The sequence below is a fragment of the Flagellimonas pelagia genome, from assembly GCF_003584135.1.
Taxonomy (GTDB): Bacteria; Bacteroidota; Bacteroidia; order Flavobacteriales; family Flavobacteriaceae; genus Flagellimonas; species Flagellimonas pelagia.
On record NZ_QXFI01000013.1, the window covers coordinates 229,515 to 287,185 of the forward strand.

Sequence of the window (57,671 nt, forward strand, 5' to 3'; positions counted from 1 at the left end):
AGGTTCTTGCCAATGCCCAAAAGGAGCAGGAAGTGTTTGAAGAGGAAGAACACTCGTTAAAACAACGACTTCCCATAATTTGGCAAGAAGCCTTGAAAATATTGAAAGGAGTACTCCCTTATGTCATCATCGGCATTGCCATCGGCGGGTTGATGCACGGTTACATCCCATCCGGCTTTTTTGAAAAATACATGGCCAAGGACAATCTATTTGCCGTTCCCTTAGCAACTCTATTATCGGTACCTATGTATTCCAATGCATCCGGTATTTTGCCCGTAGTACAAGTCTTGGTAGACAAGGGCATTCCTTTGGGAACGGCCATCGCCTTTATGATGGGGGTCGTTGGACTCTCTTTGCCAGAGGCCATGCTACTGAAAAAGGTCATGACATTAAAGTTAATTGGAATATTCTTTGGTGTGGTCATGCTCTGCATCATGGTTTCGGGCTATCTTTTCAACATCATATTATAACTCAAAATTGCATACATGAAAATCAGAAACTTTCTATTGGCCATTTCTTTCCCAATATTGGCTTTTCAACTGAACGCCCAAATGCCCAAGGTGCGTTCCATTGGTGCCATGAAAGATATGGGAAGCACCTACGACCTGCATATTTTGCTGGATACCATCTCCCCTAAATCACATTTGTATGGTATGGGTCCATATGATAGAATGAAGGGAGAAATCACCGTTGTTGATGGCAAACCTTATTTTGCCACTGCTTTTGAAGAAGGAAAATACCAGGTGGGCACAGATTGGAACATCCGATCACCTTTTTTTGTGTATTCCGATGTGAAGGAGTGGTCGGTGTTTAAAATCGATGGTTCTTTTAAAAGTGTTGAAGACATTCAAATTGCCGTGGCAAGAATCGCCAAAGAAAATGGTTATGACCTCCAACAACCCTTCGCTTTTAAGATCAAAGGCTCTTTTGATGATTTCGCAACCCATATCGTCACCCCTAGAAATCCAGAGGTTGCAGGGTACCGAGAAGGTATCAAATCCCAGAAATTTTCGTTCAAGGATACCAAAGGGGAACTTCTGGGGTTTTATTCTGAAGACCATCAAGGGGTTTTTACCCATGCCGATAGTTTTGTTCACATCCATTTTTTGAAACGAGACAAATCGTTTATGGGACATTTGGATGAAATCACCACAAAGCCGTCTTCCTATAAATTGTACCTACCTAAACGAAAATAATCCCATCAATTCTTTTTGGTCTTGAACCAATAGCTGACACCTACGGACCAGTAAAAAACACTTTCCAAATCTTCCTCATACACACCATCATCCGTTGTGAGCGTTGCGCTTGTCTGTGGAAAGGCCCAAGTGGGTGTAAACGAGAAAATCAAATGCTTGTATTGGTAATGAAGTGGAAGGCTTAATTCCAGATTAAGTACATTGAACTCCGAGGCTTCCGCTATTTCCACATTGGTGACCACATCTGCAGTAGAGGTACCACCTTGCCCGTTGCCTTGTCCTTTCCTGTTCCCCAAACGGCTTGTGGTGTAGTATTCCTGATAAAAATATTGTGACCCGGCAAAGACCGAAAATCTTGGATCGATCAAGAGATTCCTATTCAATGCATATATGGGTTTGTCCACTATGAATCCCAAAAACAGGTCTGGTGAGCTGTTCTTGTTGAAATATGAACTCGCATAAAGGGAAAGCTCCAATAGTTTAAAATCATAACTGAGCAAACCTGTAACATCGGCCACTACTTCCGATTGTACGTTATAACTGTCCTGGTTGTAAAAATACGCGGTTCCTGAAAGGCCACCGCTCCATTTCTTGGCTTCAAACAAATACCCTCCAGTGACATAAAAAAGGTCCACACGCTTGTCGCCAGAGCTTGTCAGATAGGAAGCCGTTACATCGGCAAACAGCCCCGACTTGTCATAATATCCAATGGAAGGTAGTAAATAGGGCGCAGCAATGGAATCCCTTCGCCCCATAAAGATGGCATCGTTCATATAACTCAGATCTGCAAGCACATAGGATGCCTCCTCATTGGACTTTTCTTTGGTAGTTTTTTGGGCAAATGCCCCAACAGTACCCAACACTAACATCAACACAATAATAACATAACGTTTCATGGCCTCGTTCTTTAAGATAAAAGAACCATGCCGCAATTGGCGGCATGGTTCCAAACCAAAATACAACTACATGACTTGTCCGGCTTTCTTCTTTTGAAGATTAGCCTTTTTGGACTTCATGTTCATCATGTTTTTTTGGAGCATCATTTTACGATGTTGGTACATGTTGTTGAATTTCACTCCATCAATGTTCAAACACTCGCCATTTTGCAACCTCAATTGTTGACGATCCTGGTTCATGTAAGAACCATCAGGATTAACAGTCGTGCCATTCGCCAATTCCAATTGTTGTTGCAACCTGTTTTGGGATTGGGTCCTGATTTGATACAATTCCCCATCAATGAGCATCACTTGATACCTGTTTTGGTTTCTTGCTTGGATTTGGGCGTTAGTAAGTCCTTTATCATCCTGCATCATTTTGTAACGGTATTGATACTCGTTACGATACTTGATGCCATCATTGTCCAAGCATTCCCCATCCCGTAATCTAAGCCGATCTCGGTCTTGGGTCATATAGGTTCCGTTGAGGTTGACAACCGTTCCATCACTCAAAGTGATAGGGTCTTGCAAACGTATTTGGTCGCGGTCACGTATTTGGAGCACGTCTCCATCGACCAACATTAAACGGTCTCGATTTTGATCGGGATCTTGGATCCTGTCCCTATCCCGGTCCTGTGCCTGCAGTGTTACTGTTCCCAGAACAGCCAACACCAGTAAAACTACTTTTTTCATGGTACTCGTCTTTAAAAACTTATGGTACAAAGGTATTTTCAAAGAAAACGAGCCACAATGATTTTAGTCACTAAACCACTTATTGTCAGTTATTTAGAATGATTAAATAGTAACAAATGTTACATAGGATCCATCGTTTTACTGCTTCACATAACGATACAGATCATCAGTGGCCTGTAATAGCTTGCCCTTTAATGAAGGATTTAAATCGGGATGGTCCGCCAAGTACTTTTCCATAAGTTCATAAGCCCCAGAGGCTTGGTATTGGCCAATGGTGGCACTAAGCCATCGTTTGGGAAAAAAGATGTCCCCTGTCTTTTGTATTTCTTTAAGAAGATCCAATGCCAAAGGCAGTTGTTTAATGGAGGAAGATTGATGCAACGGATGATGGATATAACCACAGGCTGCCAAGACCCACGATTCCTTTTCCCTGTTTTTGGCTTCCCTGAACGATTCAAAAAAAGCACTTCTGACCGATTCATCCGCAGATAGGGCCGGTAGTAAAAACTCAAAACGTTTTAGTTTATCCGGATTATCCAATGCTTTTTTAGCGGTTTCCAGAATTTCTTCCGCCTCCGGATGTTCATACAGTGCCAAGGTCATCGCCATACTGGTATAATCGTCCTTATTGAGCTTTAGGTCTTGGATTTGTTTTTCCTTGTTCCAAATCTGGTACAATTTGTTCTTGGCTTCATCCGAATAGGCCATACCCTTCCAGAGACCAAAAATGTTTTTTTTGATGTTGGCAACATGCTTTTCTTTGGTCAGTTCCTTCCAAAGCATCGTTTCAAGCAAAGGCTGTTGTGCGGCTCTTGCTTCTGGGGAAAGATAACTCCAATAAACACTGCCGATCTGTCCACATATGAGACCGTGTACCAGTTCATTTTCCTCCATTTGAACTCCTTTCAAGAACAAATCGAGCCCTTCCTCGGGAGCCAAATTGCCAGCTAGTATGTTTTCATAAGTATTCAAGTAGGCATAACCACGGGCCACCTCATCCTTTAAATGGGGTGTAATCTGCAAATCATCCACCTTAACCGGGAATACACCATAACCAAAGGCATTGGAGTTGAATATGATGGCTTCTGGCCTGTGAAGCCCAATAGCTTCTTCCACTTTTACTGTACGCCCATCAATAGCCACAGGAATCACCAAAGTACTGTCAGGGTATACCAGGGTAACATCGAAAGCCTGGGGCCAAATCTTTTCGCTTCCATCTTCTGCCTTTTGACTTAAGGTGAAACTTTTGATCATATCATTATCATATCCGATCTCTTCCTTGAATATGGGCCTTCCTGATTGGTTCACCCAGACCTCGCTCCATTTTTGAAGGTCTTTGGGTGACCTGGCATCTAAAATGTTCACCAAATCGTTCCAAGTGGCATTCCCATAGGCGTATTTGGAAATATACTCACGAATGCCTTCCCTAAACTCCTTCTCTCCAATAGCGGCTTCCAGTTGGCGCATCATGATCGGAGCCTTATTATAAATGATACCGCCGTACAGGCTTCCCGCATTTTTCAGATTGTCTAAATCTTGACGGATGGGATTGGTTCCTTTGGTCCTATCCTCCCCATAAGCTCCTTGATAATGGGAAGTCATAAATTGCAACCTATGGTTGATATCAGGAAATGTAGGGTTGACAATCTTATCTGCCATAAAATTGGCAAAGACTTCCTTCATCCAAACATCGTTAAACCAATCCATGGTGACTAAGTCGCCGAACCACATGTGTGAGGTTTCGTGTGCAATGAGCTTGGCCCTACCCAACTTTTGTCTCTCCGTGGCACTTTCATCCAAAAATAAGGACGGCTCTCGATACTGAATGGCTCCAACATGCTCCATGCCTCCATATTGAAATCCAGGGATTCCCGCAAAGTCCAGCTTTTGAAATGGAAATTGATGCTGGGTATAGCCTTGGAGAAAATCAATGGATTTTTGGTGTATATCGAAAACAGGCCCAGTACTCAATTTGATCTTGGTCGTGTCCGTTTCCCGGTACAGGAAGGTCATGTCAAAAATGCCTGGATTTTCAGTCACCGATTCAAACTTACCTACCACAAACGAAAAGAGATAGGTGCTCATGGGATCACTTTCCTTAAATTGATAGTGGGTCTTGCCTTTCTCTTCCGAGCTTTTTTCCAAGGGTGCACCACATAGCACTTTCCAACCGTTAGGTGCTTTGATATCCAACATATATTTTGCCTTGATATTAGGTTGATCAAAACAAGGAAACAAAGTACTGGCCCTATCCGGAACCAAAAGTGTATAAAGGAAATCATCATTTCGGTTAAGGGACAGCTCACCTGCATCAAACGCAATCTGAATAGCGTTTTCACCTTTTTGCAAGTTATCCGCAATGATCAAATGTTCCTTTTGATGGTTGATATCTTGCTTTTCTCCATTAACCACCAACTCTTTCAACAAAGATCCATCGGCATTGAAATCAAGGTATAGGGGTTGCGACATATCCAACAGGTCAAGTTTAAGGTCTAGCCTTGATGGTATGGGCGATGCCTTCTCCTCTGGAATATCAAAGGACAAGGTATAAATGACATTGGAAACTTGGGAATGGCGGTATTCTGCCATTTTTAAGTGAATGCCCAAATCCAATAGGTCTATTTTAGGGGCGGTCTGGCATGCGGCAAAAAGCAATAAAGCACAAAGGGGGAATGTTTGGTTCCTTTTCATTTTGGAGCGTTTGGTTTAGGACCCAAAAGGTACCAATTTTTGTCGATGTCACATCAACGGAACCGAACACAAAAAGAAGGCCAATGCATGGGGTTTATTCCGTGACCACGCAATTGATGATATCCACTCCCGTATTTCCGGTAGTGGGATTATAGGCATATACCAAGACCTGATAACTCCCCGCACCGTCAATTTTGACATTGCCTTCAAACAGGTTTCGCGAAGGGTTAGCCAAGGTCAACTCACCAAAAACTTGTCCATCCTTTTTTACAACGGCTTTCACTTCCATGACTTCGGAATCCCAAATACCCCCTTTTTCTATCGGACAGCCACACATCATCACAATATTGGCCTTGACGTCCAACCCAGTGGACTTAATGGATTCCAAAGGAATGTATTGATGTGTATTGGGGGTAAGGATATCAATTACAAATCCTGGGATTTCCAACACTACGCCATCACCCAAAATATCCTTGCCAGGAATGAGCCAAAGCTCCGTGCTGGCATGCACTTGGGCATTTTTCCTGCTGATGGGTGATATCACTTCCACACGAACAAAAGTGGGTTCGGAAATATCCACCACAGCCAAAAAACCAGCGGTTTTATCATCTGCCAACTGGGCAAACCTGTCTTTTGGGGTTTTCATGATCAAGCCGGTATTGCCCGTGCTTCCCGTGGTAATGCCCTCGGCAAGGATTTGTCCGTTGATGGTGTTCCTAACAATTATGTGGGCCCCTCCAATGGAACTTCCCACAAACTTGGCATCCTTTGCCTTAGCCCTGACCATCAGTTTGGTATCGATAGCAAAAGCGTGTAGACTTAGTGAAAAAAGTACGGCGAAGAGAACTGATCTTTTCATGATGGGTATATTGGTTTCTGTCCCTAAACTTAGTGTTTTTTCACAAGTTGTCTTCTTAAAGACTGGCTAGTTTTTCAACATCGGTACCTAAAATAGTGTCCAGGTTACTTTCAATTTTTTCCACGGGCCAATTCCACCATTGAATTTTCAAAAGGGATGCAATGGTTTTTTCATCATATCGCTTCTTTAATGGTTTTGCGGGATTTCCACCGACAATGGTATACGGTTCCACATCCTTGACCACTACGGAACGTGCCCCGATTATGGCACCATCCCCAACCGTAACCCCAGGCATGATCACCGCTTCCATCCCGATCCAAACGTCGTTACCAATAATCGTGTCCCCTTTTTTCTCAGAGACCTGAAACATCGCCTGTATCTCCGCCACAGTGGTTTCTGGCGTCATCATGAAATTATTGAACGGAAATGTGGAAAAGCCATGCATGTTGTGGTTGGCCGAACTGGTGATGAACCGGACACCGTGGGCAATCTGGCAAAACTTGCCCATAATCAATTTTTCCGGGCTCAACGGGAAAAGATATGGTGCCAAAAAGGCTGCGTAGTTGTCCAAAACCTCAAAATGTCCAAAGTAACTGAAATCCCCTATTTCAATCCTTGGATGGTCCACAACTTGGTTTAAGTGTACAACCGTTTGGATTTCGTTCCCGTTAGGCATGACCATGGGGTACTTCTTTTTTGGATTCAATAGTGTATTTGTCATTATCTAGTTTGTTGTATCATTTAAAATCTACCCGTTCCATGACCATTCTTCGTCCGGGCATCTCGATTTCTTGTTTTAAAAGTGTCCTTGATTTTTTGTCGATGTAGTAATAGCTTGGCATTTGATTATTGCTGATATCATCCGTGACCTGTACTTTCCATACTTCTTTGGATTGACCATCGATTTCCATGACTTCGGAATCCACTGCCTTAATGGTGGCAGTAATCACTCCGGTTTGCGTATTCGGGTTGAAATCAAATATGGAAATGACCTGTTCGTACCCTTCTTCCAAAGGCAACCATCTGATCAAATAGGGGTAGCTGTTACTATCAAAAAAAGAGGCTTCCTGTTCTTGGTCCAATTCTGTTTTTTTACCTGTCTTTTTATCGTGGTAATATCCAGTTACACGATCTTCAAAATGGATGACCATATCCCTGTTTTGATTATACGAAGAGTGGTATAGAGGGGTTAGATCCTTTAATTTTACTATGGTACTGTCTACCCAAGGTTCAGTAAGTTGTGGCATGGCCACAAGGGTGATCAAAATCAGCTTGTCCCCCTTTTGTTGAATGTTGGTACTGACCTCACCCAATTCGTGGGATATGGTATCCTGAAGCACTAGCCATTTCATGGTATAGTTTTCATCCTTGATCCATGTGGAATCAAAGGGGTTGTTATTGGGGCCGATGGCTTGCTGACCATAGGAAAGGGTCAAAAAAAATAGAAAGGCTAGACTAATAATATTTTTAATCATCAAAAAGTGTTTTTGGTTACATAAGTTTTTGGTGTTGGGGTTTGGATGCAAACTGAAATTTACAATGACCAACGGAACAATCTTTCTGTGTTGCCCCATTAGACTCAAAAAATATTATTTGTTACATCCTTCTTATATCATGTCCCAAAAATATTGGCATAAGAGAATATTCCTATTGATCTATATCAATAAAGCACATTCTACAAACCATTATTTGATGTCGGAAAAACTGGCAACAATCTCAAGACTCATTAAAAGGATAACTAACTACCTGATAGAGCGTAACTGTTGTAGTTCTGCTTCAGCGGCCAATACCAGATTTTTAAAATGACCGAGGTCCTTTTTGGGGCAAGAATGGGATAGTTGGAACCTAGAGCTTTCAAGAAGTCGTTCGCAATAGGCTATCTTTTCGTTTATGGGCAACTTGGAAATGGTATGCTTGTACAATTGATCCAATTGGCACAATGGGGGGCAATCCGGTTTATTTCTTAGAAAATTGAACATTTGAAAAAACAGTTGGTTGGTTTCTTAAATTGCCACAAAAACCACGCCAACCCAAAGATTTTAAATTATTCTTCCACTCGGAGCATAAACCCTCGTCGGTTTACATTCACGATACTGACCTTGGGGTCTTTACTGAGATGTTTTCGTAAGTGTGACACAAAAACGTTGAGGCTCTTTTTGTTGAAGTAATCATTCTTGTCCCAAATGGTCGTCAAGATTTCCTTGTGTGTGCACAATTGGTTTTGGTTCATGGCCAAAAGCGTCAACAGGTCAAATTCCTTGCCTGTCAGTTTTATAAGTTCTCCCCTATATCTAAGTTCAAAATTTTCGGTATTCAAGGAATAGTCCCCAATTTCATACTCCGCAGCCTGCTGTTCCACTTCGGAATCCACCACCAATCTAGCCAGCAATGCATTGATGCGCACCACCAGTTCTTCCTCATCAATGGGTTTTTTGAGATAGTCCACCGCACCCAGTGAGAATCCTTTTAAAACGTCTATCTTCAGCGATCGGGCCGTTAAAAATATAAAAGGTAGATCCGGGTTGATGTTCTTGATCTTTTGTGAAAGTTCAAAACCGTCCATGTCAGGTAACATGACATCCAGAATTGCCAGGTCGAATACATTGGTCTCGGTCTTCACCAGGGCTTCTTGCGCGTTCTTTGCCCATGTGACCATAAATCCCTTCATTCCTAAGTATTCTGAGAGCAAATATCCTAAAGAGGTATCATCTTCAACCAGAATCAATTTGTACTTTCTATCCATTTTTGGTCAATTTAAAGGAAAGGGTAAATCTTGTCCCTTTTCCCAATTCACTTTCCACCGAGATCTTTCCCCGATGCATCCTTACAATTTTTTGTACATAGGACAATCCAAGACCATAACCTTTCACCCTGTGCACATCGCCATTCTTAATCCTAAAATATTTTTGGAAAATTCTTTTTTGGTCTTGCTTGGAGATTCCCTGTCCATTATCCTCAATGGAAATGAAAAGTTTTCCTTTTTGGGTAAATGCTTTCAGACGAATGACCGGGTCATCGGAGTATTTTTTGGCATTCTCCAACAGGTTGGCAATAACATTTTCCAAATGGAACTTTTCCGCCTTGATTATATAGTAATCTCCAAAAAGTTCATAGTCGAAGTCAAGGTTTTCACTGGCCGCCAAAATTTTAAAATCCTTGGAGATACGTTCCAATTCCGGCTTAAAGTCAATTTCATTGAACTGCATCAGTTTTTTTCCCGACTCCAAACTGGCCAATTCCAAGACTTTATCGATATGACTTCGCAACCTATCTGTTTCACGCCTGATAAGTTCCACAACTGGTCTTTTTTCCTCCGATATCCCCTCCTCCAAAATCTTGCTGGCAAGACCTATGGAGAACACTGGGGTTTTGAGTTCATGGGTTAGATTATTGATGAAATCATTTGTTGTGGTAATCAAACTGCTCTGCCAGTAAAAAGACCTCAATACCCAGATCACCACCACGATTATAGCCAACAGAAATATAAAACTAGGAATAATAAGCCCTTTTATTTGACCCATAAAATATTTGTTCAAATCTTCAAAACCTAGCTCAAGAATCACTTCTTTGTTCAGCAACTCTGGAAGGTAACCATTGAGTTTAATAGGATAGGTCAAGGCATCCTCACTTTGTATGTGGGGTCTTACTGAAGTCAAATACTGTATGGAATCCCTCGAATATAAAGCATAGGTAAAAGGAGCATCAATACCGGAAACACCCAATTGGTAGGCAATATAATCGTTTAGGTAAAATTGGGAAGCCTTCTCCAAACTATCCAAACCTATATTAACTTCCGAAGTATCCTTTTCAATGGCATTGCCAAGCGTGTATGTCAAAGAGTTGACTTCGGAAAGTTCTTTACCGATGTTTGTCCTGGCCTTGTCCATCTTTTCTGAAAACTGTACCCTTGCCAATCCCAAGCCCACACGCAAGTATTGATATTGCACCACCAAAAGGCCAATAACCGATACCACAAAAACAAGTACGTATACATTTCTTTTGGTCAGCATGGTGCTAAATAAACAAAAAAACACCAGCTATTTACCTCTTGGTTAACCCTATTAATCTTTCATTAATCTTTTTGATCGATTGTTAATCCCTGGGCAAGTCATTAAGATCTATCTTAGCCATGAGTTTAGTTAAGAAATATATTGTAGTGTAAACAAAGGGCCGGTCCATATGGACCGGCCCTTTGTTTTGTTTAACTAGGGAGCCAAAAAACATTTCATTGTCATTTGCCCTAGCATATCATTATCTTTGCAGTCCAAATTTTAGACATGTTCAGTTTTTTTCAAAGGAAGGTATACTTGGCCGACTATCTGCATGGACTTGTGGATATCCACAACCATATTCTTCCGGGTATAGATGATGGGGCAAAATCGGCGGAAGATTCCATTGGGCTAATCAATGGCTTTGCCGAACTAGGGGTAAAAAGTTTTATATGCACCCCGCACATTATGCACAATCATTACGACAATACTCCAAAAACCATTAAGGAAGCATATGAAAAAGTTGCAAGGGAGTTGGAAAAACCAGGGCTGCCATCCATTAAACTGGACTATTCTGCCGAACATATGATCGATGACAATTTCGAGAGGATTTTGAAAAGTGGACAAATTGTTCCATTGAAGGAACAATACCTACTGATTGAAATGTCGTATCTACAACCCTCCTTTAATTTTGATGTAGCCGTGGAGAAGATTGCCAAACACAGGTATTTTCCAATTTTGGCCCATCCGGAAAGGTATATGTATTTCCATCAAAAATATGGGAAGTATGCATCCATGAAATCCAACGGTATTATGTTCCAGCTAAATCTGCCCTCATTAAATCCAGAGTCTTATGGGAGTGGAGTCCTGAAAGTTGCTGAAAAACTATTGGAAGATAGGGTTATTGATTTTGTAGGATCTGATGTTCACAATCTTAGGCAATTGGCCCTCATAAAGGAAACCAAATTGAGTACCAAGACTTTGAACGCTTTGCTTCCCGTTATAGAGAATACAATAAACACTTTTTTCTAATCAAGATAGGCTCCACCACTTTTTAACCGTTTTTCCGTAACCATATCCATATTTTCCTCCGTATCCCAAGTTGGATTCCTTAACGCCATTTACTATAAAGGACATATTTTTGATTTTGCCCTCCTCTAAAAGCTTGATCGGATATTCCAATACCTTTCGTTCAGTCACTCCTGCCTTGGTAACATAAAGAATCTGGTCCGCGTAATCACTTACCAACAAAGTGTCCGTAACGGCAAGCATTGGTGCAGAGTCAACAATAATGTAATCGTAATTTGCCCTTGCTCTTTCAAAAAAATCGGCCAATCTATCGCTCATCAACAATTCAGCTGGGTTGGGCGGTATCTTGCCCGAGAACACAATATCAATCTTGGTGTCCCCAATAATCATGGGAGTTATGGCATCTTTAAAACCAACACTATCACTATAAAGATATTCGGTAAGCCCGGTAATTTCCTTTCTGGTCAACTGCTCGCCACCTCCCTTAAGATTAAGGTAAAAATCATGAAGTTTTGGATTCCTGATATCAGCTCCGATCAATAATACACGTTTTTTGGTGCTTGCTAATACCATGGCCAAATTGGAAGACAAAAAGGTCTTACCTTCTCCTGAAACACTTGAGGTGATCAATGTGACACTACCAAGATCTGTCTTTAAATTCTTACGGAGCAAATAATCCAAATTGGTCCTTAAAATGCGGAGTGACTCTCCCAACACGGAGCGGTCCATACCAGAAACCAATTTGTTGTCCTTCTTACCTATCTTGGGAAGCTCTGCAAGAACTGGAGCGGATGCTCTGTTTGATATTAGTTTTTCCAGTTCTATTTTGTTCTGGACCTTATTTTCCAACAGACCTTGCGCATATATCACTGAAAATGGTATAAGAAGGCCTAAAATAATAGCTGCCAAATACACTACCTTTGGTTTTGGTGCTATGGGTAACCCGGCACCGTATGCAGCATCCACAATTTTTGATTTAGGGGCAGCAGATGCGAACGTAATCTGGGATTCCTCCCGTTTTTGCAATAAGTATAGATACAATGACTCTGTAGTTTGCTGCTGTCTAGAAATATCCCTCAGTGCCCTTTCATTGCTCGGGGCCGCATAGATTCTAGAATTTATTTGGGACAACTGCTTGCTCAAACTGTTTACTTGAAGGTCTAGGTTGTTGGTAACATTGTTCAAACTGGATTGCATCCCCCTTTTTAAACTTTCCAACTGCTGGTCAAGTTTAACGATTACCGGATTTTTCTCATTGGAACTCTCCAACAATCGGTTTCTTTGTGCCACCAATTCATTATATTTCTGGGCTGCATTGGCAATACCAGGATCATTGAGACCAACATTTGTTGGCACCACATCATATCCTTCTTGATCACTGATCAAATCTTTCATTGAGTTAGCAATGTTCAACTGTATGCTCGCACTTTGCAATTCCTGTTCACTGGACGCACTTCTGTTAAAGTTCACGCTGGATTGTGATCCTAGATCCGCTATTCCACGGCTTTCCTTGAAAGTTTCAGCACTCTCGTCCACAGAGGAAAGATTACTGTATATTTCAGTAATCCTATCGTTTATGAATTTGGTAGTTCGGTCAGCAATGTCCTTTTTGTCCTCAACCGCATTGGAATTATTGGTCTGAACCAACTCATTGATAATATCAACCGCCCTTTTTTGGACAGGATCGGTAAGGGTAATGTTTATAATGTTGGACATTTTGTTGGCGGGACTTACAACAATATTGTCCCTGTACTCAGCTGCTACCAAAGGGATTGGATCTATGGCTACCTTTAATCTTTTGTTCTTATAGGAATTCAAGTACTCTGTTTCTGGAACCAAGATGATATCCCCGATCTTGGTCTTGATCTTGGATCCATAATCATACTTTTTATAAGGACCGTCTTCCTCTTCTGAATATTCAAATGAAGTATCGGATTTTAGGTCCACATAGAAATGATGATTGGACTTGTTCACTATGGAATCCGCGGAAATAAAATTTATGGTGAAAGGGAAATTTCCACCGTACAGTTCATTGTCCCTAATGTTTCCGATAACATAGTACCTAACATTGAGTTTGAGCTTTTTTACTACCTGGATAAAATTACTCCTTGCCTTTAGTATTTCGATCTCATCCTCAATCTTTGTAGTACCCCCCGAAAACACATCAAGATCCTGTAAAACACTCAACTCGGAACTGGAGCCGTTTTCTTCCAGAATTTGGATTTTTGCCGAAGCGCTATACATTGGAACTGAATATCTGACATATACCACCGCCATTAATATGGCAACTGCCAAACATAAAATAAACCACTTCCAGTGTTTCAAATAAGAGTCCAATAGGCTCTTCAAATCCAATTCAGAGTTATTCATTTGTCTTTGGGGAATGATGTTATTCTATTAGGTATAAAAGATTTCAGGCGTTAATTCCTCGTCAATAGTATTACTGTGGATGTAATAAGTACCGATAAGATGGATACAGCAATGGATGTCCGTTGATCAAAACTTGATTGTGTTTTTCCGGATTTATTAGGCTCTACATATACAACATCGTTCTGGGTCAAATAGTACACCGGCGATTTTAGGGCATCTTTTTGGTTAAGATTGATTCTGTTGTACACTTTTGTCCCATCAAAATCCCTAATTACCATTATGTTGTCCCTTCTACCCTTGATATTTATATCACCGGCCAGACCCAATGCTTCCATTATTGTTATCTGCTCACCGTTTACTGGATAGGTGCCTGGCTTGTTCACGGCTCCCAAAATTGTAACCGTAAAGTTTTTGATCCTAATGTTTATGATCGGGTTCACCAAATAATCAGACAACTTTTCTTCCAGTAGTTTTTGGGTCTCACTAGGTGAAAGACCTGCTATCTTTATCTTTCCGATAACCGGAAAATCTATCTCACCATTCTTGTCCACAAGATAATCTACCTGCTCTGGGCGTATTCCTCCTTCTTGGGCGCCTCTATACAAATTAAAAGGGGCACTGGCCTCAGCATCCAATACGGAAACATAGATACTTACCAGATCGTCAACTTTAAACTTGGTTGAAAAAGTATTGTCATCGACCAAGGTCTCGAATTGGGTTGCATCTTGAAAATAGACCACATCTTTTGAAGATGAACAAGAAGCCAATACGGATGCAATAATAATAAAGCATGCCAATTTAATCGTATGGTGCATTGTGAGAATCGTTTTAGTTTAGTTGTTGAATTGAGGTAACCCCAGTTTGGATTCTTTAATATCCATTTCAGGATTCTTCCTGTCCAATTTACAAAAATCAGAATTGTTGGAGATATATTCCGGAACAATACTTTTCATTAATTGAACCACATTGTCCTTGAAAAAGAGGTTAGAGATACAAAGTTCATCTATCATTGTCCTGGTCTTGGCATAATCGATTTCCCTTACCTTACTGATCATAATCTTATCATGATAAGTGGGCAATGTATTTTCACCATTGGCCAACAGTTCCTCATACAATTTTTCACCTGGTCTTAAACCTGTGATTTTTATATCTATATCATCAGGGTAGTGGAGTCCCGAAAGCCTGATCATGTTCTTGGCCAAATCCATGATCTTTACCGATTCGCCCATATCAAAAATAAATATCTCCCCCCCTTTGCCCATGGCCCCCGCTTCCAACACCAACTGGGAAGCTTCGGGAATGGTCATAAAATAGCGAGTGATGTCTTTGTGGGTCACCGTTAACGGTCCGCCTTTTTCTATTTGTTTTCTGAACAAAGGGATTACAGAACCATTTGAACCCAACACATTTCCAAATCGTGTAGTGACAAATTTGGTTTTCTCCTCTTGTTGTCTACAGCTAATGTACATTTCGGCTATACGCTTGGTCGCTCCCATGACATTTGTGGGATTCACAGCTTTATCCGTAGAAACAAATACAAATTTTTCTACCTCATACTCCACGGCCAAATCCACAATGGTTTTGGTTCCCGCAACATTAATCTTAACAGCCTCATAAGGATTTTGTTCCATTAAAGGGACATGCTTGTAGGCCGCAGCATGAAAAATTCTATCTGGTCGGTGTTCCTCAAACAGAACCCTCATTTTGTTCTTGTCCCTAATATCACTGACAATTGGGACAAAGTTGAAAAATCCAACTTGTTTCAATTCCTGTTGAAGGTCGTAGAGAGCGGATTCCGCTTGGTCTATCACAATCAAGGAGCGATAATTGTATTTGCAGATCTGCCTTACAAGCTCGCTACCTATAGATCCGGCACCACCTGTTACCATGATTACCTTATCCTCGAAATCCTTCATAACTTTACTATTCTTGATTTCGATGGGAGGCCTGTCCAAAAGATCCTCTATCTGTACCCTTTTAATCTGGGAAACCTTGAGTTCTCCATTGATCCAATCCTCCACGGGGGGCACTATCTTTACTTTAACGGGTAAATCAACAATTTCATTTACCAAAGTACGCAACTGTTTGGGCCTTATGCTTTGGATGGAAAAAATAACCTCAGATATATTGTTGAACTTGACAAATTCTTCTGTAAGGATTGATTTATCATAAACCTTTACCCCATTGATCTGTTTCCCTACTTTTTGTAGGTTATTGTCCACAAATCCAACCACTTTGGAGCTCATTTTGGAATGATTGGTAAGTGTGTTGTAAGTTATGATGCCCGATTCACCTGCACCATATATGATGATGTTTTTGTTGGGAGTTTCATTTCGGTTCATCAAACTCTCGTAGCATATCTTGAAAATGTACCTTGCTGCAGTAAGTGAAATGAAGGTGAGCAAGCTATTGATGATAATGATAGATAACGGAATTGTAAATCCATCAACCATGTTCATGAAGCGATTTACCAGAACAACCCCTATTGCACCGATACTTGCCAGACATACCGCATTAAAAATCGCATATACGTCCTTCATTCCGGTATGCCTGACCACTCCCTTGTAACTACCAGAAATTAGAAAAGAGATTCCAAAAAGAAGAACGATAATGGGCAACTGGGCCCATAATTTCTGGACATCGAAATTAAAGCTCAAATTGAACCTAATGAAATAAGCCAATATGAAAGACACGGCAACAATGCACAAATCTATGAACAATACCGTCCATTTAGATGCATAGTGCCTGCCATTTCTATAAAAGTATTCTTTTATCATTTAAGTTCTCTTTTAACAATATTACATATCCTTTCAAGGTCTTCTTTTTCAAGACTAGACCCACTTGGCAGGCACAGTCCTCTTTCAAAAAGGTCTTCACTCACACCATTTGTGTAGCTAATTGCCTTTTCAAATACCGGTTGTGCATGCATGGGTTTCCAAAGCGGCCTTGACTCAATGTTCTCGTTTTCAAGTGCCAACCTTAAGTTTTCCCTTGTTTCAAAGGAAGGGGTCAAAATACATGTAAGCCATCTGTTGGAAAAAGTTCCTTCCGGTTCGGCCAGAAAGCTTATTTCTGGAACTTCGGACAAATTAGTTCTATAGAACTCATAGTTGTATCTTCTTGCCGCAACCCTGTCCTCCAGGACTTCCATTTGTCCCCTGCCAATACCGGCCAACACATTGCTCATCCTATAGTTGTACCCTATTTGGGAATGTTGATAATGTGGTGCATTATCCCTGGCCTGGGTAGAAAGGAAAACGGCTCTTTCCTTTTCAGTCTTCTCTTTGCAAAGTAAGGCACCACCTCCAGAAGTCGTTATGATTTTATTCCCATTAAAGGAGAGTATTCCCATATTTGCCAGACTACCGCATTTGCGGCCTTTATAAGAACTTCCCAATGCTTCTGCACTGTCTTCAACAACAGGGATGTCATATTTTTGGGAGATTTCATTTATTTCATCAGCCTTGTAGGGCATACCATAAAGGTGCACCGCAACAATGGCCTTCGGCTTTTTACCCATGGCCATTCTTTCATTTATGGCCTCTTCAAGAAGTTTGGGGCAGATATTCCATGTATCCGACTCACTATCTATAAAAATGGGAGAGGCTCCTAAATAAGCTATAGGATTTGCCGAGGCAGAAAAGGTAAAGCTTTGGCATAAAACCTCATCGCCGTTGCCCACACCCAAGATCTCCAGTGCCAAATGAATAGCAGCAGTTCCAGAACTTAAGCATGCGGCATGTACGCCGTTGTCAACAAACTCTTCAATGGAATTTTCAAAACCCTGTACATTGGGACCTAGTGGAGCGATCCAATTGGAAATAAAAGCCTCTTTTACATAGGCCTCTTCGGTCTTCCCCATATGTGGAGGAGATAACCAAATTTTTTTCAAGACGGTGGTTTCCATTTTAGTTTTGGGTTATTATAAGTAGGTGAGATTGCAATCTCGATGGTAAAAGTAATGGTAAAATCCCCCCAAGTGACCATTTTTACTCACAATTCGCCCAAGGTGAAAAAAAATCGATTAAGTGTAAATATCCCGAAAACCACACTTATCTACCATGGTCCGGTTCTGTCCTAGAGCAAGGAATAATTGGTTTAGTACATAATGGTTCAATGAAATTGCTGATCATGAAAAACACCTATCCTACCTCAAAATCAACCAAAATTTTTCAAAAAAATCATGTAGTTGGTATAATGCCATCCATATGAAGAATGTTTTAATTTTTAGTATCAAGGCCTCTTATATGGGCTACATTTGTAATATTTGCAGCAACAAAAACCAGTATATGAAAATTCTAGTTACCGGAGCCGCAGGATTTATCGGATACCATGTTTGTAATAAATTATTGGAAAACCAACATACAGTAGTTGGACTTGACAATATTAACGATTACTATGATGTAAACCTTAAGCTCTCAAGACTGCAGCAACTCGGAATCGATGCCAATCTGGCTAAAGAGTTCTATCATAAAGTTTCAGGGACCTCCAATAAAAAGTTCAGCTTTGTACGTATGAATCTTGAAGATAGAGATCATCTTCCCAAGTTATTTTCTGATGAGAAGTTTGACGTGGTATGTAATCTGGCCGCCCAGGCGGGTGTCCGGTATAGTCTGGAAAATCCGGAAGCGTATGTAGACAGTAATATAGTGGGTTTCTTGAACATACTGGAATGTTGTCGCAACCACAACATCCAACATTTGGTATATGCCAGCAGTTCCAGCGTATATGGGTCCAACAAAAAGGTACCATTTGAAACATCCGACAATGTGGACCATCCTATAAGCCTTTATGCTGCTTCCAAAAAAAGCAACGAACTTATGGCCCATACTTACAGCCATTTGTTCAATTTTAAGACAACTGGCCTTCGATTTTTTACCGTTTATGGTCCTTGGGGCAGACCCGATATGGCAATGTTCCTGTTCACAAAGGCCATTTTAGACGGAGAGCCTATAAAAGTTTTCAACAATGGGAATATGGAACGGGACTTTACCTATATAGACGATATTGTTGAAGGAGTGGTTCGCATCATCGAGGACAGGTTTGTTGGGGAAGAATCATCCAAAAAGAACTACAGCGTTTACAATATTGGTAACAATAATTCCGTAAAGCTATTGGATTTTGTTAACGCTTTGGAAAGCAAACTATCTACAACGGCCCAAAAACAGTTTCTTGAAATGCAGCCTGGGGATGTTGAAAAAACATGGGCAAATGTGGATGATTTGATAAGGGACTACGACTATAGGCCCAACACCTCAATTGAAATTGGTATTTCCAACTTTGTGGATTGGTACAAAAAACACTATCAAGTACAATAAAAAGTAGATTAATACATTCTTGAGAAGGGTAATACCTTTTAACCGATTTTATGGGCCATTAACATAGTTTTACGAAGCTATTGGAAAGTTTTTATCAATTTTGGCCTCCAAAACAACAAAACCTCAATTGCATATGGCATTGAACGATATTGTCCTAAACAAGGAACTTCACATTTTAGTTACGGGAGGAGCAGGGTTCATAGGTTCCAACCTTTGCGAAACATTACTTGAAAATGGAAACAAAGTAACCTGTCTGGACAATTTTTCCACAGGAAAAAAAGAAAATATCGAACCCTTATTGAGCAATGGGAACTTCTCGCTGATCGAAGGAGACATAAGGGATTTGGAGACATGTGAAAAAGCCTGTCAGGGTGTTGATTACATTTTACACCAAGCTGCATTGGGTTCAGTGCCCCGATCCATAAAAGACCCTATCACCAGCAATATGGTCAATGTATCAGGTTTTTTGAACATGTTGGTGGCCAGCAAAAATGCCGGGGTCAAACGTTTTATATACGCCGCAAGTAGTTCAACCTACGGAGATTCAAAACAGATGCCCAAAATTGAAGAAGTGATCGGAAAGCCCCTTTCCCCATATGCCATTACAAAATATGTGAACGAACTTTATGCCGATGTGTTTTCTAAAACCTATGGCATTGAAACCATAGGCCTCAGGTATTTCAACGTGTTTGGAAAAAGGCAAGACCCCAACGGTGCTTATGCTGCCGTGATACCTAAATTTGTGATGCAGTTGATGAAGCATGAATCGCCAACAATAAATGGGGATGGAAGTTTTTCAAGGGATTTCACCTATATTGAAAATGTTGTTGAAATGAATCTAAGAGCCATTGTAACCACCAATACGGAAGCCGTGAACACTGTTTACAATGTAGCCTTTGGAGAAAGAACGGACCTTAATCAATTGATTGGCCTTCTAAAAAAGAATTTGGCAAAATACGACCCCAGTATTGCTGAAATTGAACCAAATTATGGCCCCAATAGACTTGGAGATGTCCCCCACTCCCTGGCCTCTATCGACAAGGCTAAGGAAAAACTGGGATATGCACCAAAATATGACATTTCCAAAGGCCTAGAAAAAGCAGTTGATTGGTATTGGGGAAATTTAAAAAACTAAGAAAAATTACTATTATTTATAGATTAAACTAAACACATGAATCTAACTGTCATCGGAACCGGATATGTAGGCCTTGTAAGCGGGACCTGTTTTGCCGAAATGGGAAATAATGTAACATGCATAGATATTGACCAAAAAAAGATAGATGGTCTAAAAAATGGTATTATCCCTATTTATGAACCTGGACTGGAAGCCATCGTGAAACGTAATGTTGCCGGTAAAACACTCCATTTCAGCACTTCTTTGGAAAACCACCTTGAGAATTGCGATATTGCGTTCATAGCTGTTGGAACCCCCATGGGAGAAGATGGTTCGGCCGATTTACAGTATGTACTTCAGGTTGCAAGACAGATAGGTGCACACATGACCACCCCTTTGATCATTGTGGACAAATCAACAGTTCCCGTGGGAACAGCAGATAAAGTACATGAAGCCATTGCAAATGAACTGGACAAAAGAGGAGAGTCCATTCCTTTTACCGTAGTTTCAAACCCTGAGTTTTTGAAAGAAGGGGATGCGATAAGCGACTTTATGAAACCCGACAGAGTTGTCATTGGTTCCGACAATCCGGACGCAACCAAAAAAATGCGTGCCTTATATGCTCCCTTTTTCAGAAGTAGCATGGACCGTTTGATCACAATGGATGTCAGGTCTGCAGAAATGACAAAATATGTGGCAAATGCCATGCTTGCCACTAAAATTTCGTTCATGAACGAAGTTGCCAATATTTGTGAGCTTGTTGGTGCAGATGTGAACAAGGTGAGAATTGGTATCGGTTCCGATAGCAGAATTGGCTATAGCTTCATTTACCCTGGTAGCGGATATGGAGGTTCTTGCTTTCCAAAAGATGTAAAAGCTTTGAAGAAGACGGCCATGCAACATGGCTATCAACCCCAGCTCATTGAGGCCGTAGAGGATGTGAACGATAGACAAAAATTGGTTGTGGCCAATAAAATTATTGCTAAGTATGGCGAGGACCTAAGTGGTAAGGTTTTTGCGGTCTGGGGACTTTCCTTCAAACCTGAAACCGATGATATGCGAGAGGCACCATCCATTTATATCATCAATGAGTTGGTTAAGAGAGGTGCTACCGTAAAGGCATATGACCCGAAGGCAATAGAGGAAGCCAAACATTTTTATCTGAAGGACACTCCCAATATAACCTATTATTCTTCCAAGTACGAAGCCATATCGGAAGCTAATGCCATGATTCTTCTTACGGAGTGGAAAGAATTCCGCTCCCCAGATTTCCACGAAATAAAAAAACAGTTGGTAGAACCCGTCATTTTTGATGGAAGAAACCAATACAACGATGAAATCCTGGGCGAAATGGGTTTTGAATATTATCAAATAGGCAAAACCAGGTCTTAGTTCGGTCAAGGGAACAAATTCTAGAACCATAGACATAGATGGCAACAAAAAAACTGAAGGTCGGAATACTTATAAACGATTACAAGATACCTCTCTGGGAATACAGAATGGTTCAGGATATCTTGGCTTCCGACCATTCTGAAATTGCCCTCATCGTTCGAAAGAAAAGTGTTGGTGGGACCACCAAAGAAGGTAAGCTAAGGACTTTTTGGAAAATTAGGAACAGCCTTCTTTACTTTCTGCACGGCAAACTCGAAAACAAGCTCTTTAAGCCAAGACCAAATGCCTTCCAGCCAAAAGACCTAAAGGAATTGATTTCCTGTCCAGAAATAATCGTTTCCCCAAAGGAGACCAAGTTCAGTGATATTATAGGCTCGGAAGACATCGCTAAAATACGGGGACATAATATCGATGTGTTCGTCCGATTCGGTTTCCGGATTTTGAGGGGGGACATCCTTAAAAGTTCCAAATTCGGTGTCTGGTCCTACCATCATGGTGATAATGATATAAATAGAGGCGGTCCTCCAGGTGTTTGGGAAGTATATGAAGGTTGGCATAAGACCGGGGCGGTACTCCAGATACTTACCGAAGATCTTGATGGTGGACTTACCTTGGCCAAAACCCAAGCCTCCACGGATTCTGTAAGCATCAATCGCAACAAGAACAACTATTATTGGAGTGCCACTTCATTAATTACAAGAAAACTGGCGGAACTGCACAAAAAAGGTGGTGATGCCTTTATGGATGAAGTGGTGCGGAACAATGCCTTACCACAGATCTACTACAACCGTTTGTTCGTTGCCCCTACTAATTGGGAGACCCTTAAAGCCCTGCTTAAAATTTATTCCGGTGTGTTCAAAGGATGGATCAAGAGGCTTTTCTTTTTTAACCAATGGATCCTGATGTATAATTTTGAAAAGAAGGAACAACTTTCAAAATCATTTTTCAGATTCAAAAGAATTGTTCCGCCAAAGGATCGTTTCTGGGCAGATCCCTTCATTTTTGAAAAAGACGGAAAATACCATGTCTTCTTCGAAGAACTGGTATACAAGAATGGTTTGGGAAACATTTCCGTGTTGGAATTGGACGAAAAAGGGAATTATTCAGAACCAAAAATTGTCCTGGAAAAAGATTATCACCTCTCCTATCCTTTTTTGATCGAGAATGGTGGCCACATATACATGATTCCCGAAACAGCAGAGAACAACCAAATAGAGCTCTATAAATGTGAAGAGTTTCCACTTAAGTGGAACTTGGAAAAAGTAATGATGAAAGGTGTGAAAGCCGTGGACACTACCATTTTGCATCACGAGGGTACCTATTGGCTTTTCTGCAATATAAAAGAGAATGAAGGCTCTTCCACTTCCAATGAGTTGTTCTTGTTCCACTCGGACAATCTTGTAACCGATCAATGGACCCCCCACCCCAAGAATCCCATTGTTTCTGACGTTGGCTCTTCAAGGCCGGCCGGTAAGATTTTTGAATACAACGGTCATTTGATTAGGCCATCACAAAATTGTGCAAAGCATTATGGCCATGGCATGCAACTTCAAATGATAAAAGTACTTACCAAAGAGGATTATCAAGAGGTCAATCTACAATCCATTTATCCAAACTGGAGCAAAGATTTGGTATCCACACATACCCTTAACCAAACGGGGAATCTTACCATCATCGATGCCTTGGTAAAAAGAAGAAAATAGATTGATAGTATAACTTCTACTTTTCTGATACTTCCCTGTATAACTCCAAGTGTCTATTAAAGACTTCTTGTATGGAATAGTTGGCCACGACATGGTCATAAAATCTGTTGCTCTTCTGCAAAGCAGTAGGATAGTCTTCCATTACATAGGCCATGGCCTGGGGAAATCTGTCCATTTCCACCACATATCCGTTTTCTTCGGGAACAATATCCGGTATTGACCCAACCGGGGTACAAATAATGGGGAGCCTGGCCGCTCCAGCCTCCAATATTACAACGGGCATACCCTCCCATAATGATGGCATGATCAAACAATCGGAAGATTTTAAATAGTCAACCGCTTTATTGGAAAATCCATGCAATACAATTTTTTCCGATTGTCCTTCTGCTTTGATCTTTTCCTCAAGCTGTTTGCGTAAAGAACCTTCGCCCAATACATCTATCACAAAATTTTCCAGTCCTTTTGATCTTAAAAAGCCTGCCAACTTTGGTAATATAAATGGATTCTTCTGTTCTGTAAGACTACCCAAGAACAGGAAATGAAAAGTTTTGCCGGCCAAATCGCCATTGCGTTCGTTCGCAGCAACCTCAAAGTTTGAAATATCCAGACCATTGGGAATGATCACTGTATTCTTCAAAAACCACTGTGTACCACTTTTGGAAAACAAAATATCCGCCTTGCGCAAACTTTTGGTAATGGCCAACACAAATGCCCTGTAGGCTTGGTTAACGGTTGTATTGTGCAAGGTAAAAACTATGGGCAACCTCCTATAGAGTAACTTGAACAAAATTCCTATCGCCAATGCATGGAACATGTGACAATGCATCACAGGATTCTTTTCTTCCTTTAAAATGTCCCTTAGCTTTTTAAGACCTTTTCCTATGCTTGAAAAAGATGAGATATTCAGAAAATGGTATTCCAATCCGGCATCTTTGAACTTCCCCTCAATGGTATCGATGTCGCTTATGGCAATCACCAAGGTCTTAACTTTATGTTTTTCGGCTTCAAGACCCAGTTTCAAAACCATTTGCTCGGCACCGCCACCACCTAAGCCTGTAATCAAGTGTACGATTGTTATTTCCTTCATCTTTATTTGGTATACATTTTTTTGAACATTGCCTCATAATTTCCAACGATTATGGGCGCCCTATACTTTTTATAAACACTTTCTCTTATCAAGGCGGAATCCCAATCCATTCTTACCATGGTATTGAGCTTTTCCAAAAATTCAATGTCATTTTCAACCATAAAGCCGTTGACTCCCTGTTCCAGGATTTCTTTAGTACCTCCCGGTACATTATAGGCTATGACCGGTGTACCGGAAACACAGCTTTCCATTACGGCATTCGGAAATCCTTCTACATAAGATCCTTGTAAAAATACATCATGTGCAATGAGTTCCTCGTTGATCATTTTGGTGAAGGGAATGTATCTGATGAATTGTGACAGTCCCAATCTTTCCGCCTCGTCTTTTATTTTCTTCTCCTCCACACCACTTCCTATAATGGTATATTCAAAAGGAAAATCCACTTTTGATAAACTCTCCAAAAGTCTTAAATGTCCCTTTTCTGGACTAAGTCTTCCAATGGTAATCAACTTTTTAACTTTGGAAGAGGTCATATCCCTAGCGGAAAGTTGCATGTTCTCCGGGGCTGGATTGGCAATTACGACCATTTGGTTGTCGGATAACCTGTAGGTCTCTTTAAAATCGTCATACATATCCTTGGACTGGCATACGATCATGTCCATTTGTTTGTAGGCAAAGCGATATAAAGGTTCTTTACTGAAAAGACTCTTTCTAGTGGAAAAAGAATTAAAAACGCTGATGACACTGGCCTCCCTACCTACAAATTTAGTTTTTGGAAAAAGTATGGAAAAGCATCCCAAAAGAGCATTCAAATGTCCTATGGAAGACATAACAATGTCCGGTTTGGCCTTGGCCATAATTTTGATAAGTGGAAGGGCGCCTTGCAAGACCCGATCCTTGTTCAAAAAAACTACTGGTATGTCCTTGATGTCGTATGCGGCATCTGCCTTTTTGCCTACTATGATCAAGGAAACCTCAAATTCGGATTTGTCTAGATTGGCCGCCAAAAAACTAATGACCCTTTCGGCTCCCCCAGCCCTTAGCGAGGGTAGAACAAAATAAATTTTCTTCAAAATGTACGATTGAGTTATTGGAGATATTTCTTGATTTCAGGATCTATTACCTGATCTATCCTTTCCTTAAAACCTAGACTGAAATCCATCTCCTTTCGAGATACAAAGGTATCCAAAGCTTTTTGTTTATAATCCTCGAACCTTCCAATAATTTTTGCCGGGTTACCTCCAACAATACTGCCACTGGGCACTGATTTGGTGACCACACTGCCTGCGGCCACTATGACATTGTCTTCAATGACGACCCCTGGCATAACAATTGAATTTATACCTATGAAAACATTGTTGCCTATATCCACCCTGGAAAAATGCTCCCTTCTTCCTTTCTCATCTTCCACCAACCAAGCTGCACCATCATGGGTAAGCAATTTTACTCCCGAGGTAATGGTAACTTTGTTGCCGATTTTTATCAACCATGGCTCGGAACCAAAGTTGGTGGTAAGTATCCTACAGCCTTCCCCAACTTCAACACCCAAACTTCTGGCATAATCGGGACCCGAATACTTAATCTTTTTTATTGTCGTTTTAAGATAGTGGAAAATCTTTTTCATTTTGATCTATTTTTGCAGCAAGCGAATAAAAGCTAAGGTTAAAGTAAACGAAATATATAAGGTTTTCATAGACCAAAACGGTTTAAAGAATAAAAAAGTATTAATGGTTTCAATATCCCAGTATGAGCAATAAATCCCTAACCAAGGAGGGAATAAAAGGAGCGGTTTGGAGAACCTCCGGTTCTTTGTTAAAGATAGTGGCCCAATTTGTAATGCTGGCCGTGTTGGCCAGATTAATATCTCCAGTGGACTTCGGATATGTTGCCTTTATCATGATCTTGGTAGGTTTCACGGACCTTTTTTCCAAAATGGGCATTGGTGGTGCCTTGATACAGATGGACGACATCTCGGACCGCCAAATAAGGACAGGGTACTCCCTTTCACTTGTCTTCGGGGTGGTTTTGGCAATATCCTTCTATTTTATAACACCTTATTTGGCCGTCTTCTTCAATATGGAACAAATCATAGATGGCCTCCACTTTTTTGCCTTCATGTTCCCCTTGAAATCTTTGAACAGCGTCAGTGTGGCTTTATTGAACAGGGACTTGAGGTTTGATGTGGCAGAGAAAATTACCCTTAGCTCTTTTGTGTTTGGATACGCATTGGTCTCTATAATCTTTGCGATTTTCGACTATGGGTATTGGTCCCTATTATATGGTCAATTGGCCATGTTGGCCGTCTCATGTATCTATGCAAGCATATACCATTTCCCAAAATTCACCTTCAAATGGGTGAAAAGCGAGGTAAACGAACTCCTTTTCTTCGGTAGTGGTTTTACCTTCAATACCACCTTGGGCTATTTTTCCGACACCATTGACAATCTGGTGGTAAGTAAATTTATAGGGGCACAAGCTTTGGGCATCTACTCCAAGGCATACCAATTATATGCCATTCCCGCCGGTATTTTTGGAGGAGTTTATGATTCGGTCATGTTCCCTATTTTGGCCAAAAGAAAGAGCGATGAGGCAAAGCTTAGGGATTTTTATTTTTTTAGCATCTCACTTTGTCTTCTCTTTTTGATGCCCATGGGCGTTATCATCGCGCTCAATGCGGAATTGATCATAAAAACGGTACTGGGGCCTGGATGGGAAGAAGCCATTTTAATACTGCAAATCTTGATTTTGAGTCTTCCATTTAGATTCGGTTATCGTATAAACCGATCCTTTTTAAAATCCCTTGGCCTTGTATATAAAGGTGTGGTTTTTGAGGTCATTTTTTTTCTGAGCACCGCAGTTTTCAGTGTAGTGGGTGTTAAGCTGTATGAACTGCCCGGACTTGCCATTGGTGTGCTTTCTTCTTCCATTCTCTTTTTTATGATTGTTTTTGTGTATTTGAGCAAACTTTTAAAAATGCTAGGAAAGTTGAACTGGGCCCTTTTCAAGGATCTCCTTTTGTACAATATTCCAATATTGGCTATCTGCTGGTGGCTTTCTTATTCTTTTGACCTACCCATTTGGGCATTATTGCTGATCAGTATCATGCTCCTTCCCGTTTTTTTCTTCATTTTGTTCCGAAAAAAAAGCGTTGTTCTAACGGAAGGCAACATTGTGCTTTACAACCAATTGGTCTCCAACCTTCCAAAGCCGGTATCCAAAATATTGAATAAGGTTCAAAGAAAAATTGAAAGTATCATTGGTAAAATAGGCGCGAAAAAATGAAAAACTGGATATACTACTTAATTGCGTTCCTTCTTGCTGTGGACAATGTATTTGTTTCCAAGAGAATCGGTTTTTTAAGTGTGGACCGTCTTTTGGAAATAATGATATTCATTCTCTTTTTCAGAAGCTTCCTTGACGAATTAAGAACAAATCCATTCTTTAAAAAATTCACTCAATTTCTTGTTGGTTTCATTGTCCTCAAGTTCTTGATGAATCTTTGGTTTTTGGCCAATGGGGAAATCAAATCCTTGGACATCGTAAGGGAAATCTTCAAAGGTATTACCTTTTTAATTTTTGCATACCTGTTCGTTTTGGTCCTAAAAAAAGGGCCCAAATATCTTAGGGTCATTTCTTGGGTACATTTAGGAATCCTTATTTTTGCATTGCTGCACCATCCCCTTTCACCTATTGCCGGGGAGGTACAGGAATTTAAAAAGGCCCTTCTTACCTCTAATGATGCGGAAATGGGCGAAGCTGATCTCAGCAACGAGGAAACATATATTGAGTATGGACTGGCCAATAGGTTTAGGCTCTCCGGCCCTTTCGCCTTTGCCATTACCTTCTCCTATTTTGCCATAAGTAGTTTTATTCTGAACCTTTATCTGTTCATGAAGACCAGGAAAAAGTTCTACCTATTGGTATTAGGGTTGCTTATTGTTACGGCATTTTTGTCCCAAACACGTTCCCTGATATTAGGCTTGTTCATAATATCCGCAGGTTATTTTTTATTGATCCAAAATAAAACGGTACGTTATAAATTCAACTTAATCGCCGGTGCCTTTTTCTCCATACTGATTTTGATGCTTGCCGCCAATTCCATCGGTTCCATTGATTCACGGGTTACAAGTGCAGAGGGCACAGGGGGTGGATCGGACAATAGACCATTGCTTTGGGCCACAGGGATATTGGCCGTTCTAGAGAATCCTTTTGGAGTTTCTGAAGCGGATTATGATAAGACGAGACAGGCCATGTTCGAAGTCTCCGGAGACTCCTCCCTGCTTCACCTCACCTCTCATAATGGATTAATAAACGTTGGTTTCCAATATACCTTCTTCGGATATATTCTTTTTGGCTTTTTTGCATACTTTCTTATAAAAAGTGCCATGAAGCTGCCTAGGGACTATAAATTCCTGTTTCTCCTGTCATTGTTGGGGTACTTGGTCCACTCCAGTTTTCACAACAACTTTATACTTTATGCGGACTATCCCTTTTTGACAATTTTGATATTGATCGGATATGCCAATGTTATTGAAGGTAAGAACGAAGGGAACTTGGCATCAGTCGGCGTGGGGAATTAATTTTTTAATTTCCACTTCCTTGATTTTTTTGGCAGGCGAGCCCGCTATGAGGATATTTTCTTCCATGAAAGATTTGCCTACCGAAGAGTTCGCCGCTATGGCAATGTTATTTCCAATTTCTATATCACCAAAAATCTTTACGCCCGGAGCTATATAAACATTGTCCCCTATTTGCGGTGCTTTGTGGCTACCCCCGGAAGCCCCGATATTGGTGCAGACATGTATTCTACAGTTTTTACCCACCTTGGCTTTTGAGTTCACCACGATTGTTCCATGGTGAGCTATGGAAAGTCCCGGCCCAAAAACGTTCTCGGGTATCGAAAATCCAAGTTTAAGGGCCAACTTCCTGTGACGTAATTTTAATAGGTTGTAATAAATTTTACCTATTATATCCTTTCGGCAGTTCTTATAGTATTCAAGCTTACGGAGCCTTTTCTGAAACTTCCAGATGTAATCTGGTGCGATCATTTGTTTGATCCATGTAAACCTTCCGTTGCCAATATTGAGTGCTTTCTTATCGGCAAGCACATAAGCTTTATATTCCGCCTTGGAGGATATCATCTTAAATGGTATTGTTATAGTCTACCGTCTACCTGTTGTTGCAATATTCCCTTAACATCGTATACCACACCATTGGGTTTCAATTTATTGGATATATCAACATTCTGAAATTCTTTATGGGCAACTACCAATACTACGGAATCGAACTTCTGCATAGGCTCCATATCTATGGTTTCAAGACCATATTCGTGCTTTACCTCTTCTGGATCTGCCCATGGGTCGTAAATGGTCACATTGGCCCCGTAGCTTTTTAAATCCTCAATGACATCCACTGCCTTGGTGTTTCTTACGTCAGGACAGTTTTCCTTAAATGTAATACCAAGTATAAGGATTGACGCTCCCTTAACTTTAATATCCTTCTGAATCATAAGTTTTATGACTTCACTGGCAACATAACTCCCCATCCCATCATTCAGTCTCCTTCCTGCAAGAATAATTTCCGGGTGATACCCAAATTCTTGTGCCCTTTGTGCCAAATAATAGGGATCAACACCGATACAATGCCCACCGACCAAGCCTGGTTTAAATGGCAAAAAGTTCCATTTGGTACCTGCGGCCATAAGAACCTCATTGGTATCTATATCCATAAGGTTGAAAATTTTAGCCAATTCGTTCACAAATGCTATATTAATGTCCCTTTGTGAGTTTTCTATAACCTTGGCCGCCTCTGCAACTTTAATGGTAGGTGCCAAATAGGTACCCGCAGTAATAACGGAGGAATATAGCTCGTTGACTTCCTTACCAATTTCAGGAGTGGAGCCCGAAGTCACCTTCAATATTTTTTCAACGGTATGCTCCTTATCCCCAGGATTTATACGTTCCGGAGAATACCCCACGAAAAAGTCTTTATTGAACAATAAGCCACTTTTGACCTCCAACTTAGGAACGCATTCCTCTTCAGTAGCTCCTGGGTAGACAGTGGATTCATAAACGACCACATCTCCTTTTTTAAGTACCATACCCACAGTTTCACTTGCCATGTGCAATGGCTTTAGAACCGGGCGCTTTGTATTGTCAACAGGGGTAGGTACCGTAATGATAAAATAATTACATTCCGCAATATCGTCAACATTAGCCGAGCAGAACAAACCTTTATCTCCCGGTTTGTCCGCCAACACCTCTTTCAACAATTCATTGGATACTTCCAAAGTGCTATCATTGCCATCCTTAAGTTCGGCAACCCTACCCTGGTTAATATCAAATCCAACCACACTATACTTGGTAGCGAACAAACGGGCCAGGGGCAAGCCTACATACCCAAGGCCTATAACGGCAATTTTATAATCCTTCATATTTAAAGTTCATGGTTAAGTGTCATAATAGTTCAATACGTAAGCCTTTAAAACTTATTTGGAGGTCGTATTGCACCGAAAACAATTTCATTAAAAATTGTTGTGCAAAGAAGATCATATACAACAGATTTCTCAAAAAAAATCGAACAACGGTCAAACTTATAGACTAAGTTTTATTCGGCCAACAAATCATATCCTAAAGGTAAGACTTCCGATCATCAACAATCATCTACAGTGAAAAGTGGGTTAAGCACAACAAATTGTTCGGGGGATTTTTTCATAATAAACAGATAGACAAGGTGGTACAGATGTTAAAGAAAGAGGTATTTTATCGATTTTATGGGTCCTTTTTGTTAAAAACAATCGTTGAAGTAATCCATTTCATCGACCAAGTGCGTACTTAGCCGTTGTAAATGAGAGATAAATTAAAATATTTAAACTATCAAGTTGAGAAAATGATGTATTTCATCGAAAAAAAATTGCTTTTTACCGATAACAAACATTTATTAAATAATTTTAACATCCAAATCACATACCCCATGAAGAATGTTATGCCCCTAATCCAATTAGTCCTATTCTCCCTCCTACTTACCTTACCTTCTTCCTGTTCAAAAGACAATGAATTATTTGCAGATGTCATCAATGAGGACATTACGGATAATGTTGATGATTCCACGGACGATACAACGGATGGAACAGATGATAGTACGGATGGCACTGACACTCCCAGTAATGATGACGACCAAGGAACTACAAACCCAGGTTTTGATGACAATGCACTGAAAGCCTTTCCTGGAGCATATGGAGGTGGTTCAAATGCATCTGGAGGTCGTGGTGGTGTGCTGGTAATGGTCAACACCTTGAATGCCAGTACTCCGTTATCATATGATTCTGGTTCCAACACCTACTCTGGAGGCCTTAGGGCGGCACTTTCGCAAAATATAGGACCTCGTTACATTGTATTTACCGTATCTGGAAACATAAGTATTGCCGGTTCCGATCTCATGATTTCAAGGGATGATATTACCATATTCGGCCAGTCCGCGCCAAGAGGTGGGATTACCATCCATGGGGACAACATCCAATTTAGCGGAGTCAACAATATTATTGTTAGATATATACGTTCCAGGAACGGTTCCACAAAATCCTATGATTCCTCTGGGGAAATATCCGATGACCAAAGTACCTACGGATTTAAGGTGAACGGTGGGAATAATATTATACTGGACCACGTTACCGCTTCTTGGGGTGGTGACAAAGCCATTTTGCTTGGCACCAACCAAGATGTCAGCCAAATGGGACACACCGTACAAAGGAGTGTTATCTCCAACTCCCATACCTATATGCAGATGTCCATGCAAAACCCTGCCAACTTTCATCAAAGAGATCAGATTTCATGCATCCTAAACGTTTTTATGAGAGGAAAAAACAGAACACCCAATATTGGAGGCACCGGCGGTTATGTTGAGGTAAAAAACAACGTGATCCAAACAGCAGGTACCAAGTTCGGGGTAATCCAATGGTCGGATAATGCTTATATCAACTGGACTGATAATTATTATAAAATCCCAACTGCCTCTAGGGAAACCAACGAATTTCAGAGGTCTGATGGCAAATACAACTCAAAAGGTTCACCTTACACCGAGTTAAGATTGTATACTCAGGGCAATGTTTATGAAAACACCAATGGTTTTGTGCTAAACGGTTCAGAATCCGGCAAGGACAGTAATTCTTCAATTTGGACATATAGATTGGGAGGAATTGCCAATGATACGCCAATTGATACCGATTTATTGGTGGCCGCCCCCCATGATGGTATACCAAACAGCTATACCGGTCTCTCTGCTTATGATGCCTATGAGAGCTTGATCAATCAAGGTAATGTTGGTGCTTGTCATTATATGGACGATGAGGGGCATATTAAATACTACATGGATCCATTAGATGCCGATGGCATCAACGACATCAAAAACAACACCATGAAAAGGACAGGCAACAAGAATGATTGGGAATTGCCTTCCATACCCTCTAGCAAAAGGGCATCTTCTTACGATACCGATATGGATGGTATGGCTGATGCATGGGAAATCCGAGAATTTGGAGATCTATCCCAAGGTTATAATGATGACTTTGATGGTGATGGTTACACAAATATTGAAGAGTTCTATAACCAATAAAAGAAAAAGGGTAGATACTTTTCTACCTCTTTAACCGTTTATCTTATTTTTAACCAATCAATTTCCAATATCAATTGGGAGTTGATTGGTTTTTAATTTAAACATAAATCCCAACAATGTCAAAAAAGATTCTGATCCTTTGCTCCTATGCCAATTCATTAACACATTTTAGAGGAGATTTTATTGATGACCTAATAAAAAATGGTTTTATAGTTTATGGCTCAGCACCGGACATGAATGATGAAACGAGTAATGCCTTAAAATCCCTTGGTGCCATTCCATTGGAATATGGGTTACAACGAACTGGACTCAACCCCTTTAAGGACCTCAAATCAATTTACGAACTGAAAAAATTAATAAAGGAAAACAACATCGATTTGGTCTTCCCATACACCATTAAGCCTGTTATTTATGGATCGATTGCCGCCAATATGACCAAAGTACCAACCATATCATTGATAACAGGGCTGGGCTTTACCTTTAGCGGTACATCCAAAAAAGCAAGGGTGTTGCAAAAAGTTACCGAAATACTTTATAAAGCTTCCATCAGAAAAAACAAACTGATCGTTTTCCAAAATTCCGATGACCATAAGTTATTCCTTGACAGAAGCATTATTACGCAATCCCATCCCGTTGATTTTGTATCGGGGTCCGGGGTCAACTTAAACAGGTATCCAACCAGAATAAACAAAAAGAAATCCGACAACATCATTTTTGTTTTTGTTGCAAGGCTAATAAGGGAAAAGGGGATTCATTTATTTGTCCAAGCCGCAGAATCTTTGAAACAAGATTTTCCCAATGCTGAATTCCATGTCATTGGATCACCGGATAAGTCACCATCGGCAATTGATCTTGATAGATTGACGGCTCTTGATGAAATTGGAACCATTGTATATCACGGGCGGCAAAAAAATGTGGCTGAGTTTCTTTTCAAATCGGACATATTCGTTTTGCCCACATTCTACCGAGAAGGTATTCCAAGGTCTATCTTGGAAGCGCTATCCGTTGGAATGCCGGTAATAACTACGGATTCTCCAGGTTGCAGGGAAACCGTGATCAAAAACGAAAATGGGTTCCTGATACAACCACAAGACCAAGATTCATTGACAAATGCAATGAGATTTTTCTTGGAAAACCCAAGTAAAATCGAGGAAATGGGTGTGCGTAGTAGGCAATATGCGGAAGAAAAATTCGATGTACGACTTATCAATAAAAAATTGATTTCCCTAATCTCAAAAGAACTGGAAGAGTAACATTTATACCATCGAAATATCGATGCTTTAAATTACTTTACCAAGTCCAATTTGGAGTCTTTGATTGTTGATTTTTGCACAACATTTAAATCCTCAGGTCTTTTACTTTTGGAAGGCTTAAAATTATTGACCACAAGTTTTCTTTTTCCTGATGCCAGCAGGGGAATATCATTTACATATTCAAAACGAATAACAGCATCCTGCCCTAGGTATTCGCGGTATTTTCTTTCAATCGCGCTTTCATCGTTTTTGTCGTAAAAGGGTGTTACTTTCAGTTTAATGCTATATTCCCCATTTTCCTCAATGACAAACTGAAATTGATCAATTCCACCAAACTGCAAAATATGATGAATGATATGTGAGGATATAAACTGCCCTTGGGTATTGACGAACATATCCATTTTTCTTCCTTCAATTTTGGTAAAGACCAAGGTTCCTGTTCTTTCACAGCGGTCCATGATACCAATATCTCCTGTGTCATAACGAATCAGGGGCATAGAAAAATTAAAAAAATCAGTGATTACAATTCTTCCCGATTCCCCAATACCTACTGGCTTATCCTCATTTAGATCAAGTAACTCTATATGATAACTTGCCCAATTAATTTCAAAACTGCCAGACTCATCGTCAATACGTTGTTGTGCAAGAATGCCATTCTCGCTATTTGAATATCTGGATACAACCGTCTTGCCTAAGTACTTTTCAGCTTTTTCCTTAACCCTTGGACTCAAACCTTCGGCAATTGCAATTATGGAATTGATTTTTTGTTCCAAAGGTCTCCCAAGATGGTTTTCTATATAATCGCAAACGGTTCCCAAGGCCGAGGTGTAAGCCAAAATATTTTTACTGGTACCTTTTTGTTCCAGTTCTTTTATCAGCTCCCCTACTCTTTCTTCGGTAAGATCATCCACAGAATAGGCGGCAATATTTTGTATTTTGGTCAATAGCTTATTTTTCTGGTACTGTTTGTCCCATAATCTAAGATAAAACAACCTAGATCCTAGCTCATATCCTGCGCGTTTGGCAAAAAAACAGGTATCGGCGGTATTCCTGTCCCTTTTGTTCATATCATGCAACACCCTAAATGGTTTTCCTGTTGAACCACTTGTTGTTACAGGATGGGTGTGTTTTCCCCTAAAAACCAAGCTCTGAAAATCCCCGGAGCAATCCCGCACAACTTGTTTGTCAACTATAGGAAAGTCTTCCAATTTTATATGCTTACCGGAAAGATGCCCGTAATATGGAACTGTCTTGACAGCGTGTTCAAGGATATTTTTAAGATTATTATTTTTAATCCTCTGTGTTGTGGTATCCCCGGGATGATTTAAAACCCATTTTATTTCACGATAATGTCTTGCTACCTTCCCACCCTTGAGCAAGTCCAATGTCCAATAAGTGATTTTCCTTAAATGTTCTAAAATTTTGTGCATAATCAATTTTAAAATCGACCGTTGTTATCTTAAATGTTTAGGGGTTATTTCTATCCATAGTTGAACTTACATATAGGATTCCATTTCTCAAACTATCAATTGAATACGAAAATCTTTGGGTATTCTTTTCAGGTATATTGATATATCTTCCAAGATTTTTACCCTCAAAAACGCAATAAATCAATGGGTCATCTTTTAATGCATCGTACTTCAAATCTTTAAAAGCCGTTGAATCCATTGGGTTTAAATCCCCAAAATCCATTGAAAACAATGAAATGTTGGTAAACCGATGTTCTGTATGGTTTATTACTCTTATTTGTGTCGTCACATCTTGATGAATCACAGGTTTCTTACTACAATCCACTCCCTGAACAAAACCTAAGATGGAAAGTATCGCGCAACTAAACCTAACAACATCCATATTAGTGAAAATCATGTTCCAACACATTCGTATTAAAAGTAGTATTTAGCAGGACAACAGGTTCCAAAATTCTGTTAACTCCCAAAAAAATCTATGAACTACCATCTGGTGTTAAATTAGTGGGTGTTATGGGATTATGAACTTTGAAACATGTAGATTTACCTAAAATTGACAGCCTCAACAAAATGAGATTCCTATTATTTCTTTGCCTATTCGCCATTCCATATTTTGGCAGTGCACAAATCCAGGTAATGGGAAAAGTGGTCGAGTACAATGACAAGGGCAAAACCATCCCCCTGCCCTATGCCAATGTATACTGGCTGGCCAGCACTGAAGGGGCTGTGTCGGATTCGTTGGGTAATTTCAAAATCCCTTATAACGCCGACTCCAAAAAGCTTATCATTAGCTTAATGGGGTACCGTTCGGATACCATTCCGGTAAACCGGCCCAATTTGAGCAATATTGTGTTGTACCCCAATGTGATTTTGGATGAGGTGGTTGTTGAAAAAGAGGTGGCCCCCATTCAAAAATCCTTGTTCAAAGTTCAGAATGTGGTTTCTGTAGATAGCAGGGAAATGTTAAAAGCAGCATGTTGTAACCTTTCGGAGAGTTTTGAAACCAATCCCACCGTCGATGTAAACGTCTCCGATGCCATTCTTGGGGCCAAACAAATCCAAATGTTGGGACTGAACAGTCCTTACTTATTGTTCACACAGGAAAATATGCCGTCAATTCGGGGAGCTTCGCAGGTGTTTGGATTGTCCTTTACACCAGGATCATGGATAGAGAGCATACAGATTACCAAAGGGGCAGGTAGTGTACTCAACGGATTTGAAAGTATCTCCGGCCATATCAATACAGAGCTGATGAAGCCGTTGACAGACAAACGGTTCTTTTTGAACATGTATGGCAACAATTATGAACGCTACGAATTCAATTCACGCTATAACCATAATATTACGGATAATCTGGGAACCGGACTCTATGTACATGCCAATCTTAGAAATGGATACATTGATAACAACGGTGACTCTTTTTTGGATACTCCATTGGCCAAACAGATCAACATCATGAACCGATGGCAATATATGAACCCAGAAAATGGTTGGGTCGGCTATGCCAATGTTCAATACTTGACCGATACCAAGGAAATTGGCCAAAATGATTTTGATTCCGATACGGACAAACTAACTACCAATTCCTGGGGCAGTGTCATCAATACGAACAGATTGGACCTTTCTGCTAAAACCGGTTATGTTTTTCCTGACCTACCCTATCAAAGTTTTGGCATACAAACCGCATACAGTGTACATGACCAAGATTCTTATTATGGCTTGAATGTTTACGATATCAACCATTCATCCTTTTATACCAACCTAATTTTCAATAGCATCATCGGTAGTACACAACATAAGTTCAAAACCGGTTTAAGTTTAACTTATGATGGTTTCAAGGAAATGGTAAACAGTACGGCCTATAACCGATACGATAATTCCATCGGAACATTTTTCGAGTATACCTTTGATAATTTGGAAGGTCTGAGTTTTGAATCGGGATTGCGCATAGACCGGCATAACAACCTGGGCACGTTCATTACCCCAAGATTCCATCTAAGATATTCCCTATGGGACAAGGCCAGTTTTAGGGCTTCCTTTGGCAGGGGCAAACGAGGAGCCAATATATTTGCCGAAAACCAACAGCTATTTGCCTCTTCCCGACAAATTGCGATTACGGAAAATGGGGGGAATTATTATGGATTACGTCCTGAAAAAGCCTGGAACTATGGGGTCAGTTTCATCCAAAAGCTTTATCTGTGGAACAGGGTAATGGATTTTTCCGTTGATTTTTACCGGACACAGTTCGAGGACCAAGTGGTTGTGGATTGGGAAAGCCCCCAAGAAATTGGGTTTTACAATCTGGAAGGCAAAAGCTATTCGAACAGTCTACAAATCGATTGGAATTATGAAGTCATTCAAAACCTGCATTTAAGGTCTACCTATAAATTTTTCGATGTTGTCACCGATTACACCAGTGGTACTTTGGAAAGACCGTTGCAGCCTAAATATCGGTTCTTTGTCAACTTGGGCTATGAGACCAAAAAAGTCAGTGAAGGGCAGTGGCGTTTTGATTTTACCACGAATTGGCTGGGTAGCCAGCGTTTGCCCAATACCAGTACTAATCCGCAGGAATATCGATTGCCATCGCACTCCCCTTCCTATATGCTGATGAATGCACAGATAACAAAAGTGTTTTCCGATAAGTTTGAATGCTATGTCGGTGGGGAGAATATTGGTAATTTTACACAAAGTAATCCTATTATTTCAAGTTCGGATCCTTTTGGTCCCTATTTTGATAGTACCATCCTATATGGCCCGGTATTGAAAAGCATGTATTTTATAGGGTTCAGATATAAAACTTAACTTTTAATGTATGAAAACAATTGTATTGGCATTCATGACCGTACTGATTATGGGAATTGGAAATGCTCAAGAGAAAAACAAATCGGTGAATTTTGAGGTAAAAGGCAATTGTGGAATGTGCAAGAGTCGAATTGAAAAAGCCGCCATCAAGATCAAAGGAGTGAAATTTGCTTCATGGAGCCCAGAAACAAAAGAATTCCAAGCCATAATTGATGAGCGGAAATGTACTATAAAAGACATTCAACAACGCATTGCGGAAGTTGGCCATGACTCTGAAGGTTTTACCGCACCCCAAGAAGTATACGACAGTTTACCCGAGTGCTGCAAATATCGAGATCCCGCTAGTGTTCACATGGATCATGGGAATAAAAATTAAGGGTTCACCACCAAACATAAAAAGGGGGCGAAAATGCCCCCTTTTTATTAATTTCTTTGTAAAAAAAACTTACATTTTCACCACTCTCTTTACCACTAAAATTTCCCCATTGGCATCGGTGACCTTGATCACATAAAAACCCGAGGCCAGTCCATACAGGTTCTTTATTACCATGGTATCCGTATTTTGGAACGCTTCTTCCTTTATTAACATCCCCATCATGTTGAACACTTCAATAACACAATCCTTACGTTTGCTTAGTTTGATGGTGATCTTCTCTGTGAACGGGTTTGGGGCAGCAGTAAGAATAATGGGCTTATCATCCAATAAATCACCACCTTCCTCCCAAACAATCTCCTCGTACAACTTATCAGAATAAGGGTATGGTTTGCTTTCTCTGTTCTTAACGAAAAGTGGGGTAAACTTGCCAGTATTCGCATTTTGGATATCAATGGAAGCCTGAAAGGACGATCCAGGTGCAGCTTCAAAACCTGGGGTAAGGTTAATTTCGTTAACAGACTTAAAACTGGCCACCGTACCGGAAGGAACCATAAAATTATTTCCTGCCTCAATGGTATATTGATAATAGAATATTTCTTCAGGATTATAGGTATTGCTAACAATATAATTATCCAACTGAGCCAGTTGGTTTTCAGCATAAAAAACCCCATAGACCCTAGAATCTGTTATATCATTTGGGTCTACGGATGGATATGTCACGCCGTTAAAGGTATAGGTTCCGTCATATCGGATCATGGAAGTAGTAATGTAAGAGGAGCTATGGTGGATTTCCTCCCAATCATGCCAAACCTTATCAACAAATGAATGATGGAAGAAGAAAACAGGGTCGCGTGGTGACAGTGGTGTTGGCATGGCCCCACCAGTCCATACGTGTGCACCTCTGTGCACAGGTCGCCTTTCCAATTCGTTGGAAAACTCAAAAAAATCCGTCATTGTCATCAAGTTGGACACATCCGTGGGTGTGGGCAGTGGTCCTCCTGCACCGAAGCTCCTATTCAATGACCAATTGGCATTGAAACTTCCCAAAAAGGATTCATCCCACAATGCATCCGATGATGATTGATATATAGAAGAATCCCAAAATCCCAGACTAATTTCTGGGTTTATTTCCTGAATGGCTTGTTCAAGTTCAAAAATCATTCGTCTATGCCAAGCCAAAAATATCTCACGCTCGGGTTCTTGGGGCAAGTTAAAATGTAAATCCAGTCGGGTAGGATCGGCAGTATTGTCGAAATTAAAAAAATCCGCATGAAAATTGGCCAAATCATTCATAAGATCGGGGCCGTTTCGCAATTCATACAAGGCATTGACAAGCTCTGAAATTTCGTAATCCGTCATTTCATCAAATCCTTTCCTAATGCTTTGCGAAAAGATCATGGGAACCGAACCAAGAAGCAAACATACAATTATTGAAAATCGGAACTTTGTCATGTTTTTTGTTATTGAATTATTTTGAATTTTCATTTAAATAATAACTTTATACTATTAATTAGGCACCCAATCCTTTACCCCATCTAGAATCTCATTATAAATAGGGTGGTTCAAATAGCCACCATATGTTACATCACTTGTAAAAATTCCTGGATCTTGATTTGCCTCAAGTATCACAGGACCATTTTCGGTTATGGCAACATCCCACCCAATATATCGATCAGGCAAGTATTCCGTACTTAGCTTTACCAACTCACAGGCTTCTTTAAAAAATGGGATTTTAAATCCGCCAAACACAAATTGGGTATCAGGATGCATTGGATAGTCTTCATTACCAAAATTTGCCTGCTCATAAGCAATTTCCTTCAGTGTACCATTATCCATGTTCACTCCAACATAAACACCTCCCGAGCTAGCATTGTCCACAACACTATCGCCCCTTCCAAATCTCATAAATGCGCTTAGGACATGTACGTTGCTATTTGCGTCAATAAACGTTTCAAATCTAATGGTATTCACACTTTTAGAATAAATTTGAGCTATTTCCTTATGTTGCAATAGTATATGTTCATGGATAAAATCACCGCCCACCAATTCTTCGTACAGACTAGGTAGCCCTACCTTTATCCGACTTTTTTCCAATATTCTTGCCCCCGCTCCACCATATGCCGATATTGGCTTGACAAAAAACCTGTCTTTTTCGGTCATCATCCAAATCTGATTGAAGAATTCTTCCAATTCATTGTGGTCGTTTATTTTGTAAAGTTTCCCCTTCAAATAGAAATTTGTCCTAAAGTTATAACTGATCAATTCCGTTGAAGGAATGTTATTTTCCTTGCAAAAAAGGGAAAAACTCAGTTTATGGTCCATTACCATTATATATTCCTTCCGATGGTATTTTGGGCAATGTTTTACCTTATACGCTTCTTTGGTCCCTAAATAATCTTCAATATTTGAAATGTTCTTTCTATATAGAAACTTAAAATAATACCATGGTATTTCTTTCTTTAATACCCATAGATAGAAAAACTCATATACAATCCTGAGATAGTTTTTTTTTCTTTTATCCTTCAAAAAAAATGCTAGCCCATTCCATTGTTTTTTGTTCATTCATACAGTTTTTAACATCAAAAACATTAAAATCTAATTTTGAATGAGCAATTAATATTGATTGGAACCTTTGAGCTGTTTGATATCGTTTTGCAATAGCTCTATTTGATTTTGCTGTCTAAGGATGTAAAGTGTCAGTTCCTCAATTTTTTGGAGCAATTTTGCATCCATATCTCCCAGATCAATACCATTTTCCTTTATTTTTTCCGCACTTGGAATATTTGGAAGATGTCCATTTTCCTTGATATACTCGCGTACTTTTTCAAGATCCATCAATTGGAATTTTTCTTCAAAAACAAAATCGGGCCAGTTACCTTGCAACTCAACCTTAACGCCTTCGGCTATCATATTACCGGCTACTGCCAATCTATAACCTTGCGTATTTGTTGTCCCAATCCCAACATTCTGGTTTGCAAACAAATCCCTTACTGTCCAATCAACAGTATCCAAGTTGGCGTTTTCAGAAGTATAGTCCACAACACCGGATCCCGCCAATGTTGTTACACTCTCGGTATTACCTGCAGTAGAAGTGTTTCCGGCGGCATCCTGTGCCAAAACAGTAAAATCATAGGTGGTATCAGGTGTCAACCCGGTAACATTAAAATTTGTCGAGGTACCTGTATTCGCTAAAAAGATTCCATTTCGTACAACCTGATAGTTGGTCACACCTACATTATCGGAAGATACACTCCATGAAAGGTTACTGGATGTAGATGTTGTATTGGATGATGTCAAGTCTATAACCGCACTTGGAGCTTCAGTGTCCACAGTACCAGTGGTTGTTACGCTTTCTGTATTTCCTGAAACCGAAGTGTTACCTGCAGCATCTTCGGCAAATACCGTAAAGTCATAACTTGTGCTAGGTGACAACCCAGTTACATTAAAACTGGTTGAACCAGTACTACCAATTTCAATTCCATCTTGAAAAACAAGGTATCCGGTCACCCCAATATTATCCAAGGAAGCACTCCAAGAAAGGTCAACTGAGGTGTCAGTGATATTGGAGGAGGCCAAATCATTTACAGCACTTGGAGCTTCGGTATCGGGTGGTGCCAAAGTAACCACTGTTTCCGTATTTCCACCAATAGACACATTCCCAGCCGCATCTTGTGCAAAAACTGTGAAGTCATAACTTGTACTTGGGGTCAATCCTGAGACATTAATATTTGTAGTGGTTCCTGTACTTCCAATACTGACCCCATCTTGAAAAACTTCATAATTCGTCACACCAACATTATCCGTGGAACTTGCCCATGTCAAGGTTGTTCCAGTAGAGGTAATGTTAGAGGAAGTTAAAGAGGTTACTGAAGTTGGTGCCTGTGTATCTGCCAGTGTATTTACGGTTGCCACATTACTTGCCGCTGAGACATTCCCTGCCGCATCCTCTGCAAATACCGTAAAATTGTAAGAAGTATTGGGTGAAAGTCCTGTTGCATTGAAGGATGTTGTAGTCCCAGAATTTCCAACACTCACTCCGTCCCGGAAAACCTCATAGTTGGTAACCCCAACATTGTCCGTGGATGCACTCCATGAAAGCGAAGCTCCTGACATAGTAATATTGGACGAAGACAAATCGGTAATGGCACTTGGTGCTTCAGTATCAGAATTGGGAGGAGTAATCGAAACATTATCGATGAAAACCTGGTTCCCTGCTTGACTACCACTTCTTGGTGAAGTGTATACAACAATCACAGGATTGGGGTTCGTTGCCGTCAGAGTCCATGTATATTCCGTCCAGTTTGCTGAATTTATCGTAGTTGTTGCGAATCCTGCAAATCCAGACCAATTGGCAAATGCAGGGCTGTTCGCATTGTTTCCCTGTCTTGCCCAAATACTGATATTGTAGACTTCACCGACCACCGCGTTGAAAGTGTACGACATATCCCTACCAGTAGATGAATTGCCTTGAGTGGCGACTGAGCTTATGGCGTAGGTCCCTTGAAAAGGATTGTCAGTACTGGAAGTTATGTTCGCCGTTCCTGTCCATCCGGTTGTTGCATTTGCCTCGTTCTCAATAGAGGCAGCATTGGCTTGGGTATGTAAATTTTGGGCGTTGAGCCCATAGGATAATAATACAACAAAGGTTGAGAATAGTAATTTTAGCTTCATTATCGGTTGGTGTTTAACATGTTGAGGTACTTGACTTTAAAACAAAGTTATATGATGGTATACCCAAAATGGATCATACGCTTCAAAATATCGATAAAATGCAGAAAAATACTATGAGTGAATCTTTCAAATTCAATTTTATGTAAATCGGGGAAAAATCTCATATTCTGCAATTAAAAATTGATCTCCCCGTTTTATATTTATAGATTTTTTTCATTGGAAGCCATCCAGTATAGAATTGTCAACGTATCTTTAAATAGTATGGTCCTTGATAATGGTTTTTGACAACCACTAGATCAAGCTTCATAATTTTTTAAAGTGACATATTTAGAATTTAGGTTTCCTATTATATGGCAACATAAACATTGATACATTTATAGATTCGCCCTTAAATCTAACATGGCCTCAATTATTATTACCTATGAGCTATAACTTATTAAATCGGTTACGATATCATTCATTTTGGATTCTGGATGCCCTAAAGGGCGGGGGAATCAAAAGCGATATAAAAGACATTAGGGCATCATTCGAATTGGAATCCTTTGATAGCCTCAAAGAAAAGAACCAAAATTATTTGAAGGAGCTTCTCGATAAGGCAACCAGTGAAAGTGATTTCTATAAACCTTTCAAAAATTATAAATCCCTTGACGATTTTCCCGTCATCAATAAAACAATTATACGGAACAATTTTGATGATATCCGTCCAAAGACCCTCCGTAATGAAAAATGCTATTTTATTTACACTAGTGGGTCAACAGGGACCCCTTTCAAAATATGTCAAAATGAAAGAAAGAAGAATAGGAATACTGCCGACACCCTATTTTTTGCAGAAAGGGCCGGTTATACCCTGGGTGAAAAACTACTATATCTAAGATTATGGACCGACCGGTTAAAGAAGAGTCGGATTTCGGCCGCATTGCAAAATATTGTCCAATTGGACATTTGTGAATTGGAGGACAAGCAAATTCACAACCTGTTGATGAAGCTGCAAAAAGATAAATCCCCCAAAGGATGGCTGGGTTATCCGTCAGGTATGGAAAAAATTTGTAATTATCTTGAAGCCCAGAATTCCAAACCGCTAGACTGTAATATCAATTCGATTATTGGCATTTCCGAAAATTTGAGCGATCATGTCCGCAGTAAAATGTGGCATTACTTCGGTTCACCAATGGTATCCAGATATTCAAACACAGAAAATGGGATTATTGCCCAACAATCCATTGACAGTCATTACTTCATAATAAATTGGGCCAGTTATATTGTTGAAATCCTTGATTTCAATTCGAATGAACCCGTAAAAAATGGGGGATTGGGAAGAATAGTGATCACGGATCTATTCAACCATGCAACCCCAATGATACGATACGATACTGGTGATATTGGCGCCATTGATATTAAGCCAAATCAACGGTTCCCGGTGCTTTGTTCGGTCGAAGGTCGACAAAGTGATATTTTGTTCAATACCGAGGGTAAAATGGTTAGTCCCTTTAAATTTATGAGCATTGTTCCCGAGTTTCCAGAGCTGAAACAAATACAGTTTATTCAAACCGGTAAAATACACTATACCGTGAAAATAAATGTTTCCGGCACTTTTGCCAGAGAAAATGAATTGATGGCGCTTTTCAAATCCTACATCGGAAACAATGCCCAAGTTTCAATTGACTATGTGGATGAAATTCCGACACTTATTTCCAAAAAAAGAAAAATTACGAGAAATATACTTGTTGAGAAATCAAAGTTGGAAAATTTAACGTTCACTTTATAAAGGACCGTCGATAAAATTTTAAATTCCATCTTCCTTCAGATTAAATTTGCAAATATTGCATCTTGACCTCATTAATGGAAAATTGGTCTAAAATCTTTTCTTACCAAATGATGTTGACTCAATTTTGCAAAGTCAGCTAACCAAAATCGAACATATGTACGCCCGTCTTTTGAAAAGATGTTTTGACGCAATTGTAGCCTTCACTTTTTTAGTACTGGCATTGCCCCTTCTTATTTTATTGATCGTCCTACTTTTTGTGGCCAATCATGGTAAACCATTTTTTTATCAAAATCGTCCAGGTAAAAACGGCAAAATATTCAAGATCATCAAGTTCAAAACAATGAACGATAAAACGGATGACCAAGGCAACCTTCTACCCAATAAAGATCGGATAACCAGAGTTGGAAACTTGGTGCGTAAATCCTCCTTGGATGAAATTCCTCAGCTTATTAATGTCTTGAAGGGGGATATGAGTCTTATTGGCCCCCGTCCCCTATTGGTGGACTATTTAGAATTGTATACCACAGAACAGGCAAGACGACACGAGGTGAGGCCAGGAATTACCGGTTGGGCACAAGTCAATGGTAGAAATGCCATATCCTGGGAGCGTAAATTTGAACTGGACATCTGGTACGTGGACAATTTATCCTTAAAATTAGATCTTAAAATTTTATGGTTAACCTTTTTAAAAGTTGTTAAATCAGAAGGTATCTCTGCCTCGGCAGAAGTTACCATGGAACGTTTCACAGGAAGTGTTTAAAGCAAAAACTTGGTTATCTTGCATTCCTTTTAGAGTGACCTTTTGTTTGTGAAGCTCTAAATCATTGACAAAACAGCAATTTGTATGGATTTTAACAACCTTTATATCATTGGTGCTGGTGGTTTTGGGAGACAGCTCGAAAGCTATCTTGAACTGGTGCCGGATCAAAAAATAAATTGGAAACTTAAGGGTTATATTGATGACAACCCCAATGCCCTTGAAGGTATGGGCTCCAGCTATGAGGTTCTTGGCAGCGTGGATAATTTCAATTTTCAGAAGAACGATATGGTTTTGCTTGCCATTGCAGATATCAAAACAAAGATCAAAATTGCGGAGATGCTTCGTGGCTCAGTTAAATTTTTCACCTTTGTTGCCGAAGGGGCATTGATCGGCAAGAACGTAACTTTGCAAGAAGGTTGTATAATATGTCCCGGGGCCAAAATTGGCTCAAATGTGACATTGGGAGAATTTTGTTTGATCAATTTAGATACCATTGTTGGTCATGATTCCATCATAGGGAAAAACAACTCCATAATGCCACATGTGGATATTGGTGGTGGATCTGTAATTGGAAATAATATTTTCATGGGAACCAAGGCCACGGTCTCCCCCAGATTGAATATAGTGGACAACACTAATTTAGGTGTAGGTTCAGTAATCATAAAAGATATTGTGGAACCTGGTACTTATTTTGGGGTACCGGCACGTAGAATGCTTTAAAACATTAACCCTATATAATGGAACAAAAAAATATAGAACTGCTCATAGAAGCTTTTTCCAATGCTTTGGAAATTCCAAAATCATCCGTTGATGACAATTTGAAATACCAAGGAATACCGCAATGGGATTCCATTACCCATATGATTTTGATCAGTGAAATTGAAAATACCTTTCAAATAGAAATTGATTCCGATGAGGTTTTGGAACTCAACAGTTTTTCAAAATCAAAGGAAATCCTCGGAAAATATAATCTTTGAACAGTCCATAAAACAATTGATATGGAGAGTCTCTTGGAGCAAATGAAAAAGAATGTGCATTCCATTTTCTTGGATGCGACCACTGGCAAAACCTATCATTTGCAAGAGTTGCTACTGTCCATTCCGAAATTGGATGGAAAAAAACTGGTCTTTCTTTATTTAGGCAACGACATTCGGTCCACTTCAATATATTTAAGTTTTCTGGACACCGACCATGCAACTGTACTGCTCAGTGAATCATTGGATACTTCCCTAAAGGAAAATCTGGAATCGGAATATCGTCCTACCATCATTTTTGATTGTAAGAGGGACCATATCGATGGCTTTGAAAGCAAAACGGTTCCGTCGGACGCTTTTCAGACAAGTATTTTTATTGGTGACCACACTCCTACCACGGTGCATTCAAATTGCAAGGTATTACTTTCAACTTCCGGCACAACAGGCTCTCCAAAATTTGTGAAGTTATCGGAAGAGAACTTATTACAAAATGCAAGGTCCATCTGTAACTATTTGCCGATAATCAAAGACGATGTTACCCCATTAAACCTCCCTCTGTATTATTCTTATGGCCTATCTGTCCTGCATTCCAATGCAATCAATGGTGGGACAATAGTATGTGGTTTACCTGATATTTTGCAAAAAGAATTTTGGAACCAAATGGAATCTTTTGGTTTTACTTCCATTGCAGGAGTACCATATATCTATGAAATGCTCCGTAGAATTGGATTTTTAAAGAAAGAACACCCACAGCTACGGTATATTACCCAGGCAGGTGGAAATTTAAGTCAAAATATTAAAAAGGAATTCAATACCTATTGTCTTGAACATCACATTCATTTTTATGTAATGTATGGACAAACCGAAGCTACTGCCAGAATATCCTATGTACCCCCTCATTTACTTGAGGATAAAATAACTTCGATCGGAATTCCCATAGAAAATGGTCGGCTTAGTTTGGATAAAGAAACCGGTGAGTTGCTCTATAAAGGGCCCAACGTATTTGGAGGTTATAGTGAGAAAAGAATGGATCTCAACAAATGGGAACACATTGAATTTTTGCGGACAGGTGATCTAGCCGAACGTGATGAAGATGGTTTTTATTATATAAAAGGCCGACTCAAAAGATTTGTCAAAATTTTTGGAAACCGTGTTAATCTTGATGAAATTGAGCGATATTTAAAATCCTCCCTAAATATTGCCTTAGTGGCCTGCGTGGGTATTGAGGACAAATTTATCCTGATTTCCCATTGTGAAGGGCATATTAAAGATGAGCAGATAAAATCAGGGCTTTTTGATAAATTCAAGATTCATCAGACTTCAATCAAAATCCAACAAATTGAAGAAATGCCACTTACCAATAATGGCAAAATCAACTATAAAAAAATAACCGAGGATTTTAAATAGGTAGAAATTTATTTTTACCCTTTCGCTATTCACACAACTTGGCCAGCGAAATATTTCGCGATGTTTCTATTCAACTTATTTGTACAATTTTTCTTTTGTCTTCTTTTTAAAAAATAAGAATTGAAAATAAAAAAGGGCGTAAAAAACACCCTTTTTTATGTATCCATCTAAATTGTTTCAGTCAAATTTCACCTCAAACTCGGATCTTCTGTTCTTGCTATGCTTTTCTTCGGTACAATAAACCCCATCTCCACATTCGTTGACCAATTGGGTCTCTCCGAAGGCCTCATGGTTTATCCTATCTTGGGAAATACCTTTGGACACCACATATTCCACCGTCCTTTGCGCCCTTCTCTCGGATAGCCACTGATTGTATTCCTTGGTTCCCCTTGAATCGGTGTGGGCCGTAATCTTGATGTTCAAATTAGGTTCACTTTCCATAATGGCAACCAACTGATCTAACAATTCCTTATCACGGGTAGTTAGATAAGATGAATTCAATTTGAAATACACATTCCCCAAATCGTTGATCTTGCTCTGCAAAGTTGCCCTTCTTGCATCTTCGGCATCTTTCTTTGCTTTTTCTGCAGCAGCCAATTCAGCGGCTTCTTTTTCCCCTTGTAGTCGTTCGGCCAACAAACGTGCCTCCTCCTCTGCTTTCGCGATGGAATCCCGCACCTTTTGTTGTTCTTTTTCCATTTCTTGCAATAAGGCCAGTTTCTCCTCCCCTTTGCGTGATAGTCCTTTCTCTACCTCAAAACGATAAGCTACACCCATAGCATGTTGAATATGATTCGTGCCATTTTCTGTGCTCATGGCCCATTTTCCCGTAGAGCTAAAATCAAGCCCCCAGTGGTCGGAAAACCATGTTCTGAAACCAATTACTGCGTTGTACGTACCTCTTCCCTGGTTGTTCGCATCTGTATACCCTGCACCGATACCAATGTAGGGATCAAAAAAACCTGTCTCACCAAGGATCATGTTCAAATCATAACTGACCCTAAAGTCCAACCCAAAGTAATCTATATCTTCAGGATTTACCACATTGTCAACAATCTTCCCTTCCTTGTATTTGTTGTAGGTCCCAATCGCCTCCAATCCAAGTCCATTCTTAAAATAGCGGCCCACACTAATCCTTGAGGGATAGGGAACCATGTTCCATCCTTCGCTAAGGTCAAAAAGCTCACCAAATTCGTCTCCCGAATCATCTACTATATTGGTTCCCAAGGTAACCAACCAGTAACTCTGCACAATACTGTCCTTTTTGGTAAGTTGCTCCACTTCTTGGGCAAAAAGTGATGACATAAAACATAATGACAAAACTGCCATTGCAGGTTTTGAAATATTCATGATATACGATTTGAGGTTATCGACAACAAAGCTATACCAACCATACCAATAGGTAAAGTTTGAACTTTCAAGTGCGTTAATTTTCGATGAGAAGCAAGAAATATTTTTAAACCTCTAATTTTCAATCTTTTGAAAATCGAAGATTTTATCGATAATCGGCATTTTAAACAGATAAAAGGGGTAATAGATGGGTTGGGTACTTATCTGTTCAACTTTTTCTTTTTCAATCAACTGTACTGCTATAGATACCCCTGTATCGGTCTCTTGGAGTTTTGAAAGCATTGGAACAACCTCCTTTCGTTCTTCACCCAAACATACCAAAATCAGCATATCCTTTGAAAAATCCACCATGGGAACGGGAAGCCCCGGTTTACGGGTCATGTTTATCTTGGCATAGAATTTTTGAAGGGATTTTTGGTCTTGGATAATCCTAACCTCATAATCGGTTATCGTACTGAAATTATCTTGATCGATCAAAACCAAATCTTTTATTTCTTGCCCCATTGGTTTTGATTCCTTCTGGGCTTTACAGGAAAGTAGACATATACAGGTTATGAAAAGGAAATATCGCACATCAAAAGGTATTCTTGAAACGGGATTTGTAGGCCTTTTCATAAATTTCCTCGTAAAGGGGAAGTATGTTGACAATGTCAAACTTGGAGGCCACCTTGAACGCATTGTCCTTGAATTTCTTCAGAACGGCATCATCCTTCAAAATTTCAATGGCCTTTGCGGCCATGGTCTCCACATCTCCCACATCGGCCAAATACCCGGAGACCCCATCAATATTGACCTCTGGAATACCACCGGTATTACTAGAAATAATGGCAACTTTGTTGATCATGGCTTCCAAAGCGGCCAGACCAAAACTCTCGGATTCCGAAGGCAACAAAAACAGGTCCGAGAAGCAAAGAATCCTATCAATTTCGTTACTATTGCCCAAAAACAATACCTTGTCTTTCAATCCAAGGTCCTCACACATTTTTTCGGCCCTCTCCTTTTCCGGTCCCTCACCTACCATGATCAATTTGGCAGGTACAGCTTTTTGTATCCTGTGAAATATTTTGATTACATCAGGAATCCGCTTCACCTTTCTAAAATTACTGATATGGGTCACGATCCGTTCATTTTCCCTAGCCATCATGGATCTTTGGCAATCGGTGTATTCGGGGCGGTATTTGGAAATTTCTATAAAATTGGGAACCACTTCGATTTCCTTTTCTATATCGAACAATTCCATCGTGTCTTTTTTCAACGCTTCGGATACGGAAGTAACCACATCGGATTTATTGATACTAAAGGTAACAGCTGGTTTGTAAAATGGGTGCTTGCCCACCAAGGTGATATCGGTACCGTGAAGCGTAGTGATCATGGGGATGAAAATGCCAGATTCCTGAAGCATTTTCTTGGCCATATAGCCTGCATAGGCATGTGGAATGGCATAATGTACGTGCAACAGTTCTATATCGTACATTTTAATGGTATCCACCAATTTGCTCGAGAGTGCCAACTCATAGGGCTGGTAATGAAAAAGTGGATATTCAGGCACATGCACTTCATGAAAATGGATGTTGTTTCCCAAGAGTTCCAAGCGCACCGGCTGTCTATAAGTCACAAAATGGACTTCATGGCCTCTCTCTGCAAGGGCAATTCCCAATTCCGTGGCCACCACTCCACTACCACCAAAAGTCGGGTAACAAACAATCGCAATTTTCATAAAAACAAATCTAAGGCAATAATCCGTGCCTAGTTAATAATGGAATCATAAATAACCTGTTGTATCCGTGTCCGCAATGCTGAACTGACCAACAAGTTATTGGCAGCAGACGGATACGTCCTGTTCGACAAAAACACGTATACAATCTCGGCATCTGGATCGGCCCATGTATAAGTTCCCGTAAAACCACTATGGCCAAAGCTCTTGCTCGAAACACATCCACAGGTCGGTCCTTTTTCCTCCAATTGGGGCTTGTCAAAACCCACTCCCCTTCGTACATTTTTATTGCAGAAATAGCAAGTGTTGAATTTTTTAATGGTCCGTTCGTTCAAAAACTGTTCACCACCGTAATATCCACCCTGCAGGTACATCTGCATAATTATTGCCACTTCATTGGCTGTACTGAAAAGTCCTGCATGTCCCCCAACACCACCCAGCATGGCCGCTCCCATGTCATGCACATAACCCTGTATCCGCTGATATCTGAAATAGTCGTCCTCTTCGGTGGGAACTATCTCATCCACCTGAAATTTTTTCAAGGGATTGAAAGTAGTCCGCTGAAGCCCCATCGGTTTATAGAAAAACTCGTCGACCAATTCATCAATGGGCCGTTGATAGGTCTTCTCAATATATTCCTTGAAAATGTAATATCCCACATCACTGTACCGGTAGCGATTAGACTTTAAAGTCTGTCTTCCAATCCTGTTGTATATGGAATCCTTGTAAGACCGCGTGAGGTACAAATGATCGGCCACTTTATACGGAAATGCCTCTGATGGATTGTTCCTGTAAAATTCTGTTGAAGGCTTTCTATCCTTGGTCAGGGTATCCAGATAAAAAGCAATCCAAGAAGGTAATCTGCCATAATGGGACAGTGCCTTTAAAACCGTTACATCCTTGAGCTCTGTGTCCGCATATTCCGGTATCAAATCCTTAAAAGTGTCATTTAGGGCAATCTTCCCCTCTTCTTCCATCTTCATGATCATGGGCAGGGTGCTCAAAATCTTGGTCAACGATGCCAGGTCATAAATAGATTCGGAGGTAATATGCTCTTCGGAATCATAGGTAGGTTTACCAAAATTTTTGTCATAGATGACCTTCCCTCTTCTGGCCACCAAAACCTGGGCGCCAGGATACATCAACGAATCAATGCCGTGCTGCACCAACGTATCCACCATGGCCAACCCTTCCGAACTCATCCCTACCCGTTCCGGTATGCTGTATCCCAACCTTTGAATCGATTTCATTTCCAATCCGGTACCCACAGGTAATTCAGTATGGGCGGAAACGGGTAATTTACCTGTGGTTCCGATGGCGCCGAAAATCACTTCTGCGGCATTTTCTTGGGCAATGTCACTATTTTGATAGGCTACCACCACGCCATCCATAGCATCCAAATTGGGTACATCCAAAAGCGCATAGGGTTTGGTGAAAAGGGTAAGAATAGTGTTGCTGGTCCTTAAGTGCGATATTTCTTCCAGCCAATATAACTCGTTCTGAGAAAACTTATATCCCTTCCATGGGCTGGCATTACTCTTATGAAAACCGATGATGACCAAGTTGTAGTTTGCAAGTTCCGTTTTGTATTCTGAGATACTTTTGGCATCAATTTCCGTAACCTTGAAATATTTGTTCAATGATTTCAAAAAAACGGAACCGGAATCATCACCAAAATGTACGTAGGCAATTTTCTTGTTATCCAGTTTCTTGATGGGCATCAATGAAAAATTATTTTTGGCCACCGTGATGGCTCCTTCTATGGCCTCTTCGTAAAGCACGTCGTTTTCAATGGAATTCAGGTCCTCGTATAGGTTTTCCAGAGGTACGGGGTGATAATCGTTCAACCCTACCTTGTACTTCGCTTTCAATATTTTCTTTACGGAAAGGGCCAACCGTTCCTCAGAGATGACTCCCTTGTTGTAGGCCTCCATCAACTTTCCTTTGGCCTTATCCACATCTTCGGGCATCAGGAGCACATCGTTACCGGCCAAAAAAGCCTGCAATTCCACTTCCCCATCGGGAGCAAATTGAGAAACAGCCTTCATGTTCAGGGCATCGGTGAAAATCAACCCCTGGAAACCCAATTCGTTCTGTAATAAATCCGTGACAATGACTTTGGACAAGGTGGAAGGGTGTCCTTCCCTACTCTCCAAGGCTGGAACATCCAAATGGGCAATCATTACTGAACTTAAACCATTTTCCATGGCTCTTTTAAAGGGAAAGAGTTCGATGGAATCCAGTTCTTCCTTAAAAGAATCAATAATGGGTAAGGCTTTGTGGGAATCCGTTTCGGTATCGCCATGGCCAGGGAAATGTTTTCCGCAGGACAACACCCCAGCGGCTTCCATTCCTTTTAGGAAGGCTATTCCTTTTTGAGCTACATTTTTCGGGTCTTCTCCAAAAGAACGATTTCCAATGATGGGATTTCGCGGATTGTTGTTCACATCCAGATCAGGAGCAAAATTGATATGCACCCCTAATCGCTTGGCGTGTTTTCCAATTTGATGCCCCACCTTTTCCACAATCGTACTATCCTGAATAGCCCCGAGGGTCATATTCCATGGAAAGGCATAGGTGGAGTCGAGTCGCATGGCCATGCCCCATTCCGCATCGGTTCCGATAAGCAAGGGAACCTTGGACTCGGATTGATAGGCATTGGTCAATTTAGCTTGGGCAGTTGGTGTTCCACTTGAGAATATTACCCCACCGATACCTTCTTGCTTCACCAGGTTCTTGATTCTATCCGTAGCAGCTTTATCCTGATTGGAAGCAATACTGACCATGAACAACTGCCCTACCCGTTCTTGCAGGGACATGGCATTGTATTGGCTTTCCACCCAAGTATGTTGGGCCATGGAATCCTTGGTAACCAATGGATCTATTTGGCCAAAAACTGGAATACAAATGAATAGGAATAGGGGAAAGTAGAGGTTTATCCGCATAAATACCTTGTCTAAGACATGAACTTATTGCTGATAAAAATATTGCATTTGGTCGAGGAATGCACAGAAATTAAGATAATTTAAGAACTCCCTAAACAAATCTGGAATGCCAACTTTCACTAGCGGGCACTTCCCAATTTTCCAAATACTCCTGTTTGGTGGCCACCAAATTATTAAAAACGATGGTGTTGGCGGACACTGCTTTGTCCTTTGCCATTTTCTTGAAATCCGTCAGGGGTTTATAGGCGATGTATTCCCCTTGTTTGAAGGAAACGTTCATCCGGTCCATGAGTTCCACTTGGAATTTCTGTTCCAGCGTTTGCATGAAATGAACGGATGCATCGATGGAGCAACCCGAAGCACTGGCATTGGTCTGGTCCAATCCAATGATGATGAACCTGTTGTATTTGATTTCAAATCCAGCATGCAGGTCGCTACCATGGGCGGTCCATTGCTTTAAAAATTCCGATACGCTTTGTTGGATATCCTGCAATTCTGATTCCGTAAAGCTTCTGTTGGATTGATAGATCCAAATTCGGGAATGATCGGGCAATTCGTTAAACTCTACCAACATATCAAATGGAGTTTGCTAATAGTTCGGCTACGTCTAAGACCGTAACACTATCTTCTTTTTCATGTGCCTTGATACCGTCCGTCATCATGGTATTGCAATAGGGGCAACCTGTTGCTATGATATTGGGATTGGTTTCCAAGGCGTCTTTGGTACGTAGAACATTGATGTCCATATCTCCCTTTTCGGGTTCCTTGAACATTTGTCCCCCGCCTGCACCACAACACAACGCGGTGGTCTTATGGCGTTTCATTTCTACCAGTTCCGCATTGGTTTTGGCAAGTACTTCCCTTGGAGCCTCATATACTGTATTGGCCCGACCCAAATAACAGGGATCGTGAAAGGTGATGCGCTTACCTTTGTATGTTTCCCCTTGTAAGGTCAGACGGCCTTGATCCAAGAGTTCTTTCAAAAATTGGGTATGGTGCATTACATCATAGGTGCCCCCTAACCCTGGGTATTCATTTTTTAGGGTATTGAAGGAATGTGGATCACAGGTTACAATCCGCTTGATTTCATAACCATTCAACAGTTCAATGTTCATCATGGCCTGCATTTGGAACAAAAACTCATTGCCCGTCCTTTTGGCCACATCACCTGTTGAGCTTTCCTCCTGACCTAACACAGCAAAGTCAACATTGGCTTGGTTCAACAACTTTACGAAAGCCCTGGATATTTTTTTGGCCCTATCATCATAACTTCCGGCCGAACCTACCCAAAATAAAATTTCAGGTTGTTTGCCTTCTGCCATAAACTCCTGCATGGTTTTCACCTTCAATTGTTCACCCATAGTGCTCGATTTATTCGTTTACCCAGTTTAAGCGATCCATTTGGTTGTATGGCCAAGGTGCACCATTGTTTTCTATGTTGGACATCATGTTGTTCAATTCCATTGGTGCAGCGGACTGTTCCATGACCAAATACCTACGCATTTCCACAATAATGGACAAAGGATCAATGCTCACGGGGCATGCCTGTACACAAGCGTTGCATGTGGTACACGCCCAAAGCTCTTCCCTGCTGATGTAATCATCCAACAGTTGTTTGCCGTCCGGTACAAATTCACCCTTGTTGGCATCCATGTTCTTGCCCACTTCCTCCAAACGGTCTCGGGTGTCCATCATGATTTTTCTAGGGGACAGTTTTTTACCAGTCTGGTTGGCAGGGCATTCCGAGGTGCAACGTCCACATTCCGTGCAGGTATAGGCATTCAACAATTGTACCCAGTTCAAATCCATCACATCCGAGGCCCCAAATTTCTCCGGTACTGCTGCAACATCTGTGGTAGTAGGTGCAGCAAAGGGGTCCGCATTGGGATCCATCATCAACTTGACCTCATTGGTCACGGATTGCAGATTGTCTAGCTGCCCCTTCGGCTTAACTTTTCCAAAATACGTATTCGGGAAGGCCAAAAGAATATGGAGGTGTTTGGAATAGTACAAATAGTTCAAAAAAACTAAAATGCCCAAGATGTGTAACCACCATGCCGTGCGCTCCACCATCATCAATCCGGATTCGGACATTCTACTCAATAAAGGGGTCAAAAATTGACTGATGGGAAACGAACCTGCCTGCACATAATGCTCCGCCCCCAATTGCTGTAATTGGGAATCTGCGGCGTTCATGGTCAAAAAGAGCGTCATCAACACAAATTCGATATACAGGATCATGTTCCCATCCTTTTTGGGCCAGCCTTTCATTTCCGGTTTGATGAATCGTTGCAAGCGGATAACATTTCTTCGTATCCAAAAAACCACCACGGCCACAATGACCAAGAAAGCTAAAATTTCAAACGAGCCTATCAAAAAATTGTATACCGAACCCAAGGAAGAAAACAATCTGTGGGTACCGAACAAACCATCCAAGATAATCTCAAGCACCTCTATATTGATAATGATGAACCCTACATAAACGAAGATGTGCATGATGCCAGCCACGGGTCGCACCACCATTTTGGTCTGTCCCAAAGCAATCCGTGCCATGTTTTGCCAACGCTGGGATTTGTTGTCGCTCACATCCACATCTTTCCCCAATTTGATGTTCCTGGAGAGCTTTTTTACATTTCGGGTAAAGTAGGCCACGCCCACAATGAGGGCTATGGCAAAGAGTATGTTAGGCACGTATTCCATCTACTGATTTTCTTTTTGTTCGGCCGGGTCATTTTCAGGAAGGGTATATTCCTTCTGTTTTTTCCCAAAAACGGAAACATTTACGTAACGTTTGGGGTTTAGCCTGAAGTCCTGTAGCAACAAGTCCAATTCCCTTGAAGCCGCTGCCAAATTATTATACAGGGCGTCGTCTTTGTGCAATTTACCCAAGGAGCCTTCCCCTTCTTCGATTTTGGCCAAAATGCCATTGAGTTTGCTAACGGTACCTTGGAACTCTGCAAGGGTTGCACCCAAATCAGCATTGACCAAAGAATCTGAAAGTTTGGAGAAATTGGAGGTGATACGGTTCACATTTTTCAGGGAGCTGTCCAATTGCATTTTGTTGTTGGCCAGCAACACATTTAAATTATCGGCGCTTCCTTTAAAGGACTTTACCAAGGCATTCAACGAAACTATGGTTTCCTGAAGCTGTTTTTTGGTGGGGTCGTCCAAAATTTCATTCACGTTCATCAAAAGGGAA

At 40.5% G+C, this 57,671-nt stretch carries 49 protein-coding genes (2 of these 49 cut by a window edge); 18 read left to right on the forward strand and 31 right to left on the reverse strand.

Features of this window, described 5'->3' with window-relative positions; genetic code table 11:
- Together D2V05_RS05525 and D2V05_RS05530 are read left to right on the forward strand one after the other, a co-directional pair.
- Nucleotides 1-470, forward strand: the final stretch of a protein-coding gene (locus D2V05_RS05525) for a permease (protein WP_119646504.1). Its footprint begins 508 nt before the window's first position; the window shows 470 of its 978 coding nt (coding positions 509-978); the start codon falls outside the window, past its left edge; the stop codon is at nucleotides 468-470.
- Between the two features lie 15 nt (nucleotides 471-485).
- The gene (locus D2V05_RS05530) at nucleotides 486-1,196 is read left to right on the forward strand and encodes an acetolactate decarboxylase (RefSeq protein ID WP_119646505.1); all 711 of its coding nucleotides are present in this window, start codon (nucleotides 486-488) and stop codon (nucleotides 1,194-1,196) included.
- Nucleotides 1,197-1,201: 5 nt separating this feature from the next.
- On the opposite strand, the gene D2V05_RS05535 is transcribed toward D2V05_RS05530, so the two are convergent.
- The 9 genes from D2V05_RS05535 to D2V05_RS05575 all read right to left on the reverse strand — a co-directional run bounded on the left by D2V05_RS05535 (nucleotide 1,202) and on the right by D2V05_RS05575 (nucleotide 10,384).
- Nucleotides 1,202-2,092: a hypothetical protein gene (locus D2V05_RS05535; protein ID WP_119646682.1), complete on the reverse strand. Its 891-nt coding sequence runs from the start codon at nucleotides 2,090-2,092 to the stop codon at nucleotides 1,202-1,204.
- Nucleotides 2,093-2,158: 66 nt separating this feature from the next.
- Complete coding sequence (locus D2V05_RS05540) at nucleotides 2,159-2,824, reverse strand: DUF6799 domain-containing protein (protein WP_119646506.1); 666 nt, start codon at nucleotides 2,822-2,824, stop codon at nucleotides 2,159-2,161.
- A 138-nt stretch (nucleotides 2,825-2,962) separates the two neighbouring features.
- Complete coding sequence (locus D2V05_RS05545; RefSeq protein ID WP_119646507.1) at nucleotides 2,963-5,515, reverse strand: M1 family metallopeptidase; 2,553 nt, start codon at nucleotides 5,513-5,515, stop codon at nucleotides 2,963-2,965.
- A 94-nt stretch (nucleotides 5,516-5,609) separates the two neighbouring features.
- On the reverse strand, nucleotides 5,610-6,374 hold the full coding sequence (locus D2V05_RS05550; protein ID WP_119646508.1) for a hypothetical protein: 765 nt from the start codon (nucleotides 6,372-6,374) through the stop codon (nucleotides 5,610-5,612).
- A gap of 55 nt (nucleotides 6,375-6,429) precedes the next feature.
- Entirely contained in the window at nucleotides 6,430-7,095 is a 666-nt protein-coding gene (locus tag D2V05_RS05555) for a CatB-related O-acetyltransferase (RefSeq protein ID WP_119646509.1), read from the reverse strand.
- Nucleotides 7,096-7,111: 16 nt separating this feature from the next.
- Entirely contained in the window at nucleotides 7,112-7,849 is a 738-nt protein-coding gene (locus tag D2V05_RS05560; protein WP_147378232.1) for a DUF3108 domain-containing protein, read from the reverse strand.
- A gap of 267 nt (nucleotides 7,850-8,116) precedes the next feature.
- A complete protein-coding gene (locus tag D2V05_RS05565; protein ID WP_119646511.1) occupies nucleotides 8,117-8,353 on the reverse strand; it encodes a hypothetical protein in 237 nt (78 codons plus the stop codon).
- A gap of 65 nt (nucleotides 8,354-8,418) precedes the next feature.
- Complete coding sequence (locus tag D2V05_RS05570; RefSeq protein WP_119646512.1) at nucleotides 8,419-9,117, reverse strand: response regulator transcription factor; 699 nt, start codon at nucleotides 9,115-9,117, stop codon at nucleotides 8,419-8,421.
- Nucleotides 9,110-10,384: a sensor histidine kinase gene (locus tag D2V05_RS05575; protein ID WP_119646513.1), complete on the reverse strand. Its 1,275-nt coding sequence runs from the start codon at nucleotides 10,382-10,384 to the stop codon at nucleotides 9,110-9,112. Before D2V05_RS05575 ends, D2V05_RS05570 begins: the two co-directional genes overlap by 8 nt.
- Nucleotides 10,385-10,651: 267 nt before the next feature.
- On the opposite strand from D2V05_RS05575, the gene D2V05_RS05580 reads away from it, so the two are divergent.
- Nucleotides 10,652-11,395: a tyrosine-protein phosphatase gene (locus D2V05_RS05580; protein WP_119646514.1), complete on the forward strand. Its 744-nt coding sequence runs from the start codon at nucleotides 10,652-10,654 to the stop codon at nucleotides 11,393-11,395.
- On the opposite strand, the gene D2V05_RS05585 is transcribed toward D2V05_RS05580, so the two are convergent.
- The 4 genes from D2V05_RS05585 to D2V05_RS05600 are packed head-to-tail and all read right to left on the reverse strand — an operon-like array spanning nucleotide 11,396 to nucleotide 17,669.
- On the reverse strand, nucleotides 11,396-13,762 hold the full coding sequence (locus D2V05_RS05585; RefSeq protein ID WP_119646515.1) for a GumC family protein: 2,367 nt from the start codon (nucleotides 13,760-13,762) through the stop codon (nucleotides 11,396-11,398).
- A 50-nt stretch (nucleotides 13,763-13,812) separates the two neighbouring features.
- Nucleotides 13,813-14,577 (reverse strand): polysaccharide biosynthesis/export family protein, encoded by a 765-nt coding sequence (locus D2V05_RS05590; protein ID WP_119646516.1) that lies wholly within the window; start codon nucleotides 14,575-14,577, stop codon nucleotides 13,813-13,815.
- Nucleotides 14,578-14,595: 18 nt separating this feature from the next.
- Complete coding sequence (locus D2V05_RS05595; protein ID WP_119646517.1) at nucleotides 14,596-16,539, reverse strand: polysaccharide biosynthesis protein; 1,944 nt, start codon at nucleotides 16,537-16,539, stop codon at nucleotides 14,596-14,598.
- Nucleotides 16,536-17,669 carry a DegT/DnrJ/EryC1/StrS family aminotransferase gene (locus D2V05_RS05600; RefSeq protein ID WP_119646518.1) on the reverse strand — a complete coding sequence of 378 codons (1,134 nt, stop codon included), beginning with the start codon at nucleotides 17,667-17,669 and terminating at the stop codon, nucleotides 16,536-16,538. Before D2V05_RS05600 ends, D2V05_RS05595 begins: the two co-directional genes overlap by 4 nt.
- A gap of 382 nt (nucleotides 17,670-18,051) precedes the next feature.
- Here D2V05_RS05600 and D2V05_RS05605 point away from each other — a divergent pair, with 382 nt between their 5' ends.
- The 4 genes from D2V05_RS05605 (at nucleotide 18,052) to D2V05_RS05620 (ending at nucleotide 23,289) form a co-directional block, all read left to right on the forward strand.
- The gene (locus D2V05_RS05605; RefSeq protein WP_119646684.1) at nucleotides 18,052-19,080 is read left to right on the forward strand and encodes an NAD-dependent epimerase; all 1,029 of its coding nucleotides are present in this window, start codon (nucleotides 18,052-18,054) and stop codon (nucleotides 19,078-19,080) included.
- A gap of 133 nt (nucleotides 19,081-19,213) precedes the next feature.
- Nucleotides 19,214-20,215, forward strand: coding sequence for an SDR family oxidoreductase (locus tag D2V05_RS05610; RefSeq protein WP_119646520.1), 1,002 nt, complete (start codon nucleotides 19,214-19,216; stop codon nucleotides 20,213-20,215).
- 36 nt (nucleotides 20,216-20,251) lie between these two features.
- Nucleotides 20,252-21,586: a UDP-glucose dehydrogenase family protein gene (locus D2V05_RS05615; protein WP_119646522.1), complete on the forward strand. Its 1,335-nt coding sequence runs from the start codon at nucleotides 20,252-20,254 to the stop codon at nucleotides 21,584-21,586.
- A 38-nt stretch (nucleotides 21,587-21,624) separates the two neighbouring features.
- Nucleotides 21,625-23,289 carry a glucosamine inositolphosphorylceramide transferase family protein gene (locus tag D2V05_RS05620; protein WP_119646524.1) on the forward strand — a complete coding sequence of 555 codons (1,665 nt, stop codon included), beginning with the start codon at nucleotides 21,625-21,627 and terminating at the stop codon, nucleotides 23,287-23,289.
- 16 nt (nucleotides 23,290-23,305) lie between these two features.
- Here the strand turns inward: D2V05_RS05620 and D2V05_RS05625 are convergent, their stop codons facing one another.
- The 3 genes from D2V05_RS05625 to D2V05_RS19950 are packed head-to-tail and all read right to left on the reverse strand — an operon-like array spanning nucleotide 23,306 to nucleotide 26,000.
- On the reverse strand, nucleotides 23,306-24,376 hold the full coding sequence (locus D2V05_RS05625) for a glycosyltransferase (RefSeq protein WP_119646526.1): 1,071 nt from the start codon (nucleotides 24,374-24,376) through the stop codon (nucleotides 23,306-23,308).
- Nucleotides 24,377-24,378: 2 nt separating this feature from the next.
- Nucleotides 24,379-25,449, reverse strand: a complete 1,071-nt coding sequence (locus tag D2V05_RS05630; RefSeq protein WP_119646528.1) for a glycosyltransferase — start codon at nucleotides 25,447-25,449, stop codon at nucleotides 24,379-24,381.
- 14 nt (nucleotides 25,450-25,463) lie between these two features.
- Complete coding sequence (locus D2V05_RS19950) at nucleotides 25,464-26,000, reverse strand: acyltransferase (protein WP_119646530.1); 537 nt, start codon at nucleotides 25,998-26,000, stop codon at nucleotides 25,464-25,466.
- A 122-nt stretch (nucleotides 26,001-26,122) separates the two neighbouring features.
- On the opposite strand from D2V05_RS19950, the gene D2V05_RS05640 reads away from it, so the two are divergent.
- Both D2V05_RS05640 and D2V05_RS05645 read left to right on the forward strand, forming a co-directional pair.
- Nucleotides 26,123-27,658, forward strand: coding sequence for a lipopolysaccharide biosynthesis protein (locus D2V05_RS05640; protein ID WP_119646532.1), 1,536 nt, complete (start codon nucleotides 26,123-26,125; stop codon nucleotides 27,656-27,658).
- The gene (locus tag D2V05_RS05645; RefSeq protein WP_119646534.1) at nucleotides 27,655-28,956 is read left to right on the forward strand and encodes an O-antigen ligase family protein; all 1,302 of its coding nucleotides are present in this window, start codon (nucleotides 27,655-27,657) and stop codon (nucleotides 28,954-28,956) included. The genes D2V05_RS05640 and D2V05_RS05645 overlap by 4 nt, the downstream gene beginning before the upstream one ends.
- Here D2V05_RS05645 and D2V05_RS05650 read toward each other — a convergent pair.
- Complete coding sequence (locus tag D2V05_RS05650; RefSeq protein ID WP_119646536.1) at nucleotides 28,936-29,517, reverse strand: LbetaH domain-containing protein; 582 nt, start codon at nucleotides 29,515-29,517, stop codon at nucleotides 28,936-28,938. The genes D2V05_RS05645 and D2V05_RS05650 overlap by 21 nt on opposite strands.
- Before the next feature lie 14 nt (nucleotides 29,518-29,531).
- The gene (locus tag D2V05_RS05655; protein ID WP_119646538.1) at nucleotides 29,532-30,809 is read right to left on the reverse strand and encodes a nucleotide sugar dehydrogenase; all 1,278 of its coding nucleotides are present in this window, start codon (nucleotides 30,807-30,809) and stop codon (nucleotides 29,532-29,534) included.
- Between the two features lie 539 nt (nucleotides 30,810-31,348).
- Between D2V05_RS05655 and D2V05_RS05660 the strand changes: the two genes are divergently transcribed.
- Complete coding sequence (locus D2V05_RS05660; protein WP_147378233.1) at nucleotides 31,349-32,986, forward strand: hypothetical protein; 1,638 nt, start codon at nucleotides 31,349-31,351, stop codon at nucleotides 32,984-32,986.
- 116 nt (nucleotides 32,987-33,102) lie between these two features.
- On the forward strand, nucleotides 33,103-34,239 hold the full coding sequence (locus D2V05_RS05665; RefSeq protein ID WP_119646543.1) for a glycosyltransferase family 4 protein: 1,137 nt from the start codon (nucleotides 33,103-33,105) through the stop codon (nucleotides 34,237-34,239).
- A 32-nt stretch (nucleotides 34,240-34,271) separates the two neighbouring features.
- On the opposite strand, the gene D2V05_RS05670 is transcribed toward D2V05_RS05665, so the two are convergent.
- Together D2V05_RS05670 and D2V05_RS19770 are read right to left on the reverse strand one after the other, a co-directional pair.
- The gene (locus D2V05_RS05670; RefSeq protein ID WP_119646545.1) at nucleotides 34,272-35,669 is read right to left on the reverse strand and encodes a phenylacetate--CoA ligase family protein; all 1,398 of its coding nucleotides are present in this window, start codon (nucleotides 35,667-35,669) and stop codon (nucleotides 34,272-34,274) included.
- A gap of 37 nt (nucleotides 35,670-35,706) precedes the next feature.
- Nucleotides 35,707-35,931, reverse strand: coding sequence for a hypothetical protein (locus D2V05_RS19770; RefSeq protein WP_220473537.1), 225 nt, complete (start codon nucleotides 35,929-35,931; stop codon nucleotides 35,707-35,709).
- 344 nt (nucleotides 35,932-36,275) lie between these two features.
- Between D2V05_RS19770 and D2V05_RS05680 the strand changes: the two genes are divergently transcribed.
- Nucleotides 36,276-38,510 carry a TonB-dependent receptor gene (locus D2V05_RS05680; RefSeq protein ID WP_119646550.1) on the forward strand — a complete coding sequence of 745 codons (2,235 nt, stop codon included), beginning with the start codon at nucleotides 36,276-36,278 and terminating at the stop codon, nucleotides 38,508-38,510.
- Nucleotides 38,511-38,520: 10 nt separating this feature from the next.
- Complete coding sequence (locus D2V05_RS05685; RefSeq protein ID WP_119646552.1) at nucleotides 38,521-38,886, forward strand: heavy-metal-associated domain-containing protein; 366 nt, start codon at nucleotides 38,521-38,523, stop codon at nucleotides 38,884-38,886.
- 69 nt (nucleotides 38,887-38,955) lie between these two features.
- Here D2V05_RS05685 and D2V05_RS05690 read toward each other — a convergent pair whose 3' ends face one another.
- From D2V05_RS05690 to D2V05_RS05700, 3 genes are read right to left on the reverse strand one after another with little or no spacing between them, the layout of a single operon-like run.
- Nucleotides 38,956-40,338 (reverse strand): tyrosinase family protein, encoded by a 1,383-nt coding sequence (locus D2V05_RS05690; RefSeq protein WP_119646554.1) that lies wholly within the window; start codon nucleotides 40,336-40,338, stop codon nucleotides 38,956-38,958.
- Between the two features lie 54 nt (nucleotides 40,339-40,392).
- On the reverse strand, nucleotides 40,393-41,448 hold the full coding sequence (locus D2V05_RS05695) for a sugar-transfer associated ATP-grasp domain-containing protein (protein ID WP_119646556.1): 1,056 nt from the start codon (nucleotides 41,446-41,448) through the stop codon (nucleotides 40,393-40,395).
- Nucleotides 41,449-41,499: 51 nt separating this feature from the next.
- A complete protein-coding gene (locus tag D2V05_RS05700) occupies nucleotides 41,500-43,557 on the reverse strand; it encodes a fibronectin type III domain-containing protein (protein WP_119646558.1) in 2,058 nt (685 codons plus the stop codon).
- 421 nt (nucleotides 43,558-43,978) lie between these two features.
- Between D2V05_RS05700 and D2V05_RS05705 the strand changes: the two genes are divergently transcribed.
- From D2V05_RS05705 to D2V05_RS05725, 5 genes are all read left to right on the forward strand, one after another.
- On the forward strand, nucleotides 43,979-45,322 hold the full coding sequence (locus D2V05_RS05705; protein ID WP_119646561.1) for a phenylacetate--CoA ligase family protein: 1,344 nt from the start codon (nucleotides 43,979-43,981) through the stop codon (nucleotides 45,320-45,322).
- 154 nt (nucleotides 45,323-45,476) lie between these two features.
- Nucleotides 45,477-46,082, forward strand: a complete 606-nt coding sequence (locus D2V05_RS05710; RefSeq protein ID WP_119646563.1) for a sugar transferase — start codon at nucleotides 45,477-45,479, stop codon at nucleotides 46,080-46,082.
- Nucleotides 46,083-46,166: 84 nt separating this feature from the next.
- Nucleotides 46,167-46,802 (forward strand): NeuD/PglB/VioB family sugar acetyltransferase, encoded by a 636-nt coding sequence (locus D2V05_RS05715; protein ID WP_119646566.1) that lies wholly within the window; start codon nucleotides 46,167-46,169, stop codon nucleotides 46,800-46,802.
- Nucleotides 46,803-46,819: 17 nt separating this feature from the next.
- Nucleotides 46,820-47,059: an acyl carrier protein gene (locus D2V05_RS05720; RefSeq protein WP_119646568.1), complete on the forward strand. Its 240-nt coding sequence runs from the start codon at nucleotides 46,820-46,822 to the stop codon at nucleotides 47,057-47,059.
- Nucleotides 47,060-47,101: 42 nt separating this feature from the next.
- Nucleotides 47,102-48,463: an AMP-binding protein gene (locus D2V05_RS05725; RefSeq protein WP_119646686.1), complete on the forward strand. Its 1,362-nt coding sequence runs from the start codon at nucleotides 47,102-47,104 to the stop codon at nucleotides 48,461-48,463.
- 177 nt (nucleotides 48,464-48,640) lie between these two features.
- Here the strand turns inward: D2V05_RS05725 and D2V05_RS05730 are convergent, their stop codons facing one another.
- From D2V05_RS05730 to D2V05_RS05765, 8 genes are all read right to left on the reverse strand, one after another.
- On the reverse strand, nucleotides 48,641-49,813 hold the full coding sequence (locus D2V05_RS05730; RefSeq protein WP_235855399.1) for an OmpA family protein: 1,173 nt from the start codon (nucleotides 49,811-49,813) through the stop codon (nucleotides 48,641-48,643).
- Between the two features lie 114 nt (nucleotides 49,814-49,927).
- Entirely contained in the window at nucleotides 49,928-50,317 is a 390-nt protein-coding gene (locus tag D2V05_RS05735) for a hypothetical protein (RefSeq protein WP_119646570.1), read from the reverse strand.
- Nucleotides 50,318-50,387: 70 nt separating this feature from the next.
- Complete coding sequence (gene bshA / locus D2V05_RS05740) at nucleotides 50,388-51,530, reverse strand: N-acetyl-alpha-D-glucosaminyl L-malate synthase BshA (protein WP_119646572.1); 1,143 nt, start codon at nucleotides 51,528-51,530, stop codon at nucleotides 50,388-50,390.
- 29 nt (nucleotides 51,531-51,559) lie between these two features.
- Entirely contained in the window at nucleotides 51,560-54,472 is a 2,913-nt protein-coding gene (locus tag D2V05_RS05745; protein ID WP_119646575.1) for a glycoside hydrolase family 3 N-terminal domain-containing protein, read from the reverse strand.
- Between the two features lie 91 nt (nucleotides 54,473-54,563).
- Complete coding sequence (locus D2V05_RS05750; protein ID WP_119646577.1) at nucleotides 54,564-55,046, reverse strand: ABC transporter ATPase; 483 nt, start codon at nucleotides 55,044-55,046, stop codon at nucleotides 54,564-54,566.
- A gap of 1 nt (nucleotide 55,047) precedes the next feature.
- A complete protein-coding gene (locus tag D2V05_RS05755; RefSeq protein WP_183114789.1) occupies nucleotides 55,048-55,833 on the reverse strand; it encodes a (Fe-S)-binding protein in 786 nt (261 codons plus the stop codon).
- Between the two features lie 10 nt (nucleotides 55,834-55,843).
- Nucleotides 55,844-57,172, reverse strand: coding sequence for a 4Fe-4S dicluster domain-containing protein (locus D2V05_RS05760; protein WP_119646579.1), 1,329 nt, complete (start codon nucleotides 57,170-57,172; stop codon nucleotides 55,844-55,846).
- Nucleotides 57,173-57,671 carry the 3' portion of an MlaD family protein gene (locus tag D2V05_RS05765; protein ID WP_119646581.1) on the reverse strand. Its footprint extends 470 nt past the window's final position, so only the last 499 of its 969 coding nucleotides appear in the window; its start codon lies off the right edge, out of view; its stop codon occupies nucleotides 57,173-57,175.

Coding starts and splice junctions, on each gene's coding strand:
- D2V05_RS05530 (WP_119646505.1), top strand. CDS start 486: ATGAAAATCAGAAACTTTCTATTGGCCATTTCTTTCCCAATATTGGCT.
- D2V05_RS05535 (WP_119646682.1), bottom strand. CDS start 2,092: ATGAAACGTTATGTTATTATTGTGTTGATGTTAGTGTTGGGTACTGTT.
- D2V05_RS05540 (WP_119646506.1), bottom strand. CDS start 2,824: ATGAAAAAAGTAGTTTTACTGGTGTTGGCTGTTCTGGGAACAGTAACA.
- D2V05_RS05545 (WP_119646507.1), bottom strand. CDS start 5,515: ATGAAAAGGAACCAAACATTCCCCCTTTGTGCTTTATTGCTTTTTGCC.
- D2V05_RS05550 (WP_119646508.1), bottom strand. CDS start 6,374: ATGAAAAGATCAGTTCTCTTCGCCGTACTTTTTTCACTAAGTCTACAC.
- D2V05_RS05555 (WP_119646509.1), bottom strand. CDS start 7,095: ATGACAAATACACTATTGAATCCAAAAAAGAAGTACCCCATGGTCATG.
- D2V05_RS05560 (WP_147378232.1), bottom strand. CDS start 7,849: ATGATTAAAAATATTATTAGTCTAGCCTTTCTATTTTTTTTGACCCTT.
- D2V05_RS05565 (WP_119646511.1), bottom strand. CDS start 8,353: ATGTTCAATTTTCTAAGAAATAAACCGGATTGCCCCCCATTGTGCCAA.
- D2V05_RS05570 (WP_119646512.1), bottom strand. CDS start 9,117: ATGGATAGAAAGTACAAATTGATTCTGGTTGAAGATGATACCTCTTTA.
- D2V05_RS05575 (WP_119646513.1), bottom strand. CDS start 10,384: ATGCTGACCAAAAGAAATGTATACGTACTTGTTTTTGTGGTATCGGTT.
- D2V05_RS05580 (WP_119646514.1), top strand. CDS start 10,652: ATGTTCAGTTTTTTTCAAAGGAAGGTATACTTGGCCGACTATCTGCAT.
- D2V05_RS05585 (WP_119646515.1), bottom strand. CDS start 13,762: ATGAATAACTCTGAATTGGATTTGAAGAGCCTATTGGACTCTTATTTG.
- D2V05_RS05590 (WP_119646516.1), bottom strand. CDS start 14,577: ATGCACCATACGATTAAATTGGCATGCTTTATTATTATTGCATCCGTA.
- D2V05_RS05595 (WP_119646517.1), bottom strand. CDS start 16,539: ATGATAAAAGAATACTTTTATAGAAATGGCAGGCACTATGCATCTAAA.
- D2V05_RS05600 (WP_119646518.1), bottom strand. CDS start 17,669: ATGGAAACCACCGTCTTGAAAAAAATTTGGTTATCTCCTCCACATATG.
- D2V05_RS05605 (WP_119646684.1), top strand. CDS start 18,052: ATGAAAATTCTAGTTACCGGAGCCGCAGGATTTATCGGATACCATGTT.
- D2V05_RS05610 (WP_119646520.1), top strand. CDS start 19,214: ATGGCATTGAACGATATTGTCCTAAACAAGGAACTTCACATTTTAGTT.
- D2V05_RS05615 (WP_119646522.1), top strand. CDS start 20,252: ATGAATCTAACTGTCATCGGAACCGGATATGTAGGCCTTGTAAGCGGG.
- D2V05_RS05620 (WP_119646524.1), top strand. CDS start 21,625: ATGGCAACAAAAAAACTGAAGGTCGGAATACTTATAAACGATTACAAG.
- D2V05_RS05625 (WP_119646526.1), bottom strand. CDS start 24,376: ATGAAGGAAATAACAATCGTACACTTGATTACAGGCTTAGGTGGTGGC.
- D2V05_RS19950 (WP_119646530.1), bottom strand. CDS start 26,000: ATGAAAAAGATTTTCCACTATCTTAAAACGACAATAAAAAAGATTAAG.
- D2V05_RS05640 (WP_119646532.1), top strand. CDS start 26,123: ATGAGCAATAAATCCCTAACCAAGGAGGGAATAAAAGGAGCGGTTTGG.
- D2V05_RS05645 (WP_119646534.1), top strand. CDS start 27,655: ATGAAAAACTGGATATACTACTTAATTGCGTTCCTTCTTGCTGTGGAC.
- D2V05_RS05650 (WP_119646536.1), bottom strand. CDS start 29,517: ATGATATCCTCCAAGGCGGAATATAAAGCTTATGTGCTTGCCGATAAG.
- D2V05_RS05655 (WP_119646538.1), bottom strand. CDS start 30,809: ATGAAGGATTATAAAATTGCCGTTATAGGCCTTGGGTATGTAGGCTTG.
- D2V05_RS05660 (WP_147378233.1), top strand. CDS start 31,349: ATGAAGAATGTTATGCCCCTAATCCAATTAGTCCTATTCTCCCTCCTA.
- D2V05_RS05665 (WP_119646543.1), top strand. CDS start 33,103: ATGTCAAAAAAGATTCTGATCCTTTGCTCCTATGCCAATTCATTAACA.
- D2V05_RS05670 (WP_119646545.1), bottom strand. CDS start 35,669: ATGCACAAAATTTTAGAACATTTAAGGAAAATCACTTATTGGACATTG.
- D2V05_RS19770 (WP_220473537.1), bottom strand. CDS start 35,931: ATGGATTTTGGGGATTTAAACCCAATGGATTCAACGGCTTTTAAAGAT.
- D2V05_RS05680 (WP_119646550.1), top strand. CDS start 36,276: ATGAGATTCCTATTATTTCTTTGCCTATTCGCCATTCCATATTTTGGC.
- D2V05_RS05685 (WP_119646552.1), top strand. CDS start 38,521: ATGAAAACAATTGTATTGGCATTCATGACCGTACTGATTATGGGAATT.
- D2V05_RS05690 (WP_119646554.1), bottom strand. CDS start 40,338: ATGACAAAGTTCCGATTTTCAATAATTGTATGTTTGCTTCTTGGTTCG.
- D2V05_RS05695 (WP_119646556.1), bottom strand. CDS start 41,448: ATGAACAAAAAACAATGGAATGGGCTAGCATTTTTTTTGAAGGATAAA.
- D2V05_RS05700 (WP_119646558.1), bottom strand. CDS start 43,557: ATGAAGCTAAAATTACTATTCTCAACCTTTGTTGTATTATTATCCTAT.
- D2V05_RS05705 (WP_119646561.1), top strand. CDS start 43,979: ATGAGCTATAACTTATTAAATCGGTTACGATATCATTCATTTTGGATT.
- D2V05_RS05710 (WP_119646563.1), top strand. CDS start 45,477: ATGTACGCCCGTCTTTTGAAAAGATGTTTTGACGCAATTGTAGCCTTC.
- D2V05_RS05715 (WP_119646566.1), top strand. CDS start 46,167: ATGGATTTTAACAACCTTTATATCATTGGTGCTGGTGGTTTTGGGAGA.
- D2V05_RS05720 (WP_119646568.1), top strand. CDS start 46,820: ATGGAACAAAAAAATATAGAACTGCTCATAGAAGCTTTTTCCAATGCT.
- D2V05_RS05725 (WP_119646686.1), top strand. CDS start 47,102: ATGAAAAAGAATGTGCATTCCATTTTCTTGGATGCGACCACTGGCAAA.
- D2V05_RS05730 (WP_235855399.1), bottom strand. CDS start 49,813: ATGAATATTTCAAAACCTGCAATGGCAGTTTTGTCATTATGTTTTATG.
- D2V05_RS05735 (WP_119646570.1), bottom strand. CDS start 50,317: ATGGGGCAAGAAATAAAAGATTTGGTTTTGATCGATCAAGATAATTTC.
- bshA (WP_119646572.1), bottom strand. CDS start 51,530: ATGAAAATTGCGATTGTTTGTTACCCGACTTTTGGTGGTAGTGGAGTG.
- D2V05_RS05745 (WP_119646575.1), bottom strand. CDS start 54,472: ATGCGGATAAACCTCTACTTTCCCCTATTCCTATTCATTTGTATTCCA.
- D2V05_RS05750 (WP_119646577.1), bottom strand. CDS start 55,046: ATGTTGGTAGAGTTTAACGAATTGCCCGATCATTCCCGAATTTGGATC.
- D2V05_RS05755 (WP_183114789.1), bottom strand. CDS start 55,833: ATGGGTGAACAATTGAAGGTGAAAACCATGCAGGAGTTTATGGCAGAA.
- D2V05_RS05760 (WP_119646579.1), bottom strand. CDS start 57,172: ATGGAATACGTGCCTAACATACTCTTTGCCATAGCCCTCATTGTGGGC.